The sequence below is a fragment of the Nitratireductor sp. ATLC21 genome (assembly GCF_057196525.1).
Genome location: NZ_JBXUOU010000004.1, coordinates 1 through 56,761, shown reverse-complemented (window position 1 = coordinate 56,761; position 56,761 = coordinate 1). Strand labels below are relative to the sequence as shown.

51 protein-coding genes (1 of these 51 cut by a window edge) are annotated in these 56,761 nt (G+C 60.2%); 29 read left to right on the top strand and 22 right to left on the bottom strand.

Translation table 11 applies throughout. The features are described 5' to 3' along the window. A protein-coding gene (locus AC2CHD_RS18240) for a putative bifunctional diguanylate cyclase/phosphodiesterase (protein ID WP_484554793.1) crosses the window boundary here: on the bottom strand, positions 1–1,020 show its 5' portion. It extends 375 nt beyond the left edge of the window; only the first 1,020 of its 1,395 coding nucleotides appear in the window; it begins with the start codon at positions 1,018–1,020; its stop codon lies beyond the left edge, outside the window. 219 nt (positions 1,021–1,239) lie between these two features. Further along, the gene (locus AC2CHD_RS18235; RefSeq protein ID WP_484554792.1) at positions 1,240–3,048 is read right to left on the bottom strand and encodes an ATP-binding protein; all 1,809 of its coding nucleotides are present in this window, start codon (positions 3,046–3,048) and stop codon (positions 1,240–1,242) included. Positions 3,049–3,272: 224 nt separating this feature from the next. Between AC2CHD_RS18235 and AC2CHD_RS18230 the strand changes: the two genes are divergently transcribed. Beyond that, positions 3,273–4,553 carry a sulfite oxidase gene (locus AC2CHD_RS18230; RefSeq protein WP_484554791.1) on the top strand — a complete coding sequence of 427 codons (1,281 nt, stop codon included), beginning with the start codon at positions 3,273–3,275 and terminating at the stop codon, positions 4,551–4,553. A gap of 87 nt (positions 4,554–4,640) precedes the next feature. Then, positions 4,641–5,381, top strand: coding sequence for a c-type cytochrome (locus AC2CHD_RS18225; RefSeq protein WP_484554790.1), 741 nt, complete (start codon positions 4,641–4,643; stop codon positions 5,379–5,381). A gap of 171 nt (positions 5,382–5,552) precedes the next feature. Here AC2CHD_RS18225 and AC2CHD_RS18220 read toward each other — a convergent pair whose 3' ends face one another. Further along, positions 5,553–6,296, bottom strand: a complete 744-nt coding sequence (locus tag AC2CHD_RS18220; RefSeq protein ID WP_484554789.1) for an anti-sigma factor family protein — start codon at positions 6,294–6,296, stop codon at positions 5,553–5,555. Next, the gene (locus AC2CHD_RS18215; RefSeq protein WP_229450685.1) at positions 6,293–6,799 is read right to left on the bottom strand and encodes an RNA polymerase sigma factor; all 507 of its coding nucleotides are present in this window, start codon (positions 6,797–6,799) and stop codon (positions 6,293–6,295) included. The genes AC2CHD_RS18220 and AC2CHD_RS18215 overlap by 4 nt, the downstream gene beginning before the upstream one ends. 230 nt (positions 6,800–7,029) lie before the next feature. Here AC2CHD_RS18215 and deoC point away from each other — a divergent pair, with 230 nt between their 5' ends. Together deoC and AC2CHD_RS18205 are read left to right on the top strand one after the other, a co-directional pair. Beyond that, positions 7,030–7,989 carry a deoxyribose-phosphate aldolase gene (gene deoC, locus AC2CHD_RS18210; RefSeq protein ID WP_229450684.1) on the top strand — a complete coding sequence of 320 codons (960 nt, stop codon included), beginning with the start codon at positions 7,030–7,032 and terminating at the stop codon, positions 7,987–7,989. An 11-nt stretch (positions 7,990–8,000) separates the two neighbouring features. Next, on the top strand, positions 8,001–10,397 hold the full coding sequence (locus tag AC2CHD_RS18205) for an aldehyde dehydrogenase family protein (RefSeq protein WP_484554788.1): 2,397 nt from the start codon (positions 8,001–8,003) through the stop codon (positions 10,395–10,397). Between the two features lie 84 nt (positions 10,398–10,481). Here AC2CHD_RS18205 and AC2CHD_RS18200 read toward each other — a convergent pair whose 3' ends face one another. The 7 genes from AC2CHD_RS18200 to AC2CHD_RS18170 form a co-directional block, all read right to left on the bottom strand. Further along, positions 10,482–11,339 (bottom strand): endonuclease/exonuclease/phosphatase family protein, encoded by an 858-nt coding sequence (locus tag AC2CHD_RS18200; RefSeq protein ID WP_484554787.1) that lies wholly within the window; start codon positions 11,337–11,339, stop codon positions 10,482–10,484. Continuing rightward, positions 11,336–12,484, bottom strand: a complete 1,149-nt coding sequence (gene ugpC, locus AC2CHD_RS18195) for a sn-glycerol-3-phosphate ABC transporter ATP-binding protein UgpC (protein ID WP_484554786.1) — start codon at positions 12,482–12,484, stop codon at positions 11,336–11,338. The genes AC2CHD_RS18200 and ugpC overlap by 4 nt, the downstream gene beginning before the upstream one ends. Before the next feature lie 20 nt (positions 12,485–12,504). Beyond that, entirely contained in the window at positions 12,505–13,422 is a 918-nt protein-coding gene (locus AC2CHD_RS18190) for an ABC transporter permease subunit (RefSeq protein WP_229450680.1), read from the bottom strand. A gap of 10 nt (positions 13,423–13,432) precedes the next feature. Further along, a complete protein-coding gene (locus AC2CHD_RS18185) occupies positions 13,433–14,317 on the bottom strand; it encodes an ABC transporter permease subunit (RefSeq protein WP_223006426.1) in 885 nt (294 codons plus the stop codon). Positions 14,318–14,399: 82 nt separating this feature from the next. Beyond that, positions 14,400–15,728, bottom strand: coding sequence for an extracellular solute-binding protein (locus AC2CHD_RS18180; RefSeq protein WP_484554785.1), 1,329 nt, complete (start codon positions 15,726–15,728; stop codon positions 14,400–14,402). A gap of 127 nt (positions 15,729–15,855) precedes the next feature. Beyond that, positions 15,856–16,704 carry a phosphodiesterase gene (locus AC2CHD_RS18175; RefSeq protein ID WP_484554784.1) on the bottom strand — a complete coding sequence of 283 codons (849 nt, stop codon included), beginning with the start codon at positions 16,702–16,704 and terminating at the stop codon, positions 15,856–15,858. A gap of 138 nt (positions 16,705–16,842) precedes the next feature. Next, positions 16,843–17,736: a helix-turn-helix domain-containing protein gene (locus tag AC2CHD_RS18170; protein ID WP_484554783.1), complete on the bottom strand. Its 894-nt coding sequence runs from the start codon at positions 17,734–17,736 to the stop codon at positions 16,843–16,845. A gap of 227 nt (positions 17,737–17,963) precedes the next feature. Between AC2CHD_RS18170 and AC2CHD_RS18165 the strand changes: the two genes are divergently transcribed. The 16 genes from AC2CHD_RS18165 to AC2CHD_RS18090 all read left to right on the top strand — a co-directional run bounded on the left by AC2CHD_RS18165 (position 17,964) and on the right by AC2CHD_RS18090 (position 31,947). Further along, complete coding sequence (locus tag AC2CHD_RS18165) at positions 17,964–18,989, top strand: TRAP transporter substrate-binding protein (RefSeq protein ID WP_484554782.1); 1,026 nt, start codon at positions 17,964–17,966, stop codon at positions 18,987–18,989. A gap of 114 nt (positions 18,990–19,103) precedes the next feature. Next, positions 19,104–19,604, top strand: coding sequence for a TRAP transporter small permease (locus AC2CHD_RS18160; protein WP_484554781.1), 501 nt, complete (start codon positions 19,104–19,106; stop codon positions 19,602–19,604). Further along, on the top strand, positions 19,601–20,887 hold the full coding sequence (locus tag AC2CHD_RS18155) for a TRAP transporter large permease (RefSeq protein WP_484554780.1): 1,287 nt from the start codon (positions 19,601–19,603) through the stop codon (positions 20,885–20,887). The genes AC2CHD_RS18160 and AC2CHD_RS18155 overlap by 4 nt, the downstream gene beginning before the upstream one ends. Before the next feature lie 5 nt (positions 20,888–20,892). Next, a complete protein-coding gene (locus AC2CHD_RS18150) occupies positions 20,893–21,732 on the top strand; it encodes a dihydroorotate dehydrogenase electron transfer subunit (RefSeq protein WP_484554779.1) in 840 nt (279 codons plus the stop codon). Beyond that, positions 21,726–22,670, top strand: a complete 945-nt coding sequence (locus tag AC2CHD_RS18145; protein WP_484554778.1) for a dihydroorotate dehydrogenase — start codon at positions 21,726–21,728, stop codon at positions 22,668–22,670. Before AC2CHD_RS18150 ends, AC2CHD_RS18145 begins: the two co-directional genes overlap by 7 nt. Then, the gene (locus AC2CHD_RS18140; protein WP_484554777.1) at positions 22,667–23,950 is read left to right on the top strand and encodes a hydantoinase/carbamoylase family amidase; all 1,284 of its coding nucleotides are present in this window, start codon (positions 22,667–22,669) and stop codon (positions 23,948–23,950) included. Before AC2CHD_RS18145 ends, AC2CHD_RS18140 begins: the two co-directional genes overlap by 4 nt. 101 nt (positions 23,951–24,051) lie before the next feature. Beyond that, positions 24,052–24,747, top strand: a complete 696-nt coding sequence (locus AC2CHD_RS18135) for an orotate phosphoribosyltransferase (RefSeq protein ID WP_484554776.1) — start codon at positions 24,052–24,054, stop codon at positions 24,745–24,747. 19 nt (positions 24,748–24,766) lie between these two features. Beyond that, positions 24,767–25,093: a hypothetical protein gene (locus tag AC2CHD_RS18130; RefSeq protein WP_484554775.1), complete on the top strand. Its 327-nt coding sequence runs from the start codon at positions 24,767–24,769 to the stop codon at positions 25,091–25,093. Positions 25,094–25,236: 143 nt separating this feature from the next. Next, positions 25,237–25,749 carry a TRAP transporter small permease subunit gene (locus AC2CHD_RS18125; RefSeq protein WP_484554774.1) on the top strand — a complete coding sequence of 171 codons (513 nt, stop codon included), beginning with the start codon at positions 25,237–25,239 and terminating at the stop codon, positions 25,747–25,749. Next, entirely contained in the window at positions 25,746–27,296 is a 1,551-nt protein-coding gene (locus AC2CHD_RS18120) for a TRAP transporter large permease (RefSeq protein WP_484554773.1), read from the top strand. The genes AC2CHD_RS18125 and AC2CHD_RS18120 overlap by 4 nt, the downstream gene beginning before the upstream one ends. A gap of 24 nt (positions 27,297–27,320) precedes the next feature. Continuing rightward, entirely contained in the window at positions 27,321–28,379 is a 1,059-nt protein-coding gene (locus AC2CHD_RS18115; protein WP_484554772.1) for a TRAP transporter substrate-binding protein, read from the top strand. A gap of 97 nt (positions 28,380–28,476) precedes the next feature. After that, entirely contained in the window at positions 28,477–28,878 is a 402-nt protein-coding gene (locus AC2CHD_RS18110) for a hypothetical protein (protein WP_484554771.1), read from the top strand. A gap of 65 nt (positions 28,879–28,943) precedes the next feature. Further along, the gene (locus AC2CHD_RS18105; protein ID WP_484554770.1) at positions 28,944–29,438 is read left to right on the top strand and encodes a copper chaperone PCu(A)C; all 495 of its coding nucleotides are present in this window, start codon (positions 28,944–28,946) and stop codon (positions 29,436–29,438) included. Next, a complete protein-coding gene (locus AC2CHD_RS18100) occupies positions 29,438–30,043 on the top strand; it encodes an SCO family protein (protein WP_484554769.1) in 606 nt (201 codons plus the stop codon). Before AC2CHD_RS18105 ends, AC2CHD_RS18100 begins: the two co-directional genes overlap by 1 nt. 11 nt (positions 30,044–30,054) lie before the next feature. Continuing rightward, positions 30,055–31,482 (top strand): PepSY-associated TM helix domain-containing protein, encoded by a 1,428-nt coding sequence (locus AC2CHD_RS18095; RefSeq protein ID WP_484554768.1) that lies wholly within the window; start codon positions 30,055–30,057, stop codon positions 31,480–31,482. A gap of 90 nt (positions 31,483–31,572) precedes the next feature. Beyond that, positions 31,573–31,947 carry a hypothetical protein gene (locus tag AC2CHD_RS18090; RefSeq protein WP_229450664.1) on the top strand — a complete coding sequence of 125 codons (375 nt, stop codon included), beginning with the start codon at positions 31,573–31,575 and terminating at the stop codon, positions 31,945–31,947. 15 nt (positions 31,948–31,962) lie between these two features. On the opposite strand, the gene AC2CHD_RS18085 is transcribed toward AC2CHD_RS18090, so the two are convergent. Next, the gene (locus AC2CHD_RS18085; protein WP_484554767.1) at positions 31,963–32,973 is read right to left on the bottom strand and encodes a sugar-binding transcriptional regulator; all 1,011 of its coding nucleotides are present in this window, start codon (positions 32,971–32,973) and stop codon (positions 31,963–31,965) included. 208 nt (positions 32,974–33,181) lie between these two features. Between AC2CHD_RS18085 and AC2CHD_RS18080 the strand changes: the two genes are divergently transcribed. From AC2CHD_RS18080 to AC2CHD_RS18060, 5 genes are read left to right on the top strand one after another with little or no spacing between them, the layout of a single operon-like run. Continuing rightward, a complete protein-coding gene (locus AC2CHD_RS18080; protein ID WP_484554766.1) occupies positions 33,182–34,162 on the top strand; it encodes an ABC transporter substrate-binding protein in 981 nt (326 codons plus the stop codon). 12 nt (positions 34,163–34,174) lie between these two features. After that, a complete protein-coding gene (locus AC2CHD_RS18075; RefSeq protein WP_229450661.1) occupies positions 34,175–35,878 on the top strand; it encodes an ABC transporter permease in 1,704 nt (567 codons plus the stop codon). After that, the gene (locus AC2CHD_RS18070; protein WP_484554765.1) at positions 35,866–36,945 is read left to right on the top strand and encodes an ABC transporter ATP-binding protein; all 1,080 of its coding nucleotides are present in this window, start codon (positions 35,866–35,868) and stop codon (positions 36,943–36,945) included. Before AC2CHD_RS18075 ends, AC2CHD_RS18070 begins: the two co-directional genes overlap by 13 nt. Next, positions 36,945–38,132, top strand: a complete 1,188-nt coding sequence (locus AC2CHD_RS18065; protein ID WP_484554764.1) for an MBL fold metallo-hydrolase — start codon at positions 36,945–36,947, stop codon at positions 38,130–38,132. Before AC2CHD_RS18070 ends, AC2CHD_RS18065 begins: the two co-directional genes overlap by 1 nt. Beyond that, on the top strand, positions 38,110–38,862 hold the full coding sequence (locus tag AC2CHD_RS18060) for a 5'/3'-nucleotidase SurE (RefSeq protein ID WP_484554763.1): 753 nt from the start codon (positions 38,110–38,112) through the stop codon (positions 38,860–38,862). Before AC2CHD_RS18065 ends, AC2CHD_RS18060 begins: the two co-directional genes overlap by 23 nt. Before the next feature lie 15 nt (positions 38,863–38,877). Here AC2CHD_RS18060 and AC2CHD_RS18055 read toward each other — a convergent pair whose 3' ends face one another. From AC2CHD_RS18055 to AC2CHD_RS18045, 3 genes are all read right to left on the bottom strand, one after another. Further along, positions 38,878–41,829 (bottom strand): dermonecrotic toxin domain-containing protein, encoded by a 2,952-nt coding sequence (locus AC2CHD_RS18055; protein ID WP_484554762.1) that lies wholly within the window; start codon positions 41,827–41,829, stop codon positions 38,878–38,880. 635 nt (positions 41,830–42,464) lie between these two features. Next, entirely contained in the window at positions 42,465–45,437 is a 2,973-nt protein-coding gene (locus tag AC2CHD_RS18050) for a dermonecrotic toxin domain-containing protein (RefSeq protein WP_484554761.1), read from the bottom strand. A 190-nt stretch (positions 45,438–45,627) separates the two neighbouring features. Continuing rightward, positions 45,628–47,307, bottom strand: coding sequence for a Na/Pi cotransporter family protein (locus AC2CHD_RS18045; protein ID WP_484554760.1), 1,680 nt, complete (start codon positions 47,305–47,307; stop codon positions 45,628–45,630). A gap of 302 nt (positions 47,308–47,609) precedes the next feature. Here AC2CHD_RS18045 and AC2CHD_RS18040 point away from each other — a divergent pair, with 302 nt between their 5' ends. Further along, positions 47,610–47,945, top strand: coding sequence for a hypothetical protein (locus tag AC2CHD_RS18040; protein ID WP_484554759.1), 336 nt, complete (start codon positions 47,610–47,612; stop codon positions 47,943–47,945). 129 nt (positions 47,946–48,074) lie between these two features. On the opposite strand, the gene phnE (AC2CHD_RS18035) is transcribed toward AC2CHD_RS18040, so the two are convergent. The 4 genes from phnE (AC2CHD_RS18035) to phnD form a co-directional block, all read right to left on the bottom strand. Further along, positions 48,075–48,878, bottom strand: coding sequence for a phosphonate ABC transporter, permease protein PhnE (gene phnE, locus AC2CHD_RS18035; RefSeq protein ID WP_229450653.1), 804 nt, complete (start codon positions 48,876–48,878; stop codon positions 48,075–48,077). Beyond that, positions 48,872–49,678, bottom strand: a complete 807-nt coding sequence (gene phnE, locus AC2CHD_RS18030) for a phosphonate ABC transporter, permease protein PhnE (protein ID WP_484554758.1) — start codon at positions 49,676–49,678, stop codon at positions 48,872–48,874. Before phnE (AC2CHD_RS18030) ends, phnE (AC2CHD_RS18035) begins: the two co-directional genes overlap by 7 nt. Beyond that, positions 49,675–50,469: a phosphonate ABC transporter ATP-binding protein gene (gene phnC, locus AC2CHD_RS18025; protein ID WP_229450651.1), complete on the bottom strand. Its 795-nt coding sequence runs from the start codon at positions 50,467–50,469 to the stop codon at positions 49,675–49,677. The genes phnE (AC2CHD_RS18030) and phnC overlap by 4 nt, the downstream gene beginning before the upstream one ends. An 81-nt stretch (positions 50,470–50,550) precedes the next feature. After that, on the bottom strand, positions 50,551–51,552 hold the full coding sequence (phnD, locus tag AC2CHD_RS18020) for a phosphate/phosphite/phosphonate ABC transporter substrate-binding protein (protein ID WP_484554757.1): 1,002 nt from the start codon (positions 51,550–51,552) through the stop codon (positions 50,551–50,553). A 177-nt stretch (positions 51,553–51,729) separates the two neighbouring features. On the opposite strand from phnD, the gene AC2CHD_RS18015 reads away from it, so the two are divergent. From AC2CHD_RS18015 to gndA, 3 genes are all read left to right on the top strand, one after another. Then, positions 51,730–52,602: an HAD-IIB family hydrolase gene (locus AC2CHD_RS18015; RefSeq protein ID WP_484554756.1), complete on the top strand. Its 873-nt coding sequence runs from the start codon at positions 51,730–51,732 to the stop codon at positions 52,600–52,602. A gap of 7 nt (positions 52,603–52,609) precedes the next feature. After that, the gene (locus AC2CHD_RS18010; protein WP_229450648.1) at positions 52,610–53,380 is read left to right on the top strand and encodes a DeoR/GlpR family DNA-binding transcription regulator; all 771 of its coding nucleotides are present in this window, start codon (positions 52,610–52,612) and stop codon (positions 53,378–53,380) included. 193 nt (positions 53,381–53,573) lie between these two features. Beyond that, complete coding sequence (gndA, locus tag AC2CHD_RS18005) at positions 53,574–54,998, top strand: NADP-dependent phosphogluconate dehydrogenase (RefSeq protein ID WP_484554755.1); 1,425 nt, start codon at positions 53,574–53,576, stop codon at positions 54,996–54,998. Positions 54,999–55,055: 57 nt separating this feature from the next. Here gndA and AC2CHD_RS18000 read toward each other — a convergent pair whose 3' ends face one another. The 3 genes from AC2CHD_RS18000 to AC2CHD_RS17990 all read right to left on the bottom strand — a co-directional run. Continuing rightward, positions 55,056–55,598, bottom strand: a complete 543-nt coding sequence (locus AC2CHD_RS18000) for a peroxiredoxin (protein ID WP_229450892.1) — start codon at positions 55,596–55,598, stop codon at positions 55,056–55,058. Between the two features lie 173 nt (positions 55,599–55,771). Further along, positions 55,772–56,380, bottom strand: a complete 609-nt coding sequence (locus AC2CHD_RS17995; RefSeq protein ID WP_484554754.1) for a LysE family translocator — start codon at positions 56,378–56,380, stop codon at positions 55,772–55,774. Between the two features lie 80 nt (positions 56,381–56,460). Beyond that, positions 56,461–56,761: tryptophan synthase subunit alpha (locus tag AC2CHD_RS17990; protein ID WP_484554753.1), on the bottom strand; the 301-nt coding region annotated here is incomplete at its 5' end.

Below are 56,761 nucleotides of genomic sequence, written 5' to 3'. Positions count from 1 at the left end.
ATCGTCAATCGAAATCTTCACACCTGCCTCTCGCACCATGGGCAGGATGTTTTTGCTCAGAAGGTCACCGTTCAAAAAGGCTTCCTCGGTGATCTCGAGGATGAAACGTTGCGGCCGGTGATAGGATGTGAGTTGCCTGAGCAGCGACCTCATGAATTCCGGGTTGGTCGATTGATGCGCCGTGATGTTGAGGCTGATGGAGGTGCCAGGGGAGAAAACGGCGTCGATCTGCGGAAGCGATGACATCACCTCGACGACGACATGCTCTGCAACGGCATCGATAATGCCGGCGTCGGTGGCGAGATTGACGAAATCGCCCAACACACGCAAGTGACCGTCATCATCCCTCCAGCGCAGCAAGGTTTCTACGCCGACAACGCCATTGGTGTGTATGTCCACCTTTGGCTGATAAGCACAACAGAGCTTGTTGTCTCTCAATGCGGTACGCAAACGCTGTTCCACCGACATGTCGCCATGGACGTTCCGCGCTGCCTTGTCGGGCTTGTAGCCGACCCTTCCCTTGGATTCGGATTTTGCGGCACGGAGTGCCTGATCAGCCGAGACCAGCAATTCCTCGAAACTGCTTCCATCCTTGGCAAACATGCTGATGCCGATGGAAGCAGAGGAAAAGGTCTCGATCCCTTTGACCTGGAATGGTTCCTTCGAACGGTCGAGGATCGTATTTGCATATTCCGTCAGGTCGACATCTGCGAGATTGGTCACGAACACGCAGAACATCCCGTTTGCGAGATAGCCAAGGATGTCGGAGCGCCGCACGGAGGCCGTCAGGCGTTCGGCGAACGCAGCGATAAGTCCATCTGCAAAAGAAGCACCATAGTAGTCGTTGGTACGACCCAGGCCGTCCAGATCGATCAACATCAGGGCAGCCTCGGCTCCTGACAGAGCCTGAAGTTCTGCGCTGATCGTGCGTGCCAGAAGCGTCTTGTTCGGGAGACCGGTCAGTTCGTCGAAAAAGGCCAGCCGGAAAATTTCTTCATCGGCTGGAGGGGTCGTCTCCATGTCCAGCCAAAAGCTGCAGGTAAAGGCTCGACCCGCTGATTCCGATACAAAGCGCAACTCGCGGAGTGACTGCGTATCGAGCGCGGAGGAGCACAGATTCCCCCGCTGATTTGTGTAAACACATTGACCGTCGGAGTCGGCGATGGTCAGGCCGAAGGGAGCCTGTTCGAGTATCGCCTTTAGATCGACGCCTGCCGGAGGGCCCGGGTTCATTGCGTTTTACCTGCCCAGATATTCGCGTCGGGCCAGCTGGAGGGCCTTGGAGATCTTGTCTTCTGCAGCTTCTGCCGGCGTGAGGGAGCGGCGTGGTGTGTGTGTGTCCGCACCGATGGGGGCACCGGCTTCCGGGGAAGCCTCGGTCTGAGCCTGACTCATGATTGAGCCGCGCCAGCGTTCGACGACGGCATGGACGAATTCGCGCCGCGAGCCGGGGTTTATGTCTTTTGGAAGTGCCGCCGCGGCCTCGCTTCTGGGGACCAGTTCTTCAGACAGGCGATTGAAGACGAACTGGACGGGTAGCGGCATACCCTCTCCGAAGCCGATAACTTCGCCGGTGCCGAGCGAGGGCACGAAATCCACCAGATTTGCCGTCGCGTCGGACACAGCCGATTTCAGAAGCGCCTGGTCGCGGTCATTCGCCATGCGCATCGCGAAGAGTGTGTTGCACTGGGAGATGATGGTGGCATCGAGCTCCGCCGGGCGCTGGGTGACCAGACCGAGATAGACGCCATACTTACGGCCCTCCTTGGCAATGCGCGAAAGCGCGTTCTTGCTTGGAAGGAACCCGACGCTTGGATCGGCAGCGGCGAAGCGATGTGCTTCCTCACACACGAGCAGCAGCGGCATCGCACCGTCGCTCCACATGCCGAAATCGAAGGCGAGCCGCGAGATGACGCATACCACAGCGTCCACGACTTCGATGGGCAAGCTGGCAAGCTGTATCACGGTTGCAGGTCGCCCATTTGCCTCGAGACGGAAAAGCTCCGTCAGGATCGTCACCATCGTGTCGCCGCCAACGGTCGCGTTGGCGAACATGAAGGCGTAGCGCGGATCGTTCTTGAGCGTCTCGATACGGCCGATCAAGCGATGATGTGTCATCCGCGAGGAGCGGTTTTCCAACTTGCCCATACGCTCGTCGATCAGCGCCAGAAGGTCCTGCATCAGGTATGGAACCGGTGTGTCGGCGGTGAAACCCGACTGCCGTGGCTCCACCTTCCGCAAGGCGCTTGTCCGCTCCATGCTCTGGCGGCGATTGAGATATTGGGTTTTTGCAAGCGGTATGAGTTCTGAGAGAATGTCCTGCTCTGCCGGTACGGGAGGCTTGCCTGCATAGAGAACGTCTGAAAACTCTTCGAAATTGAAAAGCCAGAAAGGCAGGCGCAGGTTTTTTGCGCCGACGAGATTTGCCTCGGCTCCGAACACGCTGCCATATTCATTGTGGTGATCAAGGATCAGAACGCGCAGCTCGCGCCAGGTTCTGATCACCTGCCGGAGGATGACCGCAAGTCCGCTGGATTTGCCGACGCCGGTGGATCCCAAAACCGCAAAGTGCTTGGTAACGAGGTTTTCGACGTCCACATAGGCCGGAACACTGGTGTCGTTGTGCAGGCGGCCGATCTCGGCAAATGTCGTTTTGTCGCCTCGGAAAATCAGCCGCAACTGTTCACTGCTGATGATGCGGGCCCGGTCGCGGATGGCGGGGTAGGCGCCAACACCTCTTCGAAAGCGCTGCTGGCCCGTTTCGTCCCGGGAGATTTCACCCACCAGGTCGACACGGGCGATGGCCCGCGGATCGGGGCCGGAGCCCGCCTGCTGAGTTTTCAATGAGACTTCGGTGACCACGCCCAACAATTCGCGCGTGCCGGCTGCGATTGCCATGAATTTCCCGACGGTGGTGCGAAGCTCCTCCGTCGTTCCGACGATCGGAAGCTCGATATATGCTTCGGATCCTTTGACCGAGCACACGTAGCAGCCCGATGCATTCTGTCCGGATGCCGCACTTGCGAAACCGTTTGAGTGCTCAACCATCGTGTCGTGTTCCTGCAACCTAGCGGGATTTTGTTGTTGTGCAGTCGCGTAGGACGGGAGTTTGGCACGCATTTCATAATTATTACGTTAAGACGTGATAGCTCCGACCGAAATCCGCGCAGAAGGATGGAATAATTTTCCTGCCTCGCACGTCTCTTGACTGAAGCATGCCGTCAGGCGTGTCCGCCAGCCAGGTTTGCCAGCGCAGAGGGAGGAACAACCATATGACGCGCATCGCCGAAACGACCAGAGCGCACAACGAAGCAGCACCTGCCGAAGAGAAATCAGTCGGTGTGGTTCATTCAGGACGGCGCAACTTTCTGAAGAACACCGGACTTGCCACCATGGCGGCGATGGTGGGTGCCTCGATACCGTTCCACCGGAATATGCCTGCAGGGTTGGTGCCGGTCGCATTCGCGCAGGATGGAGACGTGCTGGCCGGGAAGGATGGCCTCACGCTTCTCAACGATCGCCCGGTCAATGCCGAGACACCGGCTGAACTGCTAGACGATGCGGTGACACCGACAAGCCGGCATTTCATTCGCAACAATGGCATTCCGCCGGAAAATGTGGACCCGGAAAGCTGGACGCTGACGATTGACGGTTTCGTCGACAACAAGCTGGAGCTTTCGATCGCCGATCTGCGCGAACAGTTCGAAGTGGTGACGCTGCAACTGACGCTGGAGTGCGGCGGCAATGGCCGCAGCGCCTTCGATCCGCCGGCAAAGGGCAATCAGTGGACCTATGGCGCCGTGGCCTGCTCGGAATGGACAGGCGTTCGGCTGAAAGACGTGCTTGAGAAGGCTGGTGTCCAGTCAAATGTCGTCTACACCGCCCATTACGGTGCAGACGGCCATCTTTCGGGCAATCCCGACAAGTTGCCGATTTCGCGCGGCCTGCCCATCGACAAGGCGATGACCGACAACATTCTCATCGCTTTCGAGATGAATGGCGAAGCGCTGCACCCGATGAATGGCGCGCCGCTGCGCCTGGTGGTGCCGGGCTGGCCGGCCTCGACCGCCCAGAAATGGCTGACCCGCATCGAACTGCGCGATCAGGTGCATGACGGCCCCAAGATGACGGGCACCTCCTACCGCGTGCCGGCCTATCCGGTGGCGCCCGGCCAGGACGTTCCGGAAGAGGACTTCGTCATCATCGAGCGCATGCCGGTGAAATCTCTCGTTACCTTCCCGGCCAACGGTTCTGACATCGGCCTGGAAACGGATGTGCGCGGCCATGCATGGTCGGGCGACCGGTCCATCAGCAGGCTCGACATTTCCATTGATTTCGGCACCACCTGGCAGGAAGTGGAACTGGACGATCCGGTCAATGACGGGGCCTGGCAGAACTGGCGCACCAAGGTCAAATTCCCGCAGGCAGGCTATTATGAAATCTGGGCGCGGGCGACGGACAGCGAGGGCGACATGCAGCCTTTCGCAATCGCGTGGAACCCCAAGGGGTATCTGAACAACACCATGCACCGCGTGGGTGTGCGCGCCAGCTGAGCGTATAGCGCCAAGCGCTGTAACGTCTCGAAACCGTGAAGCGGCGGATGGTCGCTTCACGCAATGATTTTCATGGAGATCTGAAGAATGAAGCTTGCTCGCGTTCGGCTGGGTGTTGTTGCGTTTTCTCTCGTCGCGGCTGCGCCCGCATTGGCAGATGTTCAGGCCAAACTAGCCGAAGCTGATATCACAAAAGGCGAAAAGCTCTTCAAACGCTGCGTTGCATGCCACACGGTCGAGAAAGACGGAAAAAACAAGGTTGGTCCCAATCTCTACGGCATCGTGGGAAAACCGGTGGCAGACGTTGAAGACTACTCCTATTCACCTGCCATGAAAGCCTACGGTGGAGAGTGGACGGTTGAACGACTGGATGCCTATCTTCTCCAGCCGCGCGCAGAGGTGAAGGGCACCAAAATGGCGTTTGCCGGCCTCAAGAAGGAAGAGGATCGCGTCAACCTGATCGCTTATCTAAGCACCTTCTCCGATGCGCCCGATCAGTCAGGCGCTGCGGCGGAAGAGGCCGCCCCGGCCGAGCAGACGGCGAGCGCGGCGCCGACTGAGGGTGAGGATCAGGCCATTGAGGGTGATTTCGGGCGTCTGAAGGTCGCGCCGGGGGTCGATACGACCTTCTACGCCTGTACCGCCTGCCATTCGGAGATGATCATCGCGCAGCAGGGGCTTACCCGAGACGGCTGGGACGAAATGCTTGATTGGATGGTTGACGAGCAGGGCATGGACGACATTCCAGAGCCCGACCGCACTGAGATACTGGACTATCTCTCAACGCATTATAATGAGGACCGCCCCAACTTCCCCAACCCGAACTAGGATTTGGTGGCTGCGCGCGCTTCACCCGCTCAGGGTGAAGCGGTGCAAAGGTTTGCTCTAGAGCACTTCCGCTTTTGGTTGAATCGCGAAAGCGCTCTAGGTCCTGACCCTAGCTTATTGTTTTTCGCAATTCCGGACGGAAAACCGGTTCCCACTTTTCCTGGAATTGCTCTAGCCGCAGGATGTGGCTTGTGCGGTCGCGTTCCTTAGAGCGATCACGGTGTCGGGCTGCGCCATCCTGCGCGTCGCCTGTTCCAGATAGGCCGTGATCGCCGCAAACTTGCCCGCATCCATGCCGGTGGCGACGATCCGATAGAGGCGGTCGGGCACTTCCCATGCCGCGCTCTGGAGATCAGCGGCAGAGCCTCCTGTATCCAGCGGCTTTTCACTCGAAAAGACCGTCAGGCGGCAGCCCTCACGCCCTGCGAAATGGGCTGCCGTGCCATGCGGCATTTTTCTGAGAGCCACAAGCGTGAGATTGGCTGCGGAAAGATCGGGAAACGCCTCGAGCTGTTCGCCTGAAACGGTTTGGAAAACGTCTTCCTGCGAGACGAAAGCCTGAGCGGAGAACGTCTCGTGAATGGCGAGCGGATCTTCCGGTGCAGGTGTATCCGGGCGCGTGAGCGGATAAGCAAGGACAATGGCGAGTGCGACGGAAGCCGCAAGGGCTGAACCGGTCCACCAGCGTCCCCACCGGCGCCCTGCACTACGGTTGTCGTTTCGCGCAGACGGTTGTGTGGCTGTCTGCGGCTTCAGGGCTTTCAAGCTGGAGGAGACTTCACTGATTTCGGCCAGCAGCGCTTTCAGCTCCGGCTCTGCCTCGAGCCGGCGTGCGAAAGCTGCGCGGTCCTCGGACATTTCGCCGTCGTGAAATGCGTTGACCTTTATTAAGTCCTCGTCCGTCACATTGTTCATGGGGTCTGCTTTGTCTGTTCTTCATTCTGCCCGTCGCCATTGACGCGACGCAAAAGTTCTTTGCGAGCCCTGCTGACACGGCTCATGATTGTGCCGATCGGCACGTTCATCACTTCCGCCGCTTCCGCATATTTGAAGCCCATGATATCGATCAGAAACAGGACCTCCCGAATTTCGGGCGGCAGTTTTTCGAATGCGAGGCGGATCAAAACGTCACGGCCTTCGCTGCCTGTTCCGTCACTCTCATCCATAAGACGTTTTTGCACCGCGATATATTCACGGCGCACCCGTCTTTTTCTGAGTTCGTCATATTGCAGATTACGGATGACACGAAACATCCAGGGGCGTAGCTCTTCCAAGCGGACTGGACGTGTGTCGTGACGCAGGGCGCGTTCGATCGCGTCTTGGACAAGATCTTCCGCGCTTTCTGCAGGTCCGCAGATCGAGCGCGCATAGGCGCGTAGCTCTGGAAGAAGCAGTTCGATCTGCGAAAGGTGGCCCATATTGCCTTGCCGCGTTTCCTTGATCTTCGGGTCCGCTTGCAGCGTTGATTGCGCGGCGCAATCCGGAGATCATCTCCACGCAAACTAAACCTCCGCATCTGTGTGTGGCAAGGCGAGGTGGGTTGACAGGACGATGAATATTATGAAACGATCCAAACATAATGTTTCTATCGTAACATATTGATCGGGTGCCCGCCTCGCCGGGTGATTCCGAAACCACGGAAGCTGCAATGACCGACGCTCTCGCCCGAAACACCGGCACGCAACTGAAACCCGAATGGTTCGAGGATGTGTCCGTCAACCGCACGGCGGCCGAGCGCCGGGCGGGCACGTTGACCGCGCGGCGGTCGGTCAAGAAGGCCTATCAGGCGGCCTGGCTGGTGAAGGCCATCACCTGCATCGACCTCACCACGCTTGCCGGCGATGACACTCCCGGCCGCGTGCGCCGGCTTTGCGCCAAGGCGCGGCGTCCGGTGCGTGAAGACATTCTGGAGGCGCTGGGACTTGCCGATGCGGGCATCACCACCGGCGCTGTCTGCGTGTATCCGACCATGGTTGGCCATGCAGTCAAGGCGCTGGAAGGCAGCAACATTCCCGTTGCATCGGTAGCCACCGGCTTTCCGGCCGGTCTTATGCCGCTACCGCTTCGGCTCGCCGAAATCCGCTATGCGGTGGAGGAGGGCGCGCATGAGATCGACATCGTGATCACGCGGGAGCACGTGCTGACCCAGAACTGGAGCGCGCTTTATGACGAGATTGCCGCGATGCGCGAGGCCTGTGGTGCGGCGCATATGAAGGCCATTCTGGCGACCGGCGATCTGAGCACGCTCACCAATGTCTATCGCGCCTCGATGGTCGCCATGCAGGCCGGGTCCGATTTCATCAAGACATCGACCGGCAAGGAAGGCGTGAACGCCACGCTGCCGGTCAGCCTGACCATGGTGCGGGCGCTGCGCGACTATCGCGACTATTCGGGCCAGATCGTCGGGTTCAAGCCGGCGGGCGGCCTCAAGACCGCCAAGGATGCGCTTGCCTGGCTGACGCTCATGAAAGAGGAGGCCGGCAATCGCTGGCTCGAGCCGGACCTGTTCCGCATCGGCGCCAGCTCGCTTCTCGGCGACATCGAACGGCAATTGGAGCACTACGTGACCGGCCGCTATTCCAGCGCCAACCGTCACGCGGTTGCATGAGGATCAAAGACATGTCTTCCATCAAGGATATTCTGAGCACCATGGAATACGGCCCCTCTCCGGAAGCCAATGGCGATGTTGTTGCGTGGCTCGATGCCCATGGCCGCTCCTTCGGTCATTTCATCGATGGACGGTTTGTCAAACCGAAGGGCGCGCGCCAGATTGCCGTGTCCAATCCGTCGGACGGATCGCAGCTGGCCGAGATCGCCTGCGGCACGGCAGAGGATGTGGACGCCGCGGTAAAGGCCGCGCGGGCGGCATTCGGCAGGTGGTCGAAGCTTTCCGGCCATGAACGCGCGAAATATCTCTATGCCATTGCCCGCCATGTGCAGAAGCGCTCGCGTTTTCTGGCGGTGCTGGAAACCATGGACAATGGTAAGCCGGTGCGCGAGACGCGCGACATCGACATTCCGCTGGTCGCCCGCCATTTCTATCATCACGCCGGCTGGGCCGAGATGGTGGAAGACGAGTTCCGCGGCTTCTCGCCCGTGGGTGTGTGCGGGCAGGTGATCCCGTGGAACTTCCCGCTATTGATGCTGGCCTGGAAGATCGCGCCGGCGCTTGCCGCCGGTAACACGGTGGTGCTGAAACCCGCCGACCTGACGCCGCTGACGGCGGTCGCCTTTGCCGAGATCTGCCATGAGGTCGGCCTGCCTGCCGGCGTGGTCAACATCGTTCAGGGCGATGGCGCAACGGGTGCCGCCATCTGCGGCCATGAGGGCGTCGACAAGGTGGCCTTCACCGGCTCCACGCAGGTGGGTCGCGTCATCCGCGAGCAGATCGCCGGTTCCGGCAAGAAGCTTTCGCTGGAGCTGGGCGGCAAGTCGCCGTTCATCGTGTTCGAGGATGCCGATATCGATGCGGCTGTCGAGGGCGTGGTGGACGCGATCTGGTTCAACCAGGGCGAGGTGTGCTGCGCCGGCTCGCGCCTGATCGTGCAGGAAGGCATCGCTGAACGCTTTCATGCCAAGCTGAAGGCGCGTCTTGAGACGCTGCGCGTCGGCGACCCGCTCGACAAATCCACCGATGTGGGCGCCATCGTTTCGCCGGTCCAGGTGGAGCGGATTTCCGCTCTGGTGGCAAAGGGTGTCGAGGAAGGCGGTCAGCTCTGGCAGGCTTCCGCGCCGCTGCCTGAAAAGGGCAATTATATCGCGCCCGGCTTCTTCACCGATGTGGAGCCTGCCGCGACCGTCTGCCAGGTGGAAATCTTCGGCCCCATAGCGGCCTCGATGACCTTCCGCACGCTGGATGAGGCCGTCGCACTCGCCAACAACAGCCGCTACGGGCTCGCCGCTTCCGTCTGGTCGGAAAACATCAATGTGGCGCTGGATCTCGCTGCGCGGGTGAAGGCCGGCGTGGTGTGGATCAACTGCACCAACATGCTCGATGCGGGCGCGGGGTTCGGCGGTTATCGCGAGAGCGGCTTCGGTCGCGAGGGCGCGCGCGAGGGGCTTTACGAATATCTCGCCGCCGATTGGGAAAAGAAGCTTTCCACGCCCAAGGCACCGGAAGTCTTCGTTCCCTCCGCTTCCCCGGCGGGTGAGGGCAAGGTCATGGTCGAGGGCATCGATCGGACCATGAAAAACTATATCGGCGGCAAGCAGGCACGGCCCGATGGCGGCTATGTCTATTCGGTTGCCGGCAAGGGCGGCGTGCTGATCGGGCAGGCCGGCATCGGCAATCGCAAGGACATCCGCAACGCGGTCGAGGCAGCGGCGAAGGCCGGTGGCTGGGGCGGCGCAACCGGACATAATCGCGCTCAGGTGCTCTACTATCTGGGTGAAAACCTGGAGGCGCGGCGCGCGGGCATGGAAGCGCTTCTGTGCGAGAGCACCGGCATCAGCGCCAAAAAGGCGACCGAAGAGTTCGACACCGCGCTGCGCCGCATCTTCTATTACGCGGCGCAGGCAGACAAGTTCGACGGCGCGGTTCATTCCACCCAGTCGCGCCATGTGACCCTTGCCATGAACGAGCCCTTTGGCGTGATGGGCATTGCCTGCCCGGATGAAGCGCCGCTTCTGTCTCTGGTTTCGCTGGTGCTGCCGGCCATCGCCATGGGCAATCGGGTCGTGGTCGTGCCGTCTGCGCGCCATCCCCTGATCGCCGGCGATTTCTATCAGGTGCTCGACACGTCCGATGTGCCGGGTGGCGTGGTGAACATCGTCACCGGCGAGCGCGATCTTCTTGTGAAGACGCTTGCCGAGCACGACGAGGTGGCCGCACTCTGGTATTTCGGCTCGGCGGAAGGCAGCGCCATGGTTGAGAAGGCATCGGCCGGGAACCTGAAGTCGACCTGGGTCAACAATGGTCGCATGCCGGATTGGCTCAATGACGCGCAGGGCCGCGGACGGGACTATCTGCGCCGCGCCGTTCAGGTGAAGAACATCTGGGTTCCCTACGGCGCGTGACGCGCGGTTCACATTCCAGAAGAATGCCTTCTGGTGCGTGTGCCACGGATGCCGGCCTGAGGCCGGCACCCGCCAGTGCCGAATTTAACCCTCGATCTCGACCCACAGGGGCTGGTGGTCCGAGCCCTGCGCATCCATGTCGATCCAGGCACGTTTCACGCTGCCGGCCATGTTCGAGCTCACCACGCAATGGTCGATGCGCACGCCCGTGCCGATGAAGCTGATGCCTTCATCCTCATCATTGCCGGCGGCCACCCATGCATCGGTAAACCCGCCATCCTGCACGAGGCGGCCATGCCTCTCCGAGCGGTCGCCGATCAAAAGCGCATATTCCTCGCTGTCGGGCGTGAAGTTGAAATCGCCCATCACGATGGTGCGCTCGGGCACGGGCGGCGGCGGGATCTCATACCAGTCGCCTGCGATCTTGCCGCCCCATGCGGTACCGCGATGGGCAGAGTTCAGAAGCAGGTCCATTGCATGATGCACCTGCGGCAGCCGCGTCTGCGGGCCGATATGATCGAAATGGACCGAGCAGAAGCGCAGCGGGCCGGCGTCGGTCCTGATCACCGTTTCAATCATTGCGCGCTGCTGGTGATACTGGTTCGTCAGCGCCATCTTGGGCAGAAGATGGTTCATGGATGAGAGGATCGGCCAGCGCGAGAGCACCATGTTGCCGACCTGCCGGCGGCGATGCGTGACCGTGCCGTCATCGGCGACGATCGAGGCGTCGATGTCGATGCCGGGGCCATAGACCCAATGGTAATCCGGCAGGCGCGCGCCGATCTCCTGCGCCTGATGCACGAGCCCGGTGCGCGGGAAATGGGTTTCCACTTCCTGCAGGGCGATCAGGTCCGCGCCTTCGATTTCCGAGACGATGCGGTCGAGGTTGAACTGCTCGTCCTTCCCCTTGGAATACTGGATGTTGTAGCTGACGAGCTTCATTGAATGGCTCCGGCAAAATCGGGTTGGCTGACTGCGGCGGGTTCGGCGGCGGGGTTGCCCTCCGCCACGATGCGCTTTTCGGTTGTTGGGTCGAAGAGATGCACGCTTTCAGGCGCAATCGAGAGCGAGCAGGGCGTGCCGGGTTCCGGGTGATTGCGCCCGGCGGAATGCAGCACGAAATCGCGCCCGGCGAGACGGCCATGCATCAATCGGCCGCTACCCTGTTCTTCGGAGAAATCGAAGGCGACGGTGAGAAGGTGCGGGTCATTGGCTTCCGGAACGATTTTCAGATCCTCGGGCCGCAGGCCCACGATGACCGACTGGCCGGCGATGGTCTTGCCGATGCCGGGGTCTATGGGCAGGCGGAAGTGTGTGTTGTCGATCACCGCAAAGGTGCCGTCCTCGGAGACACCACAGGGCAGGAAGTTCATCGCCGGTGAGCCGATGAAGCCGCCGACATAGACGCTGGCAGGCGCGTGATAGACCTCTTCGGGCGTGCCGACCTGCTCGATCCGGCCTCCGTTCATCACCACCAGACGGTCGGCGAGCGACATGGCTTCCACCTGATCATGTGTGACAAAGACGGAGGTGGCCTTTAGCGCGCGGTGAAGGCGGCGGATTTCAAGACGCATCTGCACGCGCAGCTTGGCGTCGAGGTTGGAAAGCGGCTCGTCGAACAGGAACACTTTCGGCTCCCGCACGATGGCGCGGCCCATCGCGACGCGCTGGCGCTGGCCGCCCGAAAGCTGCGCCGGCTTGCGGTCGAGAAGCTGGTCGAGGCCGAGGCTCTTGGCCGTGGCTTCCACCTTCTGCATCCGTTCGGCTTTTCGCATGCCGCCGACTTTCAGCGCGTAGCCGATGTTCTGCGCGACGGTCATGTGCGGGTAGAGCGCATAGTTCTGGAAGACCATGGCGCAGCCGCGCTCGCGCGGTTCGAGTTTGTTCACCACCGTGTTCTCGATGGCGATCTCGCCGGCGCTGATTTCTTCAAGCCCGGCGATCATGCGCAGCAGCGTGGACTTGCCGCAGCCCGAAGGGCCGAGAATGACGATGAACTCGCCGTTGCGGATATCGAGGTCGACACCGTGGACGACCTGATTCTTGCCGTAGAATTTCTCGACCTTGCGAATGTTGATATCGGCCATGATGACAGCCTTTCTCTAGACTATTTTTCGGTGCTGATGAGGCCGCGCACGAACCAGCGTTGCATCAGGACAACGACGAGCAGCGGCGGCAGCATGACGATGAGTGTTCCGGCCATGGCGACGTTCCAGTCGGCAATGGCGTCAGGGCCGGGGATGAGACGGCGCAACTCCATCACCACGGTGGAGTAGTTGGCCCGGTCGGTGATAATCAGAAGCGGCCACAGATACTGGTTCCACGCATAGACGAACATGATGGTGGCAAGGGCCGCGATGTTGGTGCGCGACAGCGGCAGAAGGACTTCGATGAAAAAGCGGAAGGGGCCGGAGCCATCCATCTTGGCCGCTTCCACCAGTTCGTCGGGAATGGTGAGGAAGAACTGGCGATAGAGGAATGTGCCGGTCGCCGTCGCCACCAGCGGCAGGATCAGGCCGGTATAGGAATTCAACATGTTCCATTCGAGTGAGAGCTCGACGCCCGCGATCTGCGCGATGAGCCAGCTTATGCCCGTTGCATCGAGAATGGTCTGGAACGGGTAAAGCGCGTTGGCGGCCACCGAGTAGGTGGGCACGATGCGCACTTCCAGCGGCAACATCAGTGTGATGAAGATCACCCAGAAAAACACCATGCGCAGGCGGTAGTTGAAGAAGACGATGGAGAAGGCGCTGATGGCCGAGATGATCACCTTGCCGATCACCACGGCGATGGCGACGATCATGGAATTCATGAACTTCACGCCGAATTCTGCGCGGGTCCATGCGGCGGTGAGATTGTTCCACAATTCCCCGCCCGGCAGGTAGTGCACGTTGGGCGAGTTGACCTCGGCCACCGTCAGCGTGGCGGCAACGAATGCGAGCCAGATCGGAATGATCAGAAGCAGGGCGCCGGCGACGAGGATTACATGGGTGACGATGTTGAGGAGGGGGGTGCGTTCGATCATGGCTGGCTCCTCACGTGTAGTGCACGCGGCGTTCGATGAAGCGGAACTGGAAGAAGGTCATGAGGATAACGAGCCCCATGAGCACCAGCGATTGGGCCGCGGCACCGGAATAATCGAGCCCCTGAAAGCCATCCACATAGATCTTGTAGACCATGAGCTCGGTGGCGCGGGCGGGACCGCCCTCGGTCAGAATGTCGACGATGCCGAAGGAGTCCGTGAAGGAATCCGTCATGTTGATGACCAGCAGGAAGAAGATGGTCGGCGCGAGCAGCGGAAGCTGCAGGTCGAGCATGCGGCGCATGACGCGCGCGCCGTCCATGGAGCCTGCCTCGATCAGTGAGCGCGGAATGGATTGGAGGCCGGCCAGAAAGAAGATGAAGGAGTAGGAGACCTGCTTCCACGCCTGGGTAATGATGATCGCGGTCATGGCGTCGACGCCGGAGAGCGCCGGGTTCCACAGGCCGGGCGACAGCGTGTTCAGATAGGCAAAGACACCGGATTGCGGATTGAAAAGAAAACGGAACGCGAGCGCGGCGGCTGGTGCCGCGATGGCATAGGGCCAGATCATGCCGACGCGGAAGAAGCGATAGCCGCGCAATTGCCTGTCGGCGAAGAGCGCCAGCACCAGCGCGATGGACATGGCAAGCCCGGTCGAAAGCACGGCAAAGACGATGCTGCGCCAGATCGAGGCCCAGTAGGTCTCGTCGGAGAAAACCGCCTTGAAATTGTCGAGCCCGACCCATTGATTGCCGCCGCCGAAGGGCTGCTCAAGGGTGAAGGCCCAATACATGGCCTGCGATGCCGGCCAGTAGAAGAACACGAAGATGATCAGCAACTGGGGGGCAATGAAGAGATAGGCCAGCCAGTTGGCCTTGAAATAAGCGCGCTTTTGCATGGACGTTCCGGGGGTTGCGGAGACAGGCTGAAATGGTTGCGCCACGGCTCGGTGAGCCGTGGCGCAGCGTGTTTGGCCTGCTTCAGGGAAGCGTCTTGCCTGCGTAGGTGCGCTCGAATTTGCGCAGGATCGTGTTGGAGCGGCTGACAGCGTCGTCCAGCGCCTCCTGCGGGGTCTTCTGGCCGCTCAGGACAGCCTGCATCTGCGAGGTCCATTCGGCGCGGATCTGCACGAAGTTTCCAAGACGGATGCCGCGGGTCAGTGGCGTGACCGGCGTGTAGGTGAGGGATTCAATGGCCTTCTCGCGACCCTTGTAAGGGCGCTCGTCGTAAAAGCCTTTCTTGACGAGATAGTCGAAGCCTTCGTCAGTCACCGGAATATAGCCTGTCACCGTGCTCCAGAATTCGGCGGATTCGGGCTTGGCGAGGAATTTGAAATATTCGGCAGCGCCGCGATACTGTTCTTCGGTCTTGCCGGAAAGCGTCCACAGCGATGCACCGCCCACGACCGAGTTCTTGCGCTCCGTGCCCTCGTAGACGGGCAGCATGGCAACGTCCCAGAGGAAACCCTCGCCGACCTGCTCGGTGACGGCCTGGTGACTTGCGATGGAACCGAAATAGTGCGCGCACTCGCCCGCTGCAAAGGCATCGCGCTCGGAGAGGCCGGTTTCACGGGTCTTGATGACCAGAAGGCCCTCGTCGATCCAGCGCTTGATGTTCTTCATGTGCTTGGCGTGGAGCGTGGTGTTGAACACCACTTCGGCGTCGAGCCCGTCATAGCCATTGTTCTTCGTGGCGATCGGCTCGCCATGAACCATGGAGAACTGCTCCAGGTCGACCCATGAGGATGGTGCGTAACCGGCAGGGCATGCGCTGCCGGCTTCCTTCAATTCGCGCAGAACCTGCTCATACTCTTCCCAGGTCTTGGGTGCCTCGTCGCGGCCGATGGATTTATAGGCGTCAACGTTCCAGTACATCATCGCCGTGGAGGAATTGAACGGCATGGACCAGAGGCGGCCCTCAGAGTCGGCGTAGTAGTTGGCGATGCCCGGGAAATAGGAGTCCCAGTCGATGTCGATGCCGTGATCTTCCATCAGCTTATAAGCCGGATAAACCTGCCCGGAGAGCATCAGGTCGGGCGCGGAAACCTCGACGCCCTGCACGATGGTCGGGTGTTTCTTGGCCCGGAAGGCGGCGATGGTGTTCTGCAGGGCCGTGGCATAGTCGCCCTGGCTGACGCAGGAAATCTCATATTTGTCCTGCGAGGCGTTGAAGCGGTCGCAGGTGGCCTGAACCTGGTCGCCGAGCTGGCCGGTCAGACCGTACCAGTATTCGAACTTCACCTTCTCGGCCATGGCGGATGTTGTCAGTGCTAACAGCGCGAGCGTGCTTGCGATGAGTGTCTTTTGCATCTTGGTTCCCTCAGATGGAAAGAAGCGGTCGCCGGCACCAGCACCGGTCGCGCCTTGGCCTATCGGTGTGCCTTGACAGTCGGGTGACCGCAGAATGAAACTTATTTGACAGCTGCCAAGCGGCTAATTAGCCGGCCACCTTTTCGCGTTCAGCACCGTCTTCGATATGTTTGCGGCGCTTGCGGAAGAGGCCGTCGGCCATTTCCGCGTGGCGGTGAATGTAATCGTGGAAATGCACGAGTGTGCTGTGCTCCTCCGCCAGAACCACGGCGTACTGAGCTGGACCATCGAGGCGCAATGGCTCACCCGGCATGCCCGGCAGATGGGCGTTGACGTCATAATGGTTGCCCGAAATCGTGGTCAGCGGGATGCCGTGCCAGAGGCCCGTCGTTTGCCGGTGCACATGACCGGCGATGACCTGGCGGATGTCGGGATGCGTCTTCAGCACATGGAGGAACCGCTCCGATTCCTGAAGCTTGATCTGGTCCACGGGCATGTGGAGATCATTCGCATGATGGTGCATGACGATGATGACAGGCCGATCCTTCGCCTCTTCGAGGCGTGCAGCGAGCCATGACAACCGCGTTTCGCAAAGCACGCCGCTGACGATCTCCGGCTCGGAGGAATCGATGACGATGACGCGGTAGCCCCTGACGTCGATGGCCTTCTGAATATGGCCGTTTTCATCGTCGTGCAGGGTGCCGAACACCTCCTTGAACCGATCGCGGTGATCGTGATTGCCGAGCGTGAGCACGACCGGCATTTTAAGCTGGTCGATCATGCGGTCGAGTATTTCATAGGCTGGAATTTCACCACGGTCGGCGAGGTCGCCGGCGAAAATGCAGAAATCCGCATCGCCGTGATTGGTGTTTGCGCTATCGATGGCGGCCTGAAGGCGCTTGGTCGTGTCCAGCCCGTTGGTGGCGACCCCTTCCGGAGAAAGATGGATGTCGCTCATGACGATGAATTTCAGCATGTCTGCCCCGCTGTCGCTTGTGTGATTATCCGAGCCGGTTGGCCGTTGCACAGCGGGTATCACTGCCCTGTGTCGGGCGACTGACAGATTTGTTGCGGCAGTATTACAATACAGTGACGCGGGTTGCGGAGGTGCGCGTCAGGCGTCCGGCTTTATCGCGTATTTCTCGATCATCGTCTCGAGATAGCTCGCCGCTTCGTCACCTTTGAGTGCATCGCCCCAGAGGCGTTCGGCGATGTCTTCGTGCAGGGACATGGCTTCGGGCGCGGAAGTTATGAGCGCCACGCCGACACGAATATTCGGTTGCTCCCCGAGCCGGAAGGGACTGATGGCCAGAACCGACCGGTCCTGCTGGCGGAAGATCTGAAAACTGGTTGCGGGCACAGGCTCGCGCACGATGCCGATCTGAATGCCGATTGGTTGATCACGCAGCAAGGAGAGGATGTATTCGGCTTCACGGCGCGCCTGAAGGCGGCGTTTGTCGACCACATCCGGGGGCAGGTCATGCCGGCCGATAAGCCCGTGCAGCAAAAACCCTTCAAGATCGGCCGAGGCGATGAGGCTTACGATCAGCGGTCGGCGCAGACGAAACGCTTTCTTGCGGGCCCGCAAAATGTTGATCAGCGCGTCAACCACTTCTCCCGCGCTGTCGTCAGGATCGACTTCCGCGGGCACGGATTCGCGCAGGACTTCTTGCAGAGCATCGTCATAGGCATCCGAGGTCAGGAGGTAGGATACCGGGCTGAAAAGACCGATCACCTGCTGGCAATCGTCTTCCAGCTGGCGCATGCGCTCGAAAAAGGCGATGGCGCTCGAAACATACTCCACGCCGACGCCCATCAGGCTTGGCAGCGAAACGCCCAGAACGTCAGCGATGCTGGTCAGCATCTCGATCTTGCGAATTTCGCCCTTTTCCGCGCGGTAAAGCGCGGCACGCGAGATCCCCAGCTTTTCGGCCAGTTCGTCAGGCGCGAGGCCCTTGCCGAGCCGGTAAGCACGCAGGCGGGCGCCAATGTCGGTGAATCTGATCAAATCGCCCTGAGACGTGCTGTTTTGTGACACGCTTTTTTCTCGCAAGTTCCCGTGCCTTCCGTTATCGGGTGCGCTGTGCCGGCTTGTCAACGCATCTGCTCAAATTCACACCAGAAGCTCATAAATGGGACAAAAATGCAAATCGTCTCATTTTTGAGAATTTCCGTTGACAGGCTTTTTTGGGGCTCGTAGTCTGCTTGTTTAAAAAGCAAAGGAGAGGCGGAACAATGAAACATCTCATTCGCAAACTGGCTGCAACGACTGTTATGGGCGTGGCTGGCGCGGCATTCGCGACAGGCGTCTGGGCAGCGGATTTCGTGGCCAAGATCGGTCATCTGGAATCGGCGCAGCAGTCGCGCCATGTTCATCTTGAGAAGGTAGCCAAGCTGGTCAATGAGCGGACCGACGGTGCGGTTGAGTTTCAGCTCTTCCCGCAGGGCCAGCTTGGCCAGCAGCGCGAAATGACCGAGGGTGTCCAGCTTGGCACGCTCGAGGCAACAGTTGCTCCGGCAGCGTTCCTTGGTGGTTTCAACCCGGCCGTCTCCATTATGGACATCCCCTTCCTGCTTCCCGACAATGACGAGACCGCACAGAAGATCCGCGGCGGTGCATTCGGCGAGGCACTTTGCGAAAGCTTCAATTCACGCGGCGTGACCTGCATCGGCCTGTGGCCCAACGGCAAGAAGAACTTCACCTCTTCCAAGCCGCTTGCAAGCCTTGAGGACTTCGCGGGCCAGAAATTCCGCGTGATGGATTCCAATATCCTGATCGAGCAGTTCAACTCGCTCGGCGCTTCGGCCATCGCGCTTCCCTTTGGCGAGCTCTACACCGCGCTGCAGACGGGCGTTGTCGATGGCGAGGAAAACCCGCTCGACACGATCCAGCGCATGAAATTCTATGAAGTGCAGAAGCATCTCGTGCTGTCTGATCACGGCGCGATGGAAGATGTGATCCTCTTCAATCCGGCCTGGTGGGCAAGCCTTCCCGAGGAGCATCAGAAGACGATCGTGGATGCCTTCAACGAGGTTATTCCCGAGCTCATCAACCACAAGGCCGAGGCGGTTGCCGCAGCGCTTGAGGAGATCAAGGCTTCCGGCATCGACATCCGCGAGATGAGCGACGATGAAAAGGCCGCGTTCCGCGACAAGATGTATCCGGCAGCTCGTGCCGCCTATGTCGAGCGTGCGGGCGAAGAGGGCGAGAAGCTGATCGCCATCTATGAGAAAGAGTATGAGGCGGCAGGCGCACAGTAAGCGCCGCCTCCAACCTGAACCGAAGCTTTGACGGTCACATGCCGGGCTCCGCAAAGAGCCCGGCAGCGGCTTCCTTTTTTCAAGGGCGCGGCTTCATTTGCAGGGATTGAGACGTTGAAAGCACTTGCCATCATCAGGACTGCAGAGCGGGTTGCGGCGGTATCCATCTTTCTGACCATGGTCGCGCTCTATTCTGCAAATGTGCTGGCCCGACAGGTCGGTGGCACCTTTGCCTCCGAGTTTGCCTGGGTCGAGGAAGCCGTGCGGCTGATGAGCCTCTTCCTTGTCTTTCTCACGGTTGGTCTCGCGCTTGAAAAGGGACGCCACGCCGGTGTGCACACCTGGCGCGACCGCATTGCGCGGGCGACCGGGCTGCCGCTCAGAAAGGTCATCGATGCGGTCGGCTTCGTGTTTTGCATCTATCTTGTCTGGCTCGGCTACCAGATGACCGCCTTCGTTTACGGCATGGGCCAGAAGAGCCCGACGCTGAACATTCCGGTCTTCTGGATCTATCTCGCGCCCACCATCGGTTTTGCGCTCATGGCGCTGCGCTTCGCGCTCAGCTTTTTCGGCCGCATCGATCGTTTCGCCGGTCAGGCATCGGAGGAACAATGATCCTTTTCGCACTCGTCATCATCGTTGCGGTCCTGCTGCTGGTCCTCGGTTTCGAGATGTTTCTCGTGCTGGGCGTGCCGGCGCTCATGATCAAGGAATTTTTCTACGGAAACCTGCCAGACCCGGTGGTCGTGCAGAAGATTCTGGGCGGCATCAACCACACGACGCTTCTGGCCATTCCCTTCTTCATTCTCGCGGCCGAGCTGATGGGCGAGGGACAGATCGCGCGTCGCCTCACCGGCCTGGTCAAGGTGCTGGTCGGCCATCTGCGCGGCGGCATGGGCTACACCACCATTGGCGGCTCCATGGCGTTCGGTTCGGTCTCCGGCTCCGCTCCCGCCACCGTCGCAGCCATGGCGCGCATGGTCTATCCGGAAATGCGCAAGGCCGGTTTCAGCGACAAATTCTCGCTCGGTCTCATCGTTTCAAGCGCCGAGACGGCGCTGCTCATTCCGCCATCCATCACCTTCATCATCTATGGCTGGATGACAGGCACTTCCGTTGCCAAGCTCTTCGTCGGCGGTCTGGCCGTCGGACTGGTGCTTGGCCTTGCCTTCGCTATCATGGCGGCGCTTGAAGCGCGCCGCTCCGGCGTCGAGCGCGGCCCACGCACGAGCTGGAAAGAGCGCGTCATCGCGATCCGCGAGGCGGGGTGGGCGCTCGGCATGCCGATCATCATTCTGGGCGGCATTTACAGCGGCTATTTCACACCCACCGAGGCCGCGGCGGCCAGTGTCGTCTACGCCATTTTCGTGGAAGGCGTGATCTTCCGCGAGCTGACCTTCCGCAAGCTTTTTGCCGTCACGGAGCGTGCGGCCATTTCCACAGCCATCATCTTCGTTCTTCTGGCGATGGGTGGGCTGCTCTCCTATTTCATCACGCTGGCGCAGGTGCCATCGGCGATCACGGCGTTTCTCGACGCAATCCATGCCGGGCCGATCATGTTCCTCCTGATCGTGAACATCAGCTTCCTGATCGCCGGCATGTTCATTGATCCGAATTCGGCGCTTTTGATCCTCGTTCCGCCGCTTTATCCCGTGGCGACGGCGCTCGGCATCGATCCGGTTCATTTCGGCATGATCGTCACGCTGAACATTTCGATCGGCATGATCACGCCGCCCTTCGGGCTCGACATTTTCGTGGCGTCCTCGACGCTCTCCAAGCCGGTTCTGACGATCATTTCGGGCCTGTGGCCCTTCATCATCGCGAACCTCATCGTGCTGGCGATCATCACCTATGTGCCCGACATTTCCACCTTCCTGCCACGCCTCGTGTTCGGATGACGGAAATGCCAGAAAGGATTGAAACGATGGACGATGTGCCGTCAATCAAGGCTTTCGAGCTGCCGCTCTCGGTCAAGAGCAACGAGCCGGTCAATGGCGAATACCGTCTACTGGTTCTCGCGGCACCGCACGACATTCTGAAGCGCTGCCGGGCAGGGCAGTTCTTTCATCTCCTGTGCCCGCAGGCGGGTGGCGAAACGCCCTATCTGCGCCGGCCCATGAGCATTTACGGCTTCTATCCCGAGAAGGGAGAGCTGCATTTCCTCTACAAGGTAACGGGTGCGGGCACCCGTGCGCTGGCCTCGCTGGCGCTCGGCGACAGGCTTAATGTTCTCGGCCCTCTCGGCGAGCCCTTCACCATTGCTGATGACTGGCAGGATCTTGTGCTGGTGGCGCGCGGCGTGGGCCTTGCCACGCTTGCCCCGCTGGCGCTCGAGGCCAACCGTCTTGGCCGCAGGCTCACCGCGATCTGCAGCGCGCGTCATCCCGACTATCTGATGTCGACGGATTATTTTGCGTCGCTCGGCGCGGATGTGGTCACGCTGACCGACGCGGAAGGCACGTCCGATCTCGACAATCTGGAAAACGTCATCGAGGGGCTGATCGCGGACGGGCGCGCCGACGCATTCTACACTTGCGGGTCCAACCGCATGCTCAGGCTGTTGCAGACCATCGGCGAACGCCACGGCATTCCCGGCCAGATCGCGCTGGAACAGCAGATGGCCTGCGGCATCGGCATGTGCCATTGCTGCGTGCGCCCGTTCAATCGCGGCGACCGGCAGGTGCATCTGCGCGTGTGCCGCGAAGGCCCCGTCTTCGACATGATGGAGGCGATTGCATGGTAGATCTTTCGGTCGATATTTCCGGGCTCAAGCTCAAGAACCCGATCATGCCGGCATCCGGCACCTTCTCCGAGGATCTCGCGGAGGTGTTCGATCTCGACCGGCTTGGCGCGCATGTGACCAAGACGATCACCCGTGGCTGGCGCGACGGCAATCCGACGCCGCGCGTCTGCGAGGTGAACGGATCGATGCTCAACTCGATCGGCATTCCGAGCAAGGGCGTGGGTGCCTTCATCGAGAAGGTGGTGCCTTTCTATGCCCATTACGAGACACCGCTGGTCGTCTCCATTTCGGGCAACACGGCGGATGAATTCGCAACGCTGTGTTCCGAGGTCAGCGTGCCCGGCGTCGCGGCCATCGAGGTCAACATCTCGTGCCCAAACATCGAGGAAGACGGCAAGGCGTTCGCCATCCGCCCGTCTTCCACCCATGACGTAATGCGCAAGCTGCGCGCGGCGACCGACCTGCCGCTCTGGGCCAAGCTCACACCCAACACGGGCGAGACCTCTGAAGTGGCGCGCGCCGCGGAAGAGGCTGGCGCCGATGCGCTGGTGGTGGCCAACACCATCCTCTCCATGGCCATCGACATCAATACGCGCCGGCCCAAGCTTGGCAATCTGATGGGTGGCCTGTCGGGCCCCAGCCTGAAGCCCATCGCTCTGCGCATGGCCTATCAGTGTGCGCGGGCGACGAGCATTCCCGTCATCGGCTGCGGCGGCATTTCCACCGTGGAAGACGTGATCGAATATCTGATCGCCGGGGCATCCGCCGTTCAGGTCGGCACGGCCACCTTCATTCACCCGACGATCATGCTGTCGCTGATCGATGGTCTGGAAGACTGGCTTTCCAACCAGGGGCTTTCCTCGGTGAAAGACCTGATCGGCTCTGTCATCGATGGCGAGCAGGATGAGGCGGTCGTCTTCATGGAAGCAGCGCCATGAACGCCCAGCCCGCTCCTTTTGCCGATGTCCGGGCGCAGGATCACGCGCTGGCTGCGCGGCTGTTCGATGATGTTGCGCGCCTGTCGCCCGATGTGGAAGGCGTCAGCCGCCCGGCCTTTTCCGAGGTCGAGACGCGGACGCTGAAATATCTTGAAGACGTAGCGAAGGCCGAGGGGCTGGCGGTCTGGTACGATGCAGGCTGCAACGCGCTTTTCTCGCTGCCGGAGGACCGCGATGCCGAGCGTGTCGTCGTCGTCGGCTCCCATGTCGACAGCGTACCTTTCGGCGGAAACTTCGACGGGCTCGCCGGTGTCGTCGCGGGGCTCATCTGCCTGATCCGCGCTCGGCGCGAGGGGCGCCGCTTTGCAAAACCGGTGCATGTGCTCGCAATGCGTGGCGAGGAAAGCGCCTGGTTCGGCCCGTGCTATATCGGCTCGAAGGTGCTGACCGGAACGCTTTCAAAGCGCGAGCTTGAAGAAACCCACAAGGGTGATGGCCGCACGCTGGAAGCGCATATGGCCGATATCGGCCTGCCCGTGGAGAAAATCCGTGCGCAAAAGCCGCTCATGGATGTCAGCCGGATGGAGGCCTATCTCGAACTTCACATCGAGCAGGGGCCGCTCCTGATCGGCAAGAACATTCCGGCGGCCGCCGTCTCGGGCATTCGCGGCAATATCCGCTACCGCTCGATCACCTGCCACGGCGAGGCCGGCCATTCCGGCGCGGTGCCCAAGGCCTACCGGCGCGATCCCGTTCTCGCCATGGCCGATCTTCTGGTGCGGCTCGACGAAAGCTGGACGACGATCCTCAACAAGGGTGACGATCTGGTGCTCACAAGCGGCATCGTGGCGACAGATCCGGAAAAACACGCCATGTCGCGCATTCCCGACCGAGTGTCCTTCAGCCTCGACATGCGCAGCCAGAAGCCGGAAACGCTGGACGACATGCGGGCGCTTCTGAAGAGCGAGATCAAGGAGATCGAGCGCGACCGGCGGGTGCGTTTCGAGCTTGGCGAAGAGCTCCGTGTGGAACCGGCGCTGTGCGACAGGGGGCTCGTCGCCGGCCTTGAAGAGGCCATGCGCCAGGTCGGACAGGAGCCTTTCGTCATGCCGAGCGGCGGCGGGCACGACGCAGCCGTGTTCGCTGCCGCCGGCGTTCCCTCCGCGATGGTGTTCGTGCGCAACCGGAATGGCTCGCACAATCCGCAGGAAGCGATGGAAATCGACGATTTCCTTGCCGGCGTGGACATCCTTTCGGCTTTTCTTGAGAGGGCGGAGTGATGGTGCGTTTTCTACCGGAAACGAATCTCCTCATTCCCGGGCTGGTTCAGGCAGGAGATAGCTGTTAGCGAAAAGGCCCGAACAACGAACAGGACCACGACATGTTCTCCAACACCTTTCCCGACCGGACTGCCATTTCTCAAATGGTCGCCCGCATGCTTCTGGAGATCGAGGCGGTGCATTTTCGCGCCGAGCAGCCGTTCACGTTCACGTCTGGTCTTGCAAGTCCGGTCTATATCGATTGCCGCAAGCTGATATCCTATCCGCGCGTTCGCGCCGGGATCATGGATTTCGCGGCCTCGGTCATCTTCCGCAATGTCGGTTTCGAGCAGTTCGATGCGGTGGCGGGTGGCGAGACGGCGGGCATTCCCTTTGCCGCCTGGCTTGCCGAGCGCATGGGATTGCCCATGCAATATGTGCGCAAGAAGCCGAAAGGCTTTGGCCGCGATGCGCAGATCGAGGGCGCGCTGAGCGAAGGCGCGCGTGTGCTTCTGGTCGAGGACCTGACCACCGATGGCGGCAGCAAGATCAAGTTTGCCGAGGCCGTGGCGCGAACCGGCGCGCAGGTCACCGACACGTTCGCTGTCTTCTACTATGATATCTTCCCCGACACGCCGAAGCGGCTTGAAGCCGCCGGCATGCGCCTGCATCATCTGGCCACCTGGTGGGATGTGCTCGCTGTCTGCAAGGAAGAAAACCGCTTTTCGCCGGAAACGATCGCTGAGGTCGAAAAATTCCTGAATGCGCCAACCGAATGGTCGGCGAACCATGGCGGCATCTCAGAACTGCCGCAGTAAATCCCAAAGGACCTGGATCATGTTTGATACGTTTTTGAAGGATCTGAACGAGCAGGGCGGAAGCGTTCGCGCCTATGAAGGCTGCGCGGTCAAGGCCCATGCCCGCATCACCAGCGAGCCGGAAAACGCCGCTGCCCTTCTGCTCATCGCCTACGCCGCCCAGCGCTTTGTGGAGGCCTATGACGACCAGCCGCTCACCATGACGGCGGCGGACGAAGAGTTGGAGCTCTTCACCGAGATCGTCAACACGCTCGATGCCGCCTACAAGGAGGGGTCCGAGGCTGAAAAGCTTTCCGCCCTCAACAAGGCTTCGGCGCGCCTCGCTGCGACGATCAAAGCCGGATAACAGGCTTCAAACCACTGGCATGTACGCGCTCGCCGGATATCTCCGGCGAGCGATTTCGTTGCGCGCCGGTTTCGACCAAATAGCCGTTTCCTTTCCTCCACGCATGCGATAGCGTCGCGCCCGAATTCGCATGGGAGCCGGGTTTGCATCTGTATTTGAGGTTTTGCGCCGTGCTGGATCGGCTGGCGACGGCGTTTTGTGTCATTGCCTGCCTGGCCCTGACGGCCAGCGTGCTTGCCATCGTGGTGATGCGCTATGGTTTCGGCATCGGCTTCATCGAGCTGCAGGATTTCGCGTCCTACACATTTGCCGTGCTTCTGATCTTCTCCGTGCCTGTCTGTCTTCGCAGGGGCGGGCATGTGCGCGTTGAGGTTCTTTCTGAGAATCTTTCGCCCACCTACGCGCGTATCGCGGATGCGGTTGCGGTGCTCCTGTTTCTCATACCGGTGTTCGGGCTGATCATCTGGGCCGACTGGGCGGACCTTGCCTACTCCTGGTCCATCCGCGAGGCTTCGGTTGAAACGGGCGGGCTTCCGGGGCTGTTCATCGTCAAGACGGCCCTGCCGCTCGGGGCCGCGATGATGATCCTGCAGGGGATCGCCATGGTGCTCGCGCCGGACGCACAACGCACCGCCGAAGACGAGCCGGCCCTATGACCCTTTCCGAACTGTTTCTGTGTTTGATGCTGGTCGGGCTGTTCGCCGGCATTCTGAGTGGCATTCCGGCCATGCTCGCCATTGCCGGTGTGCCCTTTGTCGTCGCGGTCATTGCCAGCCTCTTCGGCGCGTTCGATCTGTCTTTTCTGGATTTCTTTCCAAGCCGCGTCTGGGGCGTGATGAGCAACACGCTTTTGATGTCGGTGCCGCTCTTCATCCTCATGGGCGTGGTGCTGGAGCGGTCGCAGCTTGCCGAGCGCATGCTCGAGGTCCTGCGCGAGATGCTTGGCGCATCGCCGCGCGGCCTTGCCCTTTCCGTGCTGCTCTTTAGCGCGCTCATAGCGGCATCCACCGGCATTGTCGGTGCGACGGTCGTCATGCTGGGCCTCGTCAGTCTCCCCGCCATGCTGCAGGCGGGGGTTTCGCCGCGCGTGTCGAGCGGCATCATCTGTGCCAGCGGCACGCTGGGTCAGATCATCCCGCCTTCCATCCTGCTCGTGCTTCTGGGCGATCAGATCGGCAACACCTATCTGGAAGCGCAGCAGAAGGCCGGAAATTTCGCCCCCGACGCCGTTTCCGTGGGCGATCTCTTCGCAGGGGCTATCCTGCCCGGACTGCTGCTTGTCGGCCTCTATGGTGTCTATATTCTTTTCACGCTGCGTGGTGCCCACGGAGCCGTTGAGAATACCAGCCGCAGGCGGGTTCCGCTGAGCCGTATCCTGGGCGTTTTTCTGCCGCCGCTCCTGCTAATTCTGGCAGTGCTGGGGTCCATTCTCGGCGGGGTAGCCACCACAACGGAGGCGGCGGGACTGGGTGCCGTGGGCACGATCCTGCTCGCTGGTTACACACGCGGCGGTGTTGGCCGCGCCGGGCGGGGCGTCATCCTCTCTGCCGTTGTCGCGGGAGGCGTTCTGGTGTTTCTGCGCGCTTTCGGGTTTGTGCCGCCATCCGGGCTAGGCACTCCGGCCGGCTTCGTTGCGCTCCTTGCTGCCGCGCTGATCGCCGCAGGCGTCGCCTTTTCCGGCTGGCGGCTGATGCGTACGGATATTCTCGTTCCCGCCGTCATCGATACGCTGCGCATCTCCGGCATGGTGTTCGGCATCGTCATCGCCGCCTCCATGCTGTCGCTGGTGTTTCGCGGTTTTGGCGGCGATGAGCTGGTGGCCGGTTTTCTGGAGCAGGTGCCGGGCGGCAAGTGGGGCGCGCTTGCGCTGGTCATGGTGGTGGTCTTCTTCCTCGGTTTCATCCTCGAGGCCGTGGAGATCATCTACATCGTTGTGCCGCTGCTCGGCGCGCCCATTCTGGCCACGGATTTCTCGCCCGTCTGGTTCGCAGTCCTGCTCGCCATGAACCTGCAGACCTCGTTTCTGACGCCGCCCTTCGGCTTTGCGCTTTTCTATTACCGCTCGGTTGCGCCGCGCAGCATCACGACGATGGAGATTTACCGCTCGGTGATTCCGTTCGTGGCCATACAGCTTGTCGCTCTGGCGCTTCTCATCACATTCCCGGCTGTGGTTACATGGCTGCCGGACATGCTCTTCAGATAGTCGTTGTTCAGGAGGAAACCCGACATGAAACGCAGAACATTCCTTACGGCTGGTGCCGGCGCCACGGCTGCGGCGCTCGCCACCCCGGCCATTGCGCAGGGCAAGATCGAGTGGAACCTGCCCACCAGCTTTCCCAAGAATGCGCCGGGCGTGGGCACGAATGTCACCGGCTTTGCCGAGAAGGTGGCTGCCATGTCCGATGGCCGGCTGAGCTTCAAGGTCTTCGGCGGCGGCGAGCTGGTGCCGCCGTTCGGTGTTGAAGATGCCGTGCAGCAGGGCAAGGCCCCGGTCGGGCACAACCCGCCCTATTATGCCGCCGGCAAGAACCCGTCGCTGCACTGGTTCACCGCGGTGCCCTTCGGCATGACGGCAGCCGAGCATTATGCATGGCTGCGCTATGGCGGCGGTCAGGAGCTGTGGGACGACATCTACGCCCAGCGCAACCTGAAGCCGCTCTATTCCGGTAATTCCAACACGCAAAGTGCAGGCTGGTTCAAGTCCGAGATCAAGTCGCTAGACGACCTCAAGGGTCTCAACATGCGAATTGCGGGTCTCGGTGGCGAGATGTACCGCAAGCTCGGCGTCAACGCCGTTCTGATGCCCCCGCCGGAAATCTTCCAGGCGTTGCAATCGGGTGCGCTTGACGCGGCTGAATGGGTCGGGCCGTTCCTCGATCAGGCGTTCGGCCTCCAGAAGATCACCAAGAACTGCTACCTGCCGGCCTATAACGAGCCGAGTGCGGCGCTTGCCATCGTCTTCAACAAGGACGCATGGGCCGAGCTTTCGCCCGACCTGCAGGCGATCTGTGAGGCGGCGGCTCTTGCCGCAAGCCAGGAAGCGCTTGCCCAGTTCGATTATCACAATGCCCGCGCCATGGCCGCGCTCGAAGCCGAGGGCGTCATCTTCCGCGATGTGCCGGACGATGTGGCCGAAGGGCTCAAGAAGGCATGGGAAGAGGTTCGTGACGAACTGACCGCCCAGAGCGAAGACGTTGCCCGTGTGCGCGAGAGCTATGACACCTTCCTGGCGGAAAGCGTGAAATACGCCAACGCCATGAACATGCCGCTGCTCAAGCGGCGCTAAGAGAAGCAAGTTCCGCAGTGGGCGGTGCCGCCCACTGTGGTCCGGCTGCCGCATTCGTCGCAGTGACACGGTTGCGGAAATGTGGCACCACACGCCCATGAAGCTGATGCGTGACATGTTGAAGGATCGCCTTGCGACTGGCCTGATTGCCGGTCTTCTGGCCTATTTCCTCATCATGCAGGGTTTTGCCGCCGCCTTCGCCCAGGGTGCGATGGCAGGCACTGGCGGCATCCCCGGTTTCATTATCTGTACGCCGAGCGGCATTGGCCTCGCCGAAAGCGATGGGTCTGCGCCGGCGCGCAGCGCGCATGACTGTTGCACCGCGCTTTGTCAGGCAGGCTGTGCCGTATCGCCGGCCCTGCCGGGTGAACATGCGGGGCTAGACTGTGCCGCCCGTGATGTTTTATCCATTGCGCGCCTGCCCGGTGCGCTAGTTCTTCATCCTGTTGCGCTTGGCATTCTTGCAGAGGCGCGCGCGCCACCGGTTTTCTCCATCTGACGCATTGAATCATGAAAACGTCCACGGGTGACCGTGGCCGGTATCTGCGCTTATGGAGACAAGACATGCGCTTTTTGACCCGTACCCTTGCGGCTGCAATGCTGTTCATTGCCGCCCCCGCAATCGCTGGCGACTACACGCTCGGCAAACTGGAGCTCGACCAGCCCTGGACCCGTGCGACACCGCCGGGTGCCAAAGCCGCTGGCGGCTTCGTTACCATCGTCAATGGCGGCGAAGAAGACGACCGGTTGGTCAGCGCCGAGGCCGCTTTTGCGGGTCGCGTGGAACTGCACACGATGGACATGACCGATGGTGTCATGAAGATGCGTCATCTGCCCGATGGCATTCCGGTGTCGGCGGGCGAGACGGTCAGTCTCGCACCGGGCGGCCTGCATGTGATGTTCATGGAGCTGAAGAAGCCGATTGCCGAGGGAGCGCAGGTTTCCGTCACGCTCACCTTCGAGAAGGCGGGCTCAATCGAGGTGGAGATGTCTGTGGCGAAACCGGGCGCACCTGCCCCTGAAGGCCACAGCGCCATGCATGGCGAGAGCAAGAACTGATGTCTCGCCGCTCGCTCTCGATTTTGGCCGGCGCGGTTCTCGCGCTGGTCCTTGCCATCGTGGCTGTGGCGACGATGAACATCACCCCCGGCGGCAGGGCTGGCGGGGGAACCGGCACTGCCGATATCGGCGGTGCGTTCACGCTCACCGGAGAGGACGGAGAGACCGTCACCGAAGCTGATTTCCTCGGCAAACCGACCGCGATTTTCTTTGGCTTCACCTTCTGCCCGGATGTGTGTCCGACCACGCTTTTCGAGCTGTCAGGCCTGATCGAGGCGTTGGGCCCCGACGCAGATAAGCTGAATTATGCGTTCGTTTCGGTCGATTGGGAAAGGGACGGACCCGAGGACCTTGCCCGCTACACATCAAGCTTTGACGATCGGATCCGGGGGTTGGCCGGCACCGAGCAGCAGATCGAGGCGATCACCAGGGCTTATCGCGTCTACTATCGGAAAGTTCCAACGGACGATGGCGACTACACGATCGATCATACGGCATCGGTCTATCTGATGGACGCGGAAGGCGGCTTCGTTGGCACACTGTCCTATGGCGAGGCGCACGATTCCATGCTGGAAAAGCTGAAGCGTCTGGCAACGCAGAGCTGAGGAGGGGGAATATGAGCAACACCGATACACAGGCGCTTCCCGGCCTGCCGACGCACGAGGCGACCGGCAAGACGCTGAGGCGCAAACTCTATCTGGCGGCATGGCGCTGGCATTTCTATGCCGGTCTCTACGTGGCGCCTTTCCTGGCGATGCTCGCCATTACCGGGCTGATCATGCTCTGGGTGAGTGCCATAGACGGTCGTGATGGCGAAAAGATTGGCGTGACGCCGCAGGGTGCGCAGACCAGCATTCTTGCACAAGCCTCCGCCGCGCAGACAGCGCTGCACGAAGGCCATGTGGTCGAATATATCGCGCCGACCGCAGCCGACCGCGCCGCCGTTTTCCGTGTCGATAGCGGAGGTCAGGCAAAGATGGTTGCCGTCGACCCCTACACAGCCGAGGTACTGGACATCTGGAACAGGCAGGCGGGCTGGTACGACTTCGCATCCGACATTCACGGAACGCTGCTGATCGGCGATCTGGGTGACCGGTTGATCGAAATAGCCGCCGGTTTCGGTATCGTCCTGATCGTGACCGGGCTTTATCTGTGGTGGCCGCGTGACGGGCAAGGGCCTGGCAAGGCGCTTCGCCCCGATTTCGGTGCGCGGGGCCGGTCCTTCTGGAAGTCGCTGCACAAGACCACCGGGCTCTATGTCGCGGCGCTCCTCCTGATCTTTCTCATCAGCGGCCTGTCCTGGGCTGGCGTCTGGGGAGAAAAATTCGTCCAGGCATGGAGCACCTTCCCGGCGGAGAAATGGGACAATGTGCCCCTTTCCGACAAGACGCATGCATCGCTCAATCATGGAGCGACCAAGGATGTGCCCTGGGCGCTGGAGCAGACGCCGCTTCCCGCGTCGGGATCTGATGCAGGCCGTGCCGGACTGCCGGCTTCCGGCCCGTTCAATCTCGATGAGATTGTCGCGTTCGGGCGCAGCCTTGGCTATGAAGGGCGCTTCCGTGTCGCCACGCCGCGCGGCGATACGGGCGTGTGGACGCTTGCTCAGGATTCCATGAGCAACGATTCCACCGACCCTGCGTCCGACAGGACGGTGCATATCGACCAGTACACTGGCAACATTCTCGCGGATGTGGGCTTCGCCGACTATTCGCCGGCGGGCAAGGCGATGGCCGTTGGCATTGCCTTCCACGAAGGCGATATGGGGCTGTGGAACCTCGCGCTGAACACGGTTTTCTGCCTGTCCGTTATCTTCCTGTCGGTCAGCGGCCTGGTCATGTGGTGGATGCGCCGGCCCTCGCGCGCGCTGCGGCTTGCTGCTCCGCCGTTGCCGGCCAACCTTCCCCTGTGGAAAGGGGCGGTGGTGGTGATGCTTCTGGTGTCGCTGCTGTTTCCATTGGTGGGCATCACGCTGCTGGCGCTTCTTGCGTTGGATGTGCTGGTGATCCAGCGTTTCAAACCCCTTGCACGCCTTCTTGCCTAACGCGTTGTTTGAAAGTGGTATCGCCGGACGGCGCTTTCCGATTGAGCGCCGCCCGCTCTCGTCCTATGATCGGCTCGAATGGAGAGTGCGATGCAAAGCGAAAAACCCCCGAGAGTTTCGTCTCTGATCAACAAGGTGCTGGCCAATGCGCCGCAGCCGAACGACATCCGCCTTCTCGCGCAGCGCCTGCATGACCATGCGCTGGAGCCTCGCTCGACACCTGAGGAGACGCAGGCGCTTGTGGCGGATCTGGGATACGCGACGATCGCGGCGTTTTGCGAGGCTGCCGGTCTGCCCGCACATCTCGCTGATCGTTGGGAGCGTTTCGGCATTTCCGGCGAGATGCGGCAGGTGCTTTTGCTTTTGGCTGCCCAGCGCCGCGCCATGGTTGAGGCCGTGCGTGAATTCGAAGCCATAACGCATGTGGGGCTTGACGACTTCATGCGTGAGCGCGGCCTGATCTGACCATCTGTCAGATATTCAAAGCCCGTCGTCTTCCGCACGGTTGAGCAGCATTTGCGCTGTCGCTGCATCGGTGATGAGCGCGGCTGCGGAAACCGTGCGCAGGGCAGCAAGAATAGCGGAGACCTTCTGTTCCCCGCCTGCGGCGAGAATTACATGGGGAATACGCGCCACCGTATCCAGATCTATGGCCATGATACGCTGGTTGACCTCGTGGTCGACCATCTGTCCTGCTGCATCCACGAAATAGCACAGAATGTTCGCCACCGCGCCTTTGTCGCGCAGAGGTTCGATCAGTGCTTTGGGCACGATGCCATGCCGGAAGATGGTCGCCTCCGGTGAAATCGCGCCCACGGTCAGAAGCGCCATGTCTGCCTTGGCAGCTCGCTCGCGCACATCGCGCAGCGATGGTTGCTCCCAGAGACGTTCGCGCAGGTCTGGATCGTCCACCACCACCGGTGCACTGATCTGGTAGCTGTCCACCTTGAAGCGTTCGGCCACTTTGGTCGCAACGATGGATGGGTTGATCCATTGCGAATGTGGCAGGCTGCCCACAAGGCCGATGACGGTCGAGCCTGTCAAATCGCGCTGAGCCATGAAGCTCAGGCTTGAATGCAGCGTGGCGCCGCCGCCAATGGCGAGCGTCATGCCAGGCTTCATCTGCTCTTCAAGGTAGCGCGCCACGGCATGCCCGATCGCGCGCTCCAGGTTGTCTTCCTCTTCAGGGGCAGGCACCACAATCGCGCTTTGCAGACCCCAGCGCTTTTCCAGTTTTCGCTCGAGCGCCACCTGCTCGGCGGTCTCGGCATTGATGGTGGTCACCACCATATGGCTTTCGGCACTGGCCGCGAGCGCACGCATGACCTTCATGCGGCTCACATTGAGCAGGCTGGCAATCTTCTCCTGCGTCAGGCCTTCCACATGATAGAGCCAGGCCATCTTCACATTGAGATCGGCGGAAGACAGCGTCGGCTCGTCTGCCGGCTTTTTTTTGCTTTTTCGCGGCACGGCGGTGATTCCCTCTCTCATCGCGCAATGGTTTTAGCACAAGGCAGTTTCACGCGTGGTCCATTTGAACGGCAAAAATGCGAAATTTTATTGCGTTCTTTTGTTATTGACGAAAAACATATGTTCATATTCAATATAGGGGCGCTTTTGTTACAAGCCTGTCATATTGCGCATGCAGGGGAGGAGCTCCGGTGCAAATGCCCGGAGATGCAAACAGAGGAGTTATCCCATGGGACGCCAGTCCACGATCCGTTCGGTTGCGCTCGCAGCCGTACTGCTCACATCCACAGCCGCTTTCGCTGAGAACCTCGTTCTTTACACCTCGCAGCCCGACGCTGACGCCGCCGAAACGGTTGACGCCTTCAAGGCCGCCAATCCCGGCGTCGAGGTTGAGATCTTCCGTTCCGGCACCAGCGATCTCATGACCAAGCTGGCCGCAGAGTTTGCCGCTGGCAGCCCGCAGCCGGACGTGCTTCTGATCGCCGATGCAGTCAGCATGGAAACGCTCAAGAAGGACGGCCACCTGATGGCCTATCCGGAAGCCAATGTGGAAGGCTTCGAGGAAGCCGCCTATGACGCCGAGAAGACCTATTTCGGCTCCAAGCTCATCACCACCGGCATCGCCTACAACACGGCAGCGGCCGAAAAGCCGGAGCATTGGTCCGATCTGACGGGCGAGGCCTACAAGGACCTCACCATCATGCCGAGCCCGCTCTATTCAGGTGCTGCAGCCTATCTCCTGTCCGCATTCGTCAACCGCGACGACCTCGGCTGGGACTATTTTGAGAAGCTGAAGGAGAACGGTCACGTGGCCGTGCGCGGCAATGGCGCTGTTCTGAAGTCCGTTGCAAGCGGTGAGAAGGCCTATGGCATGCTCGTCGACTTCATGGCCATGAATGCCAAGAAGGACGGCTCGCCCATCGAGTTCGTGTTCCCCGAGGAAGGCGTGACTGCCGTCACCGAGCCGGTCGCCATCATGTCGACCGCAAAGAACCCGGACGTGGCCAAGAAGTTCGTTGATTTCATTCTCTCCGACGATGGTCAGAAGCTGGCGCTCAAGCAGGGCTACCTGCCGGCGAAGCCTTCTGTCGGTTCGCCCGACTGGTTGCCCGAGGGCACCAAGATCAACGTCATGAGCGTTGACGTGAAGAAGGTTGTCGATGAGATCGCCGACAACAAGGAGAAATTCTCCTCCATGTTCGGCGGCTAGGGAAAAACCTTAATGACCGCAATTCGTAAGGAACGTCAGGGCCAGGATATGGCCCTGACAGCGGGGATCGTCGCGCTTATCGTCATCTTTTCGCTGCTGCCCATGGCGCGGCTCTTGCAGGAAGTCATCCTGCCCGGCGGTCAGTTCTCGCTTGATGTCATTCGCAATGGTCTGATCGACGACACGACCTGGCGCGCCACCTGGAACACGCTGGTGGTTGGCCTGGGCGGAACGATTTTCGCCCTGGTGCTCGGTGTGGCTGTTGCCATTCTCGTTTCGCTGTCGGATGTGCGCCAGCGTCAGGCTTTCGTCCTGTGCTTCGTCACACCGCTCATGATTGCGCCGCAGGTGACCGCGCTCGCCTGGCTGCAGCTTTTCGGTCCCTCCAGCCCGCTTTTGAACATGCTGGGCATGGCGCCGCCGCTCGGCACGCGCAATCCGCTCTATTCGCCGGAAGGCATCGTCTTCCTGCTCGGCATCCAGTATGCGCCGCTCGTCTTCCTGATCGTACGCGCCGGCATGCGCAAGCTGCCGCGTGAGCTGGTCGAGGCCGCGCAGTCTAGCGGGGCCGGCTGGGTTCGCGTGCTTGGCACCATCATCCTGCCGCTGATGACTCCTTCCATTGTCGGCGCCGCAGCACTCACTTTCGTTTCCTGCGTCGGCAATTTCGGCATTCCCGCCTTCCTGGGCATCCCGGCAAACTATCTTGTCCTGCCGACCCTCATCTATCAGCGTCTGGCCGGTGGCGGGCCGGATGTCCTCTCAGAGGTGGCGTTCCTTTCGGTGCTCATCGGCGTCATCGCCATGGTCGGCATCGTCATGCAGGATCGCATTGCGAGCCGTCGCGATTTCCGCATTACCTCCACCTCGCTGCCTGCCGCGCCCTACCAGCTCGGCGTCTGGCGTGTGCCGGTGGAACTGGGAATGTGGGCTCTGATCGCGCTCATTCTCGTGCTGCCGCTGGTGGGGTTGATCCTCACATCGCTGGTGCGGGGCTACGGCGTGACACTGACGGCTGAAACGGCCACGCTGGAGAACTACTATTTCGTGATCTTCCAGCATGCGGCGGCAAGCCGGGCCTTTCTCAACAGTCTCTATCTATCGGCAGGCGCGTCGATCTTCGCGGTCTTCGTGGCGATCCCGCTCGGCTACGTGATCGCCTGGGGCAACAAGCGCTGGATCAAGGCACTCAACCTTGCCATCGAGCTGCCCTACGCGCTGCCGGGTGTGGTGCTTGCCATCGCCTCGCTGCTCCTGTTCCTGAAGCCCATGCCGATCACCGGCATCCAGATTTACAACACGGTCTGGATCATCCTCTACGCCTATCTCGCGCGCTTCCTGATCCTGGCCGTCAGGCCGACGATCACGGGCTATTTCCAGCTCGACCGGGCGCTTGAGGAGGCGGCACAGGTGGCCGGTGCCGGCCTGTTCACACGGATGCGCACCATCATATTCCCGCTCATCGCTCCGGCGGCCATTGCCGGCGGATTGCTGATCTTCATGACAGCACTGTGTGAGCTGACGGTGTCGGCGCTTCTGTGGTCCTCCGGCTCGGAGACCATCGGCGTTGTCATCTTCTCGTTCGAACAGGGTGGCGATTCCAAATATGCGGCGGCGGTTTCCGCCATCATGGTCGCAACCACCTTCCTTCTGATGCTGCTCGCCAGCCTCTTTGCAAACAAACTACCGGACGGAGTTCTCCCATGGCGGGACTGAGCATTAAGAACGTCACCAAGACTTTTGGCGAGGCGAAGGCCCTCGACAATGTCTCCATCGATGTCGCGGATGGCGAGTTCCTCGCCGTTCTCGGTCCCTCGGGCTGCGGCAAGACCACGCTTTTGCGCATGATTGCCGGTTTCGAGACCGTCAGCGGCGGCAGTATCCACATCGGTGAGCGGCAGGTCTCTTCGCCTGAAGCAAACACGCCGCCGGAAAAGCGCCGCGTCGGCATCGTCTTCCAGAACTATGCGCTCTGGCCCCACATGACGGTGTCGGAAAACATCGGCTATGCGCTCAAGGTTGCGCGGGTTCCGAAGGCCGAGCGTGAGGAGCGGGTCAAAAACGCGCTGGCTCTCGTCAATATGGAGCAATATGGCGACCGCCGTCCGGCAAATCTGTCGGGCGGGCAGCGACAGCGCGTGGCGCTGGCACGCTGTCTTGTGGCCGAGCCGCGGCTGGTGCTGTTCGACGAGCCGCTGGCCAATCTCGACGTACACCTGCGAGCCTCGATGGAGGACGAGTTTGCCGACTTCCACAAGCGCACCGGCACGACAATCCTCTACATCACCCACGACCAGGCCGAAGCCATGGCGCTGGCAGACCGTATCGCGGTCATGGATCATGGCCGCCTCATGCAGCTTGCCACGCCGCGCGAGCTCTATCATGAGCCGGCAAATGAGATGGTCGCCTCCTTTATCTCACAGGGCATGGTCCTGCCGGCCAATGTCGAAACGGCAGAGGCTGACGGACAGTGCCGGGTGACCGTGTTGGGGCAGGAGCTGGTCGTGCGTTGCCGGAAGGGCGAGAAGCCGCGCAAGGACGCGCGCATTTGCTGCCGCGCATCACAGATCGAGTCCGTCGGCACCAGTCAGCCGGGCTTCGAGGGAACCATCACAAGAGCAGTGTATCGCGGCGGTTCGGCGCGGATCGAGTTCGAGCCCGAGGCAGCTCCGCATCTCGGCCTGCATTTTGATCAGCCCGACCCTGTTTCTTTCGAGGCAGGGCAGCGAGCAAGGTTGGCGATCACGTCGGGGTGGCTGATCCCGGCCGATGGAGCCGCCTGATGTTGCAGGTCGATCTTCAGGGAGGGTTCGGTGAAAAGGGGCGCACCAGCGTTGTCGTCAGCGACGGCAGCACCTGCGTCATGCTCGATGCCGGCATAAAGGTTGGGGCGACGGGGGATGAGTATTACCCTGTTCTCGCTCGCCCGGTGGCTGACATCGACGCGCTTTTCATTTCCCATGCCCATGAAGATCACATCGGGGCGCTGTGCCGTCTGCGGCGCCAGGGATATGCCGGCCCGATTTACATGACCGAGGAAACGCACCTGGAGATGCCGGCAACGCTTGCACAATATGCGGACCCGGCAGATCTGGCGGATTTCTCTCCGCTTGCAGAGCAGATCCGTCTGTTTCGACCCGGCGATACTCTGACCACCGGTGCGCTGCGTGTGGAAACCGGTGCTTCCGGCCATGTGGTGGGGGGTGTCTGGTTCTCGGTTGAGGAGGAGGGACAACGGGTCGTCTATTCCGCCGACATCGTGCCCCAGAGCGCGGTGTTTCCAATGCAACCCTTGCCCGCCTGCGACCTGCTCATTCTTGATGCCTCCTATGGCGCCGATCCTATTCCGGGGGCGGAGCGTGCGCGACAGATCGGAGAATGGGTTGCCGGATATGCCGATGGCTGTCTCCTTCCCACGCCGCTTTCCGGTCGCTCACTCGAGTTGATCGCGGCCATCGCCGTGCCTTTTGCGATCGAGGCTGGCATGCGCGCAGCCCTGTCGGCTCAGATTCACGCACCGGACGCCGTTCATAAGGACCGGGTCAAGCTTCTGTCGGAGCGGTTGGATGCTGCACGGGACTGGACTGTCGGTGAACCCCTTCCAGCCTGTCCGCTTCTTGTCCATGACGGAATGGGCGTGGCGGGTCCTGCGCGCCCGGCGCTTGCAGCGGCAGAGACTTCCGGCTTCCCCATTCTCCTGAGCGGGCATCTGCCTTCAGGCTCTCCCGGGGCGCGGCTTGTCGATCAGGGCAAGGCTGCGTGGATTCGCATGCCAACACACCCCACACTGCCCGAAAACATTGCCCTATGGGAAGCGGCAGGCCGCCCGCGCCTGATCGGCCATTCCTGCGATGCAGCCGCGCTGGAAGCGCTGCGTCAGCACATTCCCGCTCTCATGCCCGGTGCGCGCACCGGCGACGCTTACCAGATTGATGAAGAGATGATACATGCGCATTCTGATTTCCAATGACGACGGCATCGAGGCTCCCGGCATTGCGCTGGCAGCAGAAGCGGCATCGCGCCTGAGTGACGATGTCTGGGTGGTGGCGCCCGATGGCAAGCGCACTGCCGCCGGCCCTTCGCTTACCATTGCACGCCCCCTCACCATGCGCAGGCTCGGTGAGCGCCGCTATTCGTGCTCGGGCACACCAGCGGACTGCATTGTCACCTCCATGGGATGGTTGTTCAAGGATGATAAGAAGCCGGACCTGGTGGTTGCCGGTGTCAATGACGGGCGCAATGTGGGTGAGGATCTCGCCTATTCCGGCACGCTTGGCGTTGCCCGCGAAGCCACCTTCTGGGGTATCCCCGCCATCGGCTTCTCCCGCGTCAAGGAGGCGAACGTGCGCGACGGGGACGCCGCCTGGCTTGCAAGGTTCATCGAGCGCCTCTGGGTGACCCGCAATGAGTGGTCTCTCGAAGGCCACTGGCTGAGCGTCAATCTTCCGGCAGATCTTCCGGCATCCGTCTCCCAGCCTTCGATTGGCCGGGACAAGATCGCCCGCAAGGTCGACATCGTGCGTGAGGACGGCGATGAGATCGAACTGGTGGTGCCGCGCGGTCGCGAGCATGCAAGCCGAAAGGGCGATGAGAACAGTCTCATCGCCGAGGGTTTCGCCACCGTGAACCGGCTCAACTGGTTTGGTGAAACCCAGCTCGCAGGCGCTTTCATGGAAGGGCTCAGATCGGCGACGAAATAGTCTGTGCACACGGCATCAGCGGTTGTTCGCCTGATATTCTTTCACCCATTCCGAAGTGCGTTGTTGTCTGGATTGCGATGTCCCCGTGATCGATGTCTCGTCAAAGCGGGTTCTGATCATCTCTTCTCCCGCGTGACCTTGCGTTTCAGCAAGCCATGCATCTGGTATCGTCAGGTTTTCTGGCTCATCTGCATTGTTCAGCCAAATCTCATTCAACCATTTTTGGACGCGCGTCTGGATCGCTTCCTGAAAATCGGGAGGTGTTGGGGATTGAGAGGGGGTGTTTGTTTCAATGACATCTTTCGGTTCTTCTATTCCTTCCGGCATCTCGTGCTGCATCGACCGTGAGGGCCCCGGTTGCGGTTCTTCAACGACGGTGCCAGTGGTGGGAATACCATCCACCCATTCCTGGGTGCGCTTCTGCCCACGTTTTGTCATATCGAGAGATTTTAGGCTGTCGCTGGCTTGGCCAGATGCCATGGAACTTTCCGGCAACTCTGGAGGCGGGCTCGCATCAAGTGTGATCCGCCCTAGCCTGAAATCCTCGTAGACCTGGAGAGGGATGCCGTAAGTCGTGTTGACTGAGCGGGAAGCGGCAAGCTCTGCGATGGTTTTTCTGATGTTCTCGTCTGAAGAGTCCAGCAGATAGACGTTCTTGGCTGGTGGTGGCGGAAAGTGCACTTCATCGAGAAATTCGTAGTCATAGCCTCCACCGTCCACGAAGGAGCCCACTTTCCTGCCTTCTGTTACGACGGCATATTGATACATGACACCGTCGGCTGAGTCGTATTGCCAGATGTCCAGCACATTGTTGCTGGCGGTGAGAGATGCGCTACCAATGGTTGCCGGCCTCTCGAGCATGTTGACAACTGCGTGGAAATCTCGGGATGGGCGAAACCAGCCAGCCGCAAGAAGCTGGTCGGGTCTTAGATTGTCCACGCGGTAGACGAGGTGATAGGTGCCGATCCGGCCGTTTTTTTCGGCTTCACGGCCCAGGTCCTCGAGTTTGAACCGCAGCGCATCCACACGTTCCTTCATGGCTTCGATCTGGTCGAGAGCAGCACTTTCGTCCGCATCCGCGATGACATAGTAACCACGTCTGTTCAGCGATTGCCTGATTTGGTCTGCGCGCTGAGCCTGATAGGGGGGGCGATCAGGACCGGCACCATTGGCGGTTATACGCTTCCAGCCACCATTGCCATCCCCATGCAGGATCGCCACAGACTTTCGTGTTTCCGGGTCGATAACGTTTACGTAGCCATCCCGCAGCTTGAAGTCGCTTCTGATTTCGTAAGTGCGAGGAACACCCGTGAGATCATGGTGGCGTATGAAGTAACGGCCACCCGCTTGAAAGATGCCTGCCTGATTGGATGCGCGCCCTTCAATCAGCGAGGATTCTACTTCAAAATCGGATATATCCCCGATGCGAAGGGGCTGCTCCTCCACAACCGGACGCAAAGCTGAGGACGCGAACGCATCTTCACCCTCTGCAGAAATTTGCTCTGCTTCAGAAAGGTTTCTGGCCACAGAACCGAGGGCTGCTCCAGCCAGCATCGTGCCCCCAGTGGCCATTGCTCCGACAGCGCCCGCTTTGCGCTCATCATAGGTGTCGCCCGTGATCGCCTTGTTGGCTTCAAGGGTCAGTTCGCCCCCCATGGTGATGCCCAGGAGACCAAACTCGAGTTCTGGAGTCAGAATCATGACGGGCCAGAGAACCCTGTTGAATCCGCGCAGGTTCCCAATCCAGCGATCAAGTGTGATTTCGCTGTCCGAGGTGATCAGGGTGTCGGCGTCTGAAAGGCTGCGCAGTCGCATGTTTTCGGCGATGGCATCGAACAGGTTACCCGTGTATGGCGTGCTTCTGGAATTGATGCCTGTGCTCCAGGCCCCTGACCCCAGCTTCTTCAGGCCGTTGGCGACGCCTGTATGCCAAAATCCGTCCTGAAGATTGACAAGTGAGAAATGATGCTCAAGCCGCTTACGTCCCTGCGGCGACGCTGCGGTCTCCTTGACCCAGTTTTCGAGCGCTTCTTCACTTAGAAACTCATGAAAGGAGGGGGTCTCACCCGGTATATAAAGCACTGTATGCTGGTTTGGGCGGACAAACCGGAGAATGTCGTTTGAGGCATAACCGTTGATGTCGAAGGTCAAAACTTTGACATCATCTTCCCCTTCCGTCTCTGTCCCGATGCCGTTCGATATGGCCGCCAGGAGGGGATCATTGTTCACGCCGGCTCCGCGCATGACCATGATCAGAGCGGAGAGTGAGAGCTTAAGGTCACCCACAGCGGTTACGGCAGCAACGGCAAATTGAATTTTCGCCAAAAGCGCGACGTCGTCCTGATAACCTGCCCAAAAATCATGCAGGTTCGAGAGAACTTCAGATTGGAAATCGGCCTTCCAGATTGCGTCTCTCAAACTGGATGCTGAAACCTTGAATTCATTGGGCGAGCCATAAAAGCCCTCTCCGCGGCCTTGTGTGTAGACCCCTTCATATGCATCCAACGCCGATGACTGAAGATACTCTCGATTCGCACCGAAGTTTGCTAGAAGTAGGTCGGTCAGTGAAGTGGATGAGTTGGGTTCGCCAGTGTGTTCGACACCGGTGAAACTTGTTGTGGATGAAACCGCTGAGCTGAACGTGTTCAGGTAAAGCTCGTCAGGGTCGGCATCTTGTCCCGTCAGGTCTTTGATGATGGTTGCCATGCTGGCCCGTGCCATTTCACGAATATCTGGCACGTTCTGCCGAACGGCGTACGCGGCCTTGCTGACCTCAGACAGCTGGTCTTCTGTCAAAGTGCATTTGAGAACTCGTGCGTGGACCAGTTCACTCGTTTCGCCTGAATTCGAAACTCCGCTTGTCGTTTCTGTGGAGGAAGGCGTCTCTTTGGGCGCCGGGCTTCGCCGTGAAGTAGAGGGATTTGTCTTTGCTTCAGCACTGTTTATTTCAAAACCAAGATGTATCATTGTATAATAATCCAAATTGGAACATAATTCGTAGATTAGATTCTTTATCCAGCTTATAAAATATTTTGTTGATTGTCTATTTCCTGTGAAAGCAATAGTAGAATTAACTATATTTACCGGGGGAATTTTATTCTCTTCAGTTCTCTTGGGTGAGAAGCAGGTTTAGCTTGCTTTCAAACGAGAACCACTCAGCAATGCACGCTTTGCTTGGGGCCTTGCCGCAGTCTTTTAAAATGATGCTGTCTGAGTCCCTTGACTGGCGAATCCGACCCCGCGTTCCATCTTTTTTTGAGCATGGGCGAGGGCGGCGGAAGACCACAAGCTGAGTGTCGATCTTCCCGTAGATCTGCCATCCGTCTCCAGACCTTCTATCGGGCGGCCCGCAATCGCCCGCAAGGTGGAGGTTGCGCGCGGGGACGACGATGTGATCCAGTCGATCGTGCCGTGCAGTCGCGAGCACGCAAGCAGCAAGGGCGATGAGAGCAGCCTCATCGCCGAAGGCGCCGCCACGGGGAGCCGGCCAACCGATTCGCCGAAACCCCGCTTGCGGGCACCTTCATGGAAGGCGTGCGTGCTGCGTCGAAGCAGGCTCTCGGTGATCGTGCTCGCCAGGACTTTCTGGTTGGCGGGTGCCCCTAGCTGTCCTTTGAATGGTCATACGCTTTGACCCAGTCGCCCGGCGGGCTCTGAGGAGGTTCCGGGGCATCGTTCAAAACCACATTGTTGATCTCGGAGTTGAGCATGTTCTCACGGATCCAGTTCATGGCCTTTTCGTGATTCGACAGGGGGTGAGTTGGCAGTCTCTCTTCCTCTGGATGGATAGTCGTGCCGGTGTTGACCCAATGTTGCGTCCGCTCGTGGACTGTACCTTCATACTCGGGTGGTGTGGGAGAATGCGCATCTGTTTCAGGGGTGCCAGTATATGGAATTCGCTGGCCGCTCGACCCCATCGCTCGTGATGGCCCCGGCGTGGGCTCCGCCGCATTGGTCTCCACCCAGTCGCGCGTGCGCTTTTGACCATGGAGTTTGGTGTCAAAGGACTCGAGACTGTCTTGAGGAACGCCTGATTCAGCCGAGACACTGGATCCACGAGGCAGTTCTGGTGCCTCCGATCCATTGAGAGAAATACGGCCGGTTCTGTAATTTTCAAACACATCCAGCGGTATTCCATAGGCAGTGTTGAATCGGTCAGAATTTGCGATATCTGCGATGAGTTCCCGGACCCAGTCTTCGGACGAATCGATCAGAAATACATCACTCGCAGGCGGGGGCGGGAAGTGCACTTCGTCAAGGAACTCGTGATCCAAGTTTCCGCCATCAACGTGTGAACCAGATTTTCTTTCGTGCATCCTGATCGCATATTGATACTGAATCATGATGTCGTTTTCAGGATTCAACTGCCGGTTGAACATTATGTTGTTGTTGGCATATAGCGATGCGCTGCCAATGGTTGCCGGTGCACCGTCGATACGGTTTGTGACTGCCGCGAAATTTATGGAGGGGCGGAAGCCCTTGTCTTTCTGCAAAATACGAGGGGTAACGTCGTCAAGGCGGTACACGATGCGGTAGTTGCCGATCCGCCCATCCTTCTCGGCCTCTCTACCCAGATCTTCCAGCTTGAATCTCAGGGCGTCGACCCGTTCTTTTAGTTTCTCGATCGTGTTGAAAGTCGTTTTGAGTTTCGCAATTTCTTCTGCTGTCTTGAGGGACACATATCCGCGTCGGTCGAGTTCCGGGCCGCCGTCGTCTGTATTTCTGGCAATATAAGGTGGCCGATCTACTCCCCCACCAGCGCCAGATATCTTCCTCCAGTCGCCGGATCCATCATTGTGCAGGATAGCAACCGATTTCCGCGTGTTCGGATCGATCACATTTACGTAGCCATCACGCAGTTTGAAATCGCTTCTGATCTCATAAACACGGAAGTGGCTGTCCGGGTTTTTGACGGAGAGGTAGTAGCGGTCATCCACCTGATAAATATCCGCACCGTTTGCCTCGCGCCCGGAAATGACGGAAGCATCGACCTGGTAGTCGGATATGTCTCCGATCTTGAGAGCGGGTTCTGGAGCGGTCATTTCGACGGCGCCCGCCATGATTTCCTCGCCGGCTTCTGCGGCGAAGGCCTTTGTTTCCACAAGCGAGCGTCCAACCGCGCCAAGCGCTGCACCGGCCAGCACCATGCTGCCGGTAGAAACGGCGCCGTAAAACCCCTCCTTGCGTTCACCGTAGGTGTCGCCAGACACGGCTTTGTCGATCTCAAGGCCGATCTCGTTCCCCATGGTCACGGCCAGCACTGCAAACTCGATTTCTGGCGCAAGCATGAGGAGAGGCCAAAACATCTTGTTGAAGCCGCGCAGCATATCGATCCAGGTATCGCGGGTGACCTCACTGTCGGATTTGATCAGCGTGTCAGCGTCTGAAAGGCTGCGTTCTTGCATGTTGAGTGCAATGTCAGCGAAAGGGTCGGCTGAAAACGCTCGGCTTTTCGAATTGATGCCTGAAACCCATTGATGCGAGCCAAGTTTTTTAAGCCCGTTTTCGACACCCGTGTACCAGAGGCCGTCCTGAAGGTTGTATATTGAGAAGTGGTGCTCAAGCTGAGCTCTTTGTTCTGGCGAATCTGCTGCCTTTTTGACCCAGCTCTCAAGTGAAGCATTGTCCTTAAATTCATGAAACGCCGGAGTTTCCCCCGGAACATAGAGAACTGTATGCCCGTCGGAGCCGACAAATCGCAGGATGTCGCTCGCCGCATAACCATTAATGTCAAAAGTCAGTGTTTTCACGTCCTGGTCTGTTTCGCTGCCGATGCCGCCCGCGATTGCAGAAAGATACTTGTCCGTACGGGCGCCCGCACCTTTCATGGCCAGTGAGAAACCTTCGAGGGAGAGCTGGGACTGCTGCACTGCCTCTATCGCCGAGGTTGCAAACTGCACCTTGGCCAATGCTGTCACTTCGTCCTTGTGGTGCTCCCAGAAAGAGCGGATTTTTTCGAGGACTTTCGGCTGGAAATCCTCTTTCCAGATGGCGTCTCTGAGGTCTGCGATAGAGATCCTGAATTCGTTGGGCGCTCCATAATAGGATTCTCCAGCGCCTTCAGTATAAACCCCCTCAAAAACGTTCAGATCGTCGGAAGTTTCATACTGCTGGTCGGCGCTGAAGTTTTGAAGGAGCAGGTCGGTCAGGGGTACCGACGAAATCGGCTGACCGGTATGCTCCCACCCGGTGAAGCTGGCGGTGGTAGATGCAGCAGAGCCGAATGTATTCAAAAACAGTTTGTCTGGATCAGCGTCCTGACCACTGATTTCCTTCACAATCTTGCTCATTGTTGTGCGCGCCAGCGCGTGAATGTTTGGCGCCTCCCGACGAATGGTTTGCGAAAAGGTGGCGATCTCCTTACGCATCTCTTCGCTCAAACTGCATTTGAAAATCTGTGCCAGAACACGCGTCTCCGAGGATGTGCGGGTGTCTGTTTTTTTTATGCCAAGCCTGTCGTTTGTCTCGAGAGACGGATCCGTTTTCGAGGCGGACGCCGGGCGCTTGACTGCGGGAGGCTTCAATCCCGTAGAATACATATTGTTATTAAATATGTTTGATTTTAGTACTGTCATGTAATTGTTTAAGCCTAATATATTTAAAGTATATTCCCCCTTTATTCTATATTCTATTTTATGTTTGTATATAGAGATTTCTATGCGCGCTGTCAGCGCGCGCCCCCACTGAATGGAGCCATATCTAAACCTGGTATGTGCGGCGGGGTGAGCGGCGAGATGAAGTCTCTGGATCTGCTTTCCAGCTGCCTTAACCTGCCTTCAGTCGAGAGCCGCTCAGCAGTCCACGCTCTTCGAGCACTGGATAGGCAAATGTGGCCAGAAGCGAGTTGATCTGTTTGAGATCGCGGATCGTATCGAGATGGATGGAGCTTGTTTCCACGCTTTGCTCGGTGCCTTGCCGCAGTCTTTCAAAATGGCGCTGACTGGTTTCCTTCTCGACGTCGCGTAAGCGATCCTTTTCCATCACCAGCTCGCGGGCGGTCTCGGTGTCCTGGGTGACCAGAAGGTTGAACGCCAGGCGCGCATTGGCCAGAACGGAGGCATGGAAACCGGCAAGTTCCCGCCAGCCTTCGCTGGTGAATTCGACCCCGCGTTCCATCTTTTTCTGAACATGGGCGAGCATGTTGCGCACGATGATATCGCCTACCTGCTCGAGTTTGACGCACACGCCGAGCAATTCATGGCAGCGTCGCGCATCCTCTTCTGTCATCTCGTGGCGGGTGATGCGGGCAAGATAGAGCTTGATGGCTGCATGGCGTCGGTCCACCGTGTCGTCGACAGCGGCGAGTGCAGCGATCGATTTCCGGTCTGCCTTCTCATAGAGCTCGAGAATGCGACACAGCATGAACTCCACCGTTTCGCACATGCGGACGGTTTCGCGCGTCACATTCGCCAGTGCCTGATGCGGCGTATCAAGAGCGCTCACGTCAAGCGCGCTGGTTTCCGCCATTTGGATTTCTTCGTCCTGGTCGACTTTGTCGTCGTCTCCTCCCCCTTGCAGCGAGACGAGCGCCTGGGTGGCCTTGAGCACCAGACCCGAAAGCGGAATCCCGGCAACAAGGATCAACACGTTGAAGGCGATATGCGTGTGTATGATCCGGTTCGCGGGATCGCTGCCCAGGATTTCCAGGCTGGGATTGAAAAACACGTAACACAGCAGAAGGATGACCGAACCCAGACCGCGCATAAGCAGGTTGCCAAGGGGAACGATGCGGTAGCTTGGCGGCGAACTCCGCGTCAGCATCGGCGCGATGAAGGAGCTGCCGAGATTAACACCCAGAACCATGACGATGCCGAGCTCGGGAGAGACGATGCCGCGGGCGGCAAATGTGGTGAGGAGGAGCACGGCTGCAATGCTCGAATGAAAGAGGTAGGTTGTCACCGCAGCCAGCAGAAATGCCGTAATCGGATCGTCGGACAGGTAGCCCACGATGAGCGGAACGATGGTGCTTTGTCTGAGAGGTTCGGAGGCTTCGCCCATCATCTCCAGGGAGAGGATAAGGAGGCCGACGCCCACGAGGATACGACCGAACTGCCGCCATTGACGGCGCTCCGTGGCAAGGAAAATGACCGTTCCGATCAGAATGCAGAGTGGCACGAGCAATGTCAGATCGAAACTGAGGATCTTGACGACCAGAGCCGAACCCACCTCTGCGCCGCGTACGGCCAGAATGCCTGACAGTCCGGTTACGATTCCGAGGCCCGCGAAAGAGCCGATCAAAAGTGTGACAGCCGTGGAGCTTTGAAGGGCAATAGAAAGGGCGAGGCCGGTCAGCGCAGCCAGAACAGGATTGCCCAACGTCTCCCGCAGCCGCTGGCGCAAGAGATTGCCATAGGCGCGTTCCACGCCTGTTCGCACCATGCGAGTTGCCCAAAGCAGCAATGCCACTGCCCCGGCCATATGCAAAAAGAACACGGAACCGCTCATATCGCCTCGAATAAGTCTAACACAAACCCGGTCCTCCGGTGAGCCTGCAGAAAATTCTGCCACAAGACCGGAAATCCCCTTCAGGCTTGCCGAAGATGCTAAAGGGGCATGTTACATTTGTAATTCTAAATTAGCAAATGTTCATTCCTTGAAGGACGGTTATCGCTGCGTTTTGAAATCCCGGACGTCTTGAAAAATCGGTTGACCACTGAGGAAAAATATATTCAGGTCAAAATGCATCAAAAAAGCGAAAGATGCAAATAAAAATGTTAATTATAGTTATATACATGAAGGAGTTTATTGTGAATACTTCTTTTAATTACTGTAATAATATTCGCTCTCCCTACAGCTATGGCGGCGGCGGCTCGTCGTTTGGAGCCATGGCGACGGGGGGTGGCCTTGGTCTGGCAGTGGGTGGCCCTATCGGGGCAGCATTTGGCACAGCCGGTGGAGCGCTGGCTGGCGGCATCGCCGGCGGCGTTCTGGGATCTGTCTTTCCTGTCGTCGGGACTTTCGCCGGTGCCGCGACCGGTGCCGGGCTCGGTGCGACGATTGGAACAGCCGTCGGCACTGCGGCCGGTGTTGCGCTCGGGGCCCTCACGGGCGGTACGGCAGGCGCGATCACCGCACGATTATAAGATTGTTTGATAGTGCCTGTCGGCAGCTTTGGCGCACGGGCGATAAATCCTTCAAGAAAAAGGAGCCCGGCGCCTAGCCGGGCTCCCCCACTTTGCCAGGGGCGCGCGGATCCGCCCGTTGCTACAATGTCAGATGATCCGCTTGCGCAGCCATGCCGAAACGACTTCGCCAATAACGACCAGTGCGAGAATCGCCAGAAGCACCGTGGCCGCTTCCTGCCAGTTGAACGTGTCGATGGCGCCTTGCAGGATGATGCCGATGCCGCCCGCGCCCACGAGGCCGAGAACGGTGGATTCCCGCAAATTGATGTCCCACCGCAGGATGGCCACGGCCCAGAAGGTGGGCATCACCTGCGGCACGATGGCATAGAGGATCACCTTGAAGCGCGATGCGCCGGTCGCTTCCAGCGCCTCGACGGGACGCCGGTCGATCTCTTCGATGGCTTCGCCCAGAAGCTTGCCGATGAAGCCGATGGAGCGGAACATGATGGCGATGATGCCGGCCACGATGCCGGGGCCGAATATGGCCACGAAAAGAAGCGCCCAGATGATCGTGTTGACCGAGCGGCTGGACACGAGGATGAAGCGCCCGAGCCACAGCGTCGCGGCGTTCGGTGTCGTGTTCTGCGCGGCGATATAGGCGACGGGCAGCGACACGAACACGGCGATTGCCGTCGCGATGGTGGCGATGTTCACCGTCTCCACCAGAACCCACAAAATGCTCGGCAGGTTCGTCACATCCGGCGGCACCATGCGGCTGAACAGGTCGCCCATCTGCTGCGGCGCGTCAAACACCCAGGGCCAGATCACATCGATGCTGGTCAGGGCCCAGACGATCGTGATCACGGCAAAGAGAAAGATCGCGTAGCGCTGCATCCGCTCTCGCGGCGTGTAGCGCGCCCAGTCTTCGAGGGAGGTGTCCATGCTCACCATATCCGTTTCCTGATCTGGCCGCTGATCGCCTCACTCAAAAGGATGACGGCGACGATCACGATGGTGATGGCCAGTGCGAAGTCGTAGTCGTAGCGGCCAAAGGCGTTGGCCAGTGTCGAGCCGATGCCGCCCGCGCCGACAATGCCGACCACGGCCGAGGCGCGCAGATTGCTATCGAGCTGATAGATGCTCAGACCGATCTGGCGCGGCATGATCTGTGGGAACACCGCGTAGATGAGTGTCGGAAAATAGCCGGCACCCACCGCGCGCATCGCCTCCACCTGGCCCCAGTCGATCTCTTCGATACGCTCGGCCAGCATCTTGGCGACGAAGCCGATGGAATAGACGATCAGGGTCAGAACACCGGCGAAGGGGCCGAAGCCCACGGCCTTCACGAAGATGATCGCCACGATGACCGGGTGGAAGCTGCGGGCCACAATGATGAGCCCGCGGCCAAGCAGATAGACCGGTCTCGGCGCCAGGTTCTTGGCTGCCATGAAGGCGATGGGGATCGACAGGAGCACGCCGCCCACGGTCGCCAGAATGGCGATCTTCAGGCTTTCCAGAAACCCGTCGATCAAAAGCCCGCTGCGTTCGAAGCTTGGCGGAAAGGCACCGCTGAAGATGCGTGCCGCGCGCGTCATGCCCTGCGAAATCCGCTCCCAGTCTATCGGCAGCATGAAGAAGGCCCAGCCGATATAGATCACCACCGCCGCCAGCAATCCGTAGCGCAGCACGGGATTGGCGATCATTGGCGGCTTGCGCCAGGTTTCGGGCAGGGAAGGGGTCTCGGCGCTCATGCCTTCTGGGCCCTCAGCGGCGTGACGTTGTCCATTTCGCCGCGCTCTTCGGCGGGTACGCCGGCGTAGATCTCGTCCATCGCATCCTTGTCGAGCGCATCCGGTCCGGCATCGAAGATGATGCGGCCATAGCGCATGCCGACAATGCGGTCGGTATACTGCTTGGCCTCGGCCACATTGTGAATGTTGATGAGCACCGGCAGGGAATATTCGCGTGAGAGCGCGCGCAGCAGTTCCATGATCTGCTCGGAGGTTTTCGGGTCGAGCGAGGCGGTGGGCTCGTCGGCAAGCAGGATTTCCGGCTCCTGCATCAGCGCGCGCACCACGCCCACGCGCTGGCGTTCGCCGCCGGAGAGCTCGTCCGCGCGCTTGTTGGCGTAATGGGCGATGCCCACGCGCTCCATCAGCTCATAGGCGCGGCGAATGTCTTCTTTCGGATAGCGCCGCATCGCCGCACGCCAAAGCGGCAGATAGCCGAGACGCCCCGACTGTACATTCTCCATGACCGTCAGCCGGTCGACCAGGTTGAAGCCCTGAAAGATCATGCCGATGCGCCGGCGGGCGGCGCGCAGCTTCGCGCCCTTCAGGTCGGTGAGCATGAGACCGTTCAACTCGATCGACCCGGAACTCGGCTCCACCAGCCGGTTGATGCAGCGCAAAAGCGTGCTCTTGCCCGCGCCGGACGCGCCGATGATGGACACCACGCTGTCGCCGGGCACTTCCAGATCCAGGCCCTTGAGCACCGGCGCGCCATTGCCATAGCGCTTCACCAGCTGCGAAATCTTCAGCATGCATCAACTCCGAAAATCAGTGAGTGATCGGAAAAAATCGGGCGCGAGACCAAACCCCGGAATCTCGCGCCCGCAGGAGGATCACTCTTTCGCAAGACCCTGCGGCGTGTATTCCACGCCATTTGCCTTCTGGATCTCGCGGATCACGGCCCAGTCCTTCTGGTAGGTGACGGGCACGAACTTGCTGACACCTGAGAATTCCTCGCCGAGCGCCGTTCCGGCAAAATCGAACGAGAAGAAGGCTTCCTTGATCTTCTCCACCAGCGCCGGATCGAGATCATGGGCGTAGGTGTAGGAGGTGGTCGGGAACGGGTCGGATTCCCAGACGATCTTCACCTCTTCCGGATCGTAGAGATCGCGCTCGGCCATGCGGTCCACCACTTCGGATGCGACCGGTGCGGCGTCATAGTCGCCCGCCACCACGCCCAGCATGGACTGGTCGTGCGAGCCCGAATAGACCACTTCATAGTCCTGTTCCGGCACGACACCGAGCCCGGGGAAGAGCGCGCGCGGCGCGAGATTGCCGGAATTGGAGGTGGGCGAAGTGTGGGCGATGCGCTTGCCCTTCAAATCCGCCATCTCGTTGATGCCGGAATCCTTGCGCGTATAGACCTGCAGCTTGTAGCCGAAATTGCCGTCTTCCGATCCCATGATCGCAAAGGGCACCGCACCGGCAAGATTGACGGCGAAGGGCGTCGGGCCTGTCGAGAAACCGGCGATGTGCAGGCGCCCGCTGCGCATGGCCTCCACCTCGGCGGAGTTGGACTGCACGGCGAAGAACTGCACGTCCTTGCCCGTCACCTCTTCAAGATGCTCGATGAAAGGCTCCCAGATATCCTCATAGATCGCCGGGTCTTCAACCGGCGTGTAGGCAAAAACCAGCGTGTCCGGGTTGGAAAGCTTCGCCGGATCGGTTGGCGCATCGGCGACAAGGTCGCCATCGGCATCGCAATACATGGCGTCGAGCTGGCCGCGATTGGCGCAGTCCTGCGCCTGTGCGGCGGTGCCTGCCAGCAATGCGGAAACGCCAAGAAGGGCCGCAGCGGCGCTGCCGCCAAGTCGTGTATCGGTCACGAAAGACATTGTTTTCTCCTCCTGCGCGGGCTTGCGCCCGCTTCTCCCATGCAGGGTGCGCTCCACCGCACCCATTTGCACGGACCGTATCGAATTTCTGTGGTAGTTTGCAATATTCAATTCAAGATAATTTGGAAATCCCTCGAAAAATCTCCGAAACACGGCTAAAAGCGTGGCAGATCGCTCATGTTGGAGAGGTGTCCGGTGGTGGAAATGGCGGTGAAGCGGGAAGAGGCCAGGGCGTTGGAGCCGAGACCGTTTGCGGGTATCGGCACCGATGTTCTCGTCGGGGTCGACTATGTTCTCACCGATATCGATGACACGCTCACCACCTCCGGGCGTTTGCCCGCCCTTGCCTACCAAGCGCTTGAGCGCCTGCAGGAAGCCGGCATTGCAGTTGTCCCGGTTACAGGGCGCCCCGCCGGATGGTGCGACCTGATTGCGCGCTTGTGGCCCGTTGATGCCGTGGTGGGGGAAAACGGGGCGTTCTACTTCGCGTGTTCTGCGCAGGGCGGCATGATCCGGGTGTTCGCCCAGTCTTCCGAGGAGCGGCATGATGGACGCCAGCGCCTCGACCGGTTGGCCAGGACGATTCTCGGCTCTGTCCCCGGCGCGCGGCTCTCCGCCGATCAGAAATTCCGCGAGGCCGATCTCGCCATTGATTTCGCCGAAGATGGCCCGCGACTGAGCGATGCGGACATCGCCCGCATCGTCACCTGTTTTGAAGATGCGGGAGCTGTCGCAAAAGTGTCATCCATCCATGTCAATGGATGGTTTGGCCAATATGACAAGCTGGCCATGACACGCCGCCTGTTTTCCGAACGGTACGGCCTGGATCTGGAGAAGGCGGATGGGAACGTGATCTTCGTTGGGGATTCCCCGAATGATGCGCCCATGTTCGGCTTCTTTGAAAACAGTGTTGGTGTTGCAAATTTCGTCGACTTTCTGGATGGCAGCGTAACGCCGCCCAAATGGATCACCCGGCAGGCCGGTGGCGCCGGGTTTGCGGAGGTGGCAGATGCCATTCTTCGTGCCAGAGGAGGCATGACAGGGGCATGAGGGGGAAATGACGCGTCTTAGAAAAACCGCGCGCCGCGAGCAGATCATCCTTGAACTGCAGCACCATCCCCATGTGCGCACGTCCGAGCTGGCCGCACGGTTCGGCGTCTCCACGGAAACCGTTCGCCGCGATGTCGAGGCACTCAGCCAGGAAGGCCTGATCCGCCGCGCCTATGGCGGGGCATCTGCGGCACCCATGGGTGCGCAGCCGCCCTTTGGCGAGCGCGATCAGGCGCGCATTGAGGAGCGCGTGCAGATCGCTGCACGTGCGGCCGCGCTCGTGCGCCCCGGCGAAGTCCTGATGATCGATGCGGGCTCGACCACACATCAGTTCGCGCTCAATCTGGCGGCCATGGCGCACGACCTGACGGTCCTCACCAACAGCGTTGCCGTGGCTTCGGCCCTTGCCCAGAACGAAACCATTCAGGTGGTCATCTGTCCCGGAGACTTTATGGCGCGAGAGGTGGGGATCTACGGCGCGGAGACCATCGATTTCATCGCCCGGCACAATGCCAACCGCGCCTTCATCGGCGCGAGCGGCCTGACCGCCAGCGGCATTACCGAGGCGAACCGCCTCGCTGTCGGCGTCAAACGCGCCATGATCCGCCAATCCCACGAGAGCTATCTTCTGGTCGACCACTCCAAGTTCGACGTCAATCTCGTTGCGACGGTTGAGCCGCTCTCCGCCCTCACGGCGATCATCACCAACGAGCAGCCGACGGGACGTCTTGCAAAGGCGCTGACCGATGCGCATGTCGATGTGCATCTGGCGGGCTAATGCATGTCGCTTTCAAATGAATTCATTTGAAAGACAACGAACATGCATCATTTGAAAGTGTTACAGCGTCCTTTGCGCGTCTTATAAGACGCGCGGCGCTGTAAGAAACCAGCTCTTCCCATCTGGCGATGATGCATCGGCCGGCGGTCTGGTGCATAGTGCCGCCTCGTTTTACGAACCGGAGACTTGAAGCATGTCGAAAGCGGATATCGGCCTGATCGGCCTTGGCGTGATGGGGGCGAACCTCGCCCTCAACATCGCGGAAAAAGGCCACACCATCGCCGTCAACAACCGCTCCACTCCGAAAATCGATGCCTTTGTCGAAGCGGCACGCGCCGAGGGGCTTGCCAAGCGCGTCCTGCCTGAGGCCGATCTCGTAGCCTTCGTGCAATCGGTGAAGAAGCCGCGCTCGATCATCATCATGGTCAAGGCCGGCAAGCCGGTGGACGACATGATCGAGCAGCTTCTGCCTCTGCTCGATGAGGGCGACGCGATCCTTGAATGCGGCAACTCGCTCTTCAGCGACACGCAGCGTCGGTTCGACTATCTGAAGCCCAAGGGCATCGGCTATCTCGGCGTCGGCGTTTCCGGTGGCGCGGAAGGCGCGCGCCATGGCCCTTCGATCATGGTGGGCGGCTCAAAGGCGCAATGGCACGATGCGGAACCCGTGCTCACCTCCATCGCCGCGAGATTCAAGGGCGAGCCCTGCGTTGCCTGGCTTGGCGAGGGCGGGGCCGGCCATTTCGTCAAGACGATCCACAACGGCATCGAATATGGCGACATGCAGATGATCGCCGAGGTCTATGGCGTGATGCGCGACGGGCTGGGCATGGATGCCGCCGCCTGCGCCGAAGTCTTCAAGCGCTGGAATGAGGGCCCGCTCAACTCCTATCTGATCGAGATCACGGGCCATGTGCTGGAAGCCATGGATGGCGAGAGCGGCAGGCCGCTCGTGGACATGATCCTCGACAGGGCAGGGCAGAAGGGCACCGGTGTGTGGTCAGCCATCGCCGCGCAGCAGCTCGGCGTGCCGGCCACGGCCATCGAGGGTGCGGTCGCTGCCCGTTCCATCTCCTCGCGCAAGCAGGAACGCATTGCCGCAGAAGCGCTTTATGGCAAGCGCCAGGGCAAGGTGGACATCACGATCGATGATCTGGAGCAGGCACTGCTGGCCGGCAAGATCGTTTCCTACACGCAGGGATTTTCGGTCATCGCCAGCGCGTCCGAAGAGCAGGGCTGGGGGCTTGAGCTTGCCACCATCGCCAGGATCTGGCGCGCCGGCTGCATCATCCGCTCCCGCTTTCTCGACCAGATGGCGAGCGCCTTTGCCGGGGATGCGGCCACCAATCTCCTGATGGTTCCGGATTTCGCCACCCTGATGAAAGAGGCGAGCCCCGCACTGCGCCGCGTGGTGTCCGCTGGCGCGCTTGGCGAATTGCCACTGATCTGCCTCTCGTCATCGCTCGCCTATTTCGACAGCTATCGGCAGGCGCGCGGCACGGCCAATCTCATTCAGGGCCAGCGCGATTTCTTCGGCTCGCACGGTTTCGAGATCGAGGGACGCGGCGCCGACCTGCACGGCGACTGGCCGTCCTTGGTCGATCAGGCCGCCGAATAAAGAAAAGGCCCGGACGGGGTCGCCATCCGGGCCTCTCAAATCAGGTTTCCTGAATGATCAGGCGGCCTGCGCCTCGCCCTTCTTCAGAGCGTCCAGGACGTTCTGCGGCGAGGAAACGCCATAAGGGTCGGTGTCGCAATTGTCGGAGAAGCCTTCCTCCTCGAACCACATTTCGATCCGGCCATCGTTGACCACCGCCGCATAGCGCCAGGAACGCATACCGAAGCCCAGATTGTCCTTGGCGACCAGCATGCCCATCTTGCGGGTGAATTCGCCCGAGCCATCGGGAATGAGCTTGACGTTCTTCAGCCCCTGCGCCTTGCCCCAGGCGTTCATCACGAAAGCGTCGTTGACGGAGATGCAATAGATCTCGTCAATGCCCTCTGCCTGAAATTCGGGGTAGAGCTTCTCGAAGTCGGGAAGCTGGTAGGTCGAGCAGGTGGGGGTGAAGGCGCCGGGCAGGGAGAACAGGACGACACGCTTGCCACCGAAGAAATCGGCAGTGGTCTTCTCTTCCCAGCGGTACGGGTTGGGGCCTTCGATCGATTCGTCGCGAACGCGCGTGCGGAAGGTAACGTTGGGAACTTTTCTCACGGTCATGGCTAGTCCTTTGGCAAATACACCGCCATCCCGGCCAATGGCCGGGCGGCTTCTATCTTGAAATTTTGAACTCCGGCTGCCGGGAGGGTGCGCCGGAAAAGACAGGTCGGAATAGAACATGTTGCAGGCGCGAAGTGAAGACCTTGCGCTGCGGCAATCCGCAGCATTTCTCTTCAGCCGCGTGAAAGCACCATAGTGCCGCCCGAAGCAATGAGAACCGCGCCAACGAGCCGGTTGAGATGCACAAAGATGCGCTCGGATTTGAGCATCTTCCCAAGCAGAACGCCGCCGACCACGTAGAGCGCGACCGCCGCCACCTCCAGCGCCAGAAAGACGGCGCCCATGGCCGCAAGCTGGCTCCATGCGGGCTGCGATGCATCGATGAATTGCGGAAAAAAGGCGGTGAAAACGGCAATCGCTTTCGGGTTGCTGATGGCGATCACGAAATCACGGCGCATCAAGGTCCCGATGGCGGAATCGAGCGAGCGGGCAGCTGCCAGCTCCCGCGCCTTGCGCCAGAACTGTATGCCCACATAGATTAGATAGGCAGCGCCCAGCATCTTCACGATGATGAAGGCCGTGGCCGAGGCCGCCAGCACCGCGCCGAGGCCCACAATCGTGACCCCGATCAACAGCATGAAGGCCGGCATGCGGCCCAGCCCGCCCAGAAGAGCAGGCACGAGACCCAGCCGCGCGGCATTGGAAAAGGCCAGCATGTTGTTGGGGCCGGGCGCGCAGTTCAGCGCGAAACAGGCCGGTATGAAGATCGACCAGGCGATCATGGTGTTCTCCTTGGCGGGATGCTTGCCGCCATCCTATGTTCACCGCGCATTGCCGCCAAGGCATCAGATCGGCAAAACCGTTAAGCCATCTGGCGAGAACGCACCCCGTCTGCCAGCCCCTTCACAAGGGTTGCCACGGCCTCGGCGGGGTCTTCGATCCGCTTGCCGTTGTCGTCATAGCACTGGGCGATGGCCGCAACGATGGCGCTGCCAACGACAACACCGTCCGCCGCCTCGCCAATCGCCTTGGCCTGACGCGCCGTCTTCACACCGAAGCCCACGCAGATCGGCAGATCCGTGTGTTCCTTGATGCGCGAAACCGCTTCGGACACATTGTTCGTGTCCGGCAGGGCCGAGCCTGTCACACCCGTCATCGACACG

Excerpts from the sequence above, each read along its gene's own strand:
- AC2CHD_RS18165 (WP_484554782.1), top strand. The coding sequence starts at position 17,964 with ATGAAACATCTCATTCGCAAACTGGCTGCAACGACTGTTATGGGCGTG.
- AC2CHD_RS18145 (WP_484554778.1), top strand. The coding sequence starts at position 21,726 with ATGGTAGATCTTTCGGTCGATATTTCCGGGCTCAAGCTCAAGAACCCG.
- AC2CHD_RS18225 (WP_484554790.1), top strand. The coding sequence starts at position 4,641 with ATGAAGCTTGCTCGCGTTCGGCTGGGTGTTGTTGCGTTTTCTCTCGTC.
- phnD (WP_484554757.1), bottom strand. The coding sequence starts at position 51,552 with ATGTCTTTCGTGACCGATACACGACTTGGCGGCAGCGCCGCTGCGGCC.
- AC2CHD_RS18180 (WP_484554785.1), bottom strand. The coding sequence starts at position 15,728 with ATGCAAAAGACACTCATCGCAAGCACGCTCGCGCTGTTAGCACTGACA.
- AC2CHD_RS18205 (WP_484554788.1), top strand. The coding sequence starts at position 8,001 with ATGTCTTCCATCAAGGATATTCTGAGCACCATGGAATACGGCCCCTCT.
- AC2CHD_RS18085 (WP_484554767.1), bottom strand. The coding sequence starts at position 32,973 with ATGAGAGAGGGAATCACCGCCGTGCCGCGAAAAAGCAAAAAAAAGCCG.
- phnE (WP_484554758.1), bottom strand. The coding sequence starts at position 49,678 with ATGAGCGCCGAGACCCCTTCCCTGCCCGAAACCTGGCGCAAGCCGCCA.
- AC2CHD_RS18045 (WP_484554760.1), bottom strand. The coding sequence starts at position 47,307 with ATGAGCGGTTCCGTGTTCTTTTTGCATATGGCCGGGGCAGTGGCATTG.
- AC2CHD_RS18185 (WP_223006426.1), bottom strand. The coding sequence starts at position 14,317 with ATGCAAAAGCGCGCTTATTTCAAGGCCAACTGGCTGGCCTATCTCTTC.
- deoC (WP_229450684.1), top strand. The coding sequence starts at position 7,030 with ATGACCGACGCTCTCGCCCGAAACACCGGCACGCAACTGAAACCCGAA.
- AC2CHD_RS18055 (WP_484554762.1), bottom strand. The coding sequence starts at position 41,829 with ATGATACATCTTGGTTTTGAAATAAACAGTGCTGAAGCAAAGACAAAT.
- AC2CHD_RS18015 (WP_484554756.1), top strand. The coding sequence starts at position 51,730 with ATGTTGGAGAGGTGTCCGGTGGTGGAAATGGCGGTGAAGCGGGAAGAG.
- AC2CHD_RS18075 (WP_229450661.1), top strand. The coding sequence starts at position 34,175 with ATGACCGCAATTCGTAAGGAACGTCAGGGCCAGGATATGGCCCTGACA.
- AC2CHD_RS18115 (WP_484554772.1), top strand. The coding sequence starts at position 27,321 with ATGAAACGCAGAACATTCCTTACGGCTGGTGCCGGCGCCACGGCTGCG.
- AC2CHD_RS18130 (WP_484554775.1), top strand. The coding sequence starts at position 24,767 with ATGTTTGATACGTTTTTGAAGGATCTGAACGAGCAGGGCGGAAGCGTT.
- AC2CHD_RS18090 (WP_229450664.1), top strand. The coding sequence starts at position 31,573 with ATGCAAAGCGAAAAACCCCCGAGAGTTTCGTCTCTGATCAACAAGGTG.
- AC2CHD_RS18230 (WP_484554791.1), top strand. The coding sequence starts at position 3,273 with ATGACGCGCATCGCCGAAACGACCAGAGCGCACAACGAAGCAGCACCT.
- AC2CHD_RS18065 (WP_484554764.1), top strand. The coding sequence starts at position 36,945 with ATGTTGCAGGTCGATCTTCAGGGAGGGTTCGGTGAAAAGGGGCGCACC.
- AC2CHD_RS18150 (WP_484554779.1), top strand. The coding sequence starts at position 20,893 with ATGCCAGAAAGGATTGAAACGATGGACGATGTGCCGTCAATCAAGGCT.
- ugpC (WP_484554786.1), bottom strand. The coding sequence starts at position 12,484 with ATGGCCGATATCAACATTCGCAAGGTCGAGAAATTCTACGGCAAGAAT.
- AC2CHD_RS18175 (WP_484554784.1), bottom strand. The coding sequence starts at position 16,704 with ATGCTGAAATTCATCGTCATGAGCGACATCCATCTTTCTCCGGAAGGG.
- phnC (WP_229450651.1), bottom strand. The coding sequence starts at position 50,469 with ATGCTGAAGATTTCGCAGCTGGTGAAGCGCTATGGCAATGGCGCGCCG.
- AC2CHD_RS18235 (WP_484554792.1), bottom strand. The coding sequence starts at position 3,048 with ATGGTTGAGCACTCAAACGGTTTCGCAAGTGCGGCATCCGGACAGAAT.
- AC2CHD_RS18220 (WP_484554789.1), bottom strand. The coding sequence starts at position 6,296 with ATGAACAATGTGACGGACGAGGACTTAATAAAGGTCAACGCATTTCAC.
- AC2CHD_RS18110 (WP_484554771.1), top strand. The coding sequence starts at position 28,477 with ATGAAGCTGATGCGTGACATGTTGAAGGATCGCCTTGCGACTGGCCTG.
- AC2CHD_RS18190 (WP_229450680.1), bottom strand. The coding sequence starts at position 13,422 with ATGATCGAACGCACCCCCCTCCTCAACATCGTCACCCATGTAATCCTC.
- AC2CHD_RS18100 (WP_484554769.1), top strand. The coding sequence starts at position 29,438 with ATGTCTCGCCGCTCGCTCTCGATTTTGGCCGGCGCGGTTCTCGCGCTG.
- phnE (WP_229450653.1), bottom strand. The coding sequence starts at position 48,878 with ATGGTGAGCATGGACACCTCCCTCGAAGACTGGGCGCGCTACACGCCG.
- AC2CHD_RS18120 (WP_484554773.1), top strand. The coding sequence starts at position 25,746 with ATGACCCTTTCCGAACTGTTTCTGTGTTTGATGCTGGTCGGGCTGTTC.
- AC2CHD_RS18200 (WP_484554787.1), bottom strand. The coding sequence starts at position 11,339 with ATGAAGCTCGTCAGCTACAACATCCAGTATTCCAAGGGGAAGGACGAG.
- AC2CHD_RS18140 (WP_484554777.1), top strand. The coding sequence starts at position 22,667 with ATGAACGCCCAGCCCGCTCCTTTTGCCGATGTCCGGGCGCAGGATCAC.
- AC2CHD_RS18050 (WP_484554761.1), bottom strand. The coding sequence starts at position 45,437 with ATGACAGTACTAAAATCAAACATATTTAATAACAATATGTATTCTACG.
- AC2CHD_RS18080 (WP_484554766.1), top strand. The coding sequence starts at position 33,182 with ATGGGACGCCAGTCCACGATCCGTTCGGTTGCGCTCGCAGCCGTACTG.
- AC2CHD_RS17995 (WP_484554754.1), bottom strand. The coding sequence starts at position 56,380 with ATGATCGCCTGGTCGATCTTCATACCGGCCTGTTTCGCGCTGAACTGC.
- gndA (WP_484554755.1), top strand. The coding sequence starts at position 53,574 with ATGTCGAAAGCGGATATCGGCCTGATCGGCCTTGGCGTGATGGGGGCG.
- AC2CHD_RS18000 (WP_229450892.1), bottom strand. The coding sequence starts at position 55,598 with ATGACCGTGAGAAAAGTTCCCAACGTTACCTTCCGCACGCGCGTTCGC.
- AC2CHD_RS18105 (WP_484554770.1), top strand. The coding sequence starts at position 28,944 with ATGCGCTTTTTGACCCGTACCCTTGCGGCTGCAATGCTGTTCATTGCC.
- AC2CHD_RS18010 (WP_229450648.1), top strand. The coding sequence starts at position 52,610 with ATGACGCGTCTTAGAAAAACCGCGCGCCGCGAGCAGATCATCCTTGAA.
- AC2CHD_RS18070 (WP_484554765.1), top strand. The coding sequence starts at position 35,866 with ATGGCGGGACTGAGCATTAAGAACGTCACCAAGACTTTTGGCGAGGCG.
- AC2CHD_RS18060 (WP_484554763.1), top strand. The coding sequence starts at position 38,110 with ATGCGCATTCTGATTTCCAATGACGACGGCATCGAGGCTCCCGGCATT.
- AC2CHD_RS18135 (WP_484554776.1), top strand. The coding sequence starts at position 24,052 with ATGTTCTCCAACACCTTTCCCGACCGGACTGCCATTTCTCAAATGGTC.
- AC2CHD_RS18095 (WP_484554768.1), top strand. The coding sequence starts at position 30,055 with ATGAGCAACACCGATACACAGGCGCTTCCCGGCCTGCCGACGCACGAG.
- AC2CHD_RS18155 (WP_484554780.1), top strand. The coding sequence starts at position 19,601 with ATGATCCTTTTCGCACTCGTCATCATCGTTGCGGTCCTGCTGCTGGTC.
- AC2CHD_RS18215 (WP_229450685.1), bottom strand. The coding sequence starts at position 6,799 with ATGGGCCACCTTTCGCAGATCGAACTGCTTCTTCCAGAGCTACGCGCC.